Source organism: Colwellia sp. BRX9-1 (genome assembly GCF_014077195.1).
GTDB lineage: Bacteria > Pseudomonadota > Gammaproteobacteria > Enterobacterales > Alteromonadaceae > Colwellia_A.
The window spans coordinates 1-57,671 of the sequence record NZ_JACGVM010000021.1 but is presented as its reverse complement, the minus strand read 5'-3'; the positions used below and the strand labels follow the sequence as shown (position 1 = coordinate 57,671).

General features: G+C 37.1%; 46 protein-coding genes and 2 pseudogenes (1 of these 48 running past the window's edge). 33 read left to right on the top strand and 15 right to left on the bottom strand.

All coding sequences use genetic code 11. The annotated features are described in order from the left end of the window. Positions 1-1,329, top strand: partial view of a xanthine dehydrogenase family protein molybdopterin-binding subunit gene (locus H4J76_RS16490; RefSeq protein ID WP_182216213.1) — the 3' portion only. The gene continues 873 nt to the left of window position 1, outside the view; 1,329 of the gene's 2,202 nt are visible here — the last part of the coding sequence; the start codon falls outside the window, past its left edge; its stop codon occupies positions 1,327-1,329. Between the two features lie 145 nt (positions 1,330-1,474). On the opposite strand, the gene H4J76_RS16485 is transcribed toward H4J76_RS16490, so the two are convergent. From H4J76_RS16485 to H4J76_RS16470, 4 genes are all read right to left on the bottom strand, one after another. Then, a complete protein-coding gene (locus H4J76_RS16485) occupies positions 1,475-2,473 on the bottom strand; it encodes a cytochrome d ubiquinol oxidase subunit II (RefSeq protein WP_182216215.1) in 999 nt (332 codons plus the stop codon). Between the two features lie 3 nt (positions 2,474-2,476). Next, complete coding sequence (locus H4J76_RS16480) at positions 2,477-3,844, bottom strand: cytochrome ubiquinol oxidase subunit I (protein ID WP_182216216.1); 1,368 nt, start codon at positions 3,842-3,844, stop codon at positions 2,477-2,479. Between the two features lie 112 nt (positions 3,845-3,956). Next, positions 3,957-4,502 carry a GbsR/MarR family transcriptional regulator gene (locus H4J76_RS16475; RefSeq protein WP_182175603.1) on the bottom strand — a complete coding sequence of 182 codons (546 nt, stop codon included), beginning with the start codon at positions 4,500-4,502 and terminating at the stop codon, positions 3,957-3,959. 270 nt (positions 4,503-4,772) lie between these two features. Beyond that, the gene (locus H4J76_RS16470; protein ID WP_182216218.1) at positions 4,773-6,140 is read right to left on the bottom strand and encodes a M17 family metallopeptidase; all 1,368 of its coding nucleotides are present in this window, start codon (positions 6,138-6,140) and stop codon (positions 4,773-4,775) included. A 149-nt stretch (positions 6,141-6,289) separates the two neighbouring features. On the opposite strand from H4J76_RS16470, the pseudogene H4J76_RS16465 reads away from it, so the two are divergent. The 5 genes and pseudogenes from H4J76_RS16465 to H4J76_RS16445 form a co-directional block, all read left to right on the top strand. Then, positions 6,290-6,568, top strand: a pseudogene (locus H4J76_RS16465) (alpha/beta hydrolase family protein); the annotation flags it as partial. A gap of 401 nt (positions 6,569-6,969) precedes the next feature. Beyond that, entirely contained in the window at positions 6,970-8,001 is a 1,032-nt protein-coding gene (locus H4J76_RS16460) for a hypothetical protein (protein ID WP_182216220.1), read from the top strand. Beyond that, complete coding sequence (locus H4J76_RS16455) at positions 7,998-9,002, top strand: hypothetical protein (RefSeq protein WP_182216221.1); 1,005 nt, start codon at positions 7,998-8,000, stop codon at positions 9,000-9,002. The genes H4J76_RS16460 and H4J76_RS16455 overlap by 4 nt, the downstream gene beginning before the upstream one ends. 417 nt (positions 9,003-9,419) lie before the next feature. Continuing rightward, positions 9,420-10,745, top strand: a complete 1,326-nt coding sequence (locus tag H4J76_RS16450; protein ID WP_182216223.1) for an NAD(P)/FAD-dependent oxidoreductase — start codon at positions 9,420-9,422, stop codon at positions 10,743-10,745. A gap of 150 nt (positions 10,746-10,895) precedes the next feature. Beyond that, positions 10,896-12,542: an FMN-binding glutamate synthase family protein gene (locus tag H4J76_RS16445; RefSeq protein ID WP_182216225.1), complete on the top strand. Its 1,647-nt coding sequence runs from the start codon at positions 10,896-10,898 to the stop codon at positions 12,540-12,542. Between the two features lie 246 nt (positions 12,543-12,788). On the opposite strand, the gene H4J76_RS16440 is transcribed toward H4J76_RS16445, so the two are convergent. Continuing rightward, positions 12,789-13,874: an L-dopachrome tautomerase-related protein gene (locus H4J76_RS16440; RefSeq protein ID WP_182216226.1), complete on the bottom strand. Its 1,086-nt coding sequence runs from the start codon at positions 13,872-13,874 to the stop codon at positions 12,789-12,791. A gap of 84 nt (positions 13,875-13,958) precedes the next feature. Beyond that, positions 13,959-14,984, bottom strand: a complete 1,026-nt coding sequence (locus H4J76_RS16435; protein WP_182216228.1) for a zinc-binding alcohol dehydrogenase family protein — start codon at positions 14,982-14,984, stop codon at positions 13,959-13,961. 138 nt (positions 14,985-15,122) lie between these two features. On the opposite strand from H4J76_RS16435, the gene H4J76_RS16430 reads away from it, so the two are divergent. The 10 genes from H4J76_RS16430 (at position 15,123) to puuE (ending at position 24,610) form a co-directional block, all read left to right on the top strand. After that, positions 15,123-16,058 carry a LysR family transcriptional regulator gene (locus tag H4J76_RS16430; protein WP_182216230.1) on the top strand — a complete coding sequence of 312 codons (936 nt, stop codon included), beginning with the start codon at positions 15,123-15,125 and terminating at the stop codon, positions 16,056-16,058. A gap of 322 nt (positions 16,059-16,380) precedes the next feature. Beyond that, positions 16,381-16,911, top strand: a complete 531-nt coding sequence (locus H4J76_RS16425) for a hypothetical protein (RefSeq protein ID WP_182216231.1) — start codon at positions 16,381-16,383, stop codon at positions 16,909-16,911. A gap of 297 nt (positions 16,912-17,208) precedes the next feature. After that, positions 17,209-17,583: a hypothetical protein gene (locus H4J76_RS16420; protein WP_182216233.1), complete on the top strand. Its 375-nt coding sequence runs from the start codon at positions 17,209-17,211 to the stop codon at positions 17,581-17,583. A 94-nt stretch (positions 17,584-17,677) separates the two neighbouring features. Further along, a complete protein-coding gene (locus H4J76_RS16415; RefSeq protein ID WP_182216234.1) occupies positions 17,678-19,666 on the top strand; it encodes a TonB-dependent siderophore receptor in 1,989 nt (662 codons plus the stop codon). 535 nt (positions 19,667-20,201) lie between these two features. Further along, complete coding sequence (locus H4J76_RS16410) at positions 20,202-20,903, top strand: GntR family transcriptional regulator (RefSeq protein ID WP_182216236.1); 702 nt, start codon at positions 20,202-20,204, stop codon at positions 20,901-20,903. A gap of 30 nt (positions 20,904-20,933) precedes the next feature. After that, positions 20,934-21,596, top strand: a complete 663-nt coding sequence (locus H4J76_RS16405) for a TetR/AcrR family transcriptional regulator (RefSeq protein ID WP_182216237.1) — start codon at positions 20,934-20,936, stop codon at positions 21,594-21,596. Positions 21,597-21,903: 307 nt separating this feature from the next. Then, positions 21,904-23,106, top strand: a complete 1,203-nt coding sequence (locus tag H4J76_RS16400; RefSeq protein ID WP_259364867.1) for a urate hydroxylase PuuD — start codon at positions 21,904-21,906, stop codon at positions 23,104-23,106. A gap of 73 nt (positions 23,107-23,179) precedes the next feature. Further along, a complete protein-coding gene (locus tag H4J76_RS16395; RefSeq protein WP_182216240.1) occupies positions 23,180-23,395 on the top strand; it encodes a hypothetical protein in 216 nt (71 codons plus the stop codon). Positions 23,396-23,487: 92 nt separating this feature from the next. Then, on the top strand, positions 23,488-23,661 hold the full coding sequence (locus H4J76_RS16390; protein ID WP_182216242.1) for an ureidoglycolate lyase: 174 nt from the start codon (positions 23,488-23,490) through the stop codon (positions 23,659-23,661). Between the two features lie 28 nt (positions 23,662-23,689). Beyond that, entirely contained in the window at positions 23,690-24,610 is a 921-nt protein-coding gene (gene puuE, locus H4J76_RS16385) for an allantoinase PuuE (protein WP_404842411.1), read from the top strand. A gap of 235 nt (positions 24,611-24,845) precedes the next feature. On the opposite strand, the gene H4J76_RS16380 is transcribed toward puuE, so the two are convergent. Further along, on the bottom strand, positions 24,846-25,031 hold the full coding sequence (locus H4J76_RS16380; RefSeq protein ID WP_182216243.1) for a hypothetical protein: 186 nt from the start codon (positions 25,029-25,031) through the stop codon (positions 24,846-24,848). Between the two features lie 400 nt (positions 25,032-25,431). Between H4J76_RS16380 and H4J76_RS16375 the strand changes: the two genes are divergently transcribed. The 7 genes from H4J76_RS16375 to H4J76_RS16345 all read left to right on the top strand — a co-directional run bounded on the left by H4J76_RS16375 (position 25,432) and on the right by H4J76_RS16345 (position 34,750). Beyond that, positions 25,432-27,630: a malate synthase G gene (locus tag H4J76_RS16375; RefSeq protein WP_182216245.1), complete on the top strand. Its 2,199-nt coding sequence runs from the start codon at positions 25,432-25,434 to the stop codon at positions 27,628-27,630. Then, positions 27,590-28,456: a bifunctional allantoicase/(S)-ureidoglycine aminohydrolase gene (locus H4J76_RS16370; RefSeq protein WP_259364865.1), complete on the top strand. Its 867-nt coding sequence runs from the start codon at positions 27,590-27,592 to the stop codon at positions 28,454-28,456. Before H4J76_RS16375 ends, H4J76_RS16370 begins: the two co-directional genes overlap by 41 nt. A gap of 230 nt (positions 28,457-28,686) precedes the next feature. Next, entirely contained in the window at positions 28,687-28,980 is a 294-nt protein-coding gene (locus tag H4J76_RS16365) for a hypothetical protein (protein ID WP_182216248.1), read from the top strand. A 324-nt stretch (positions 28,981-29,304) separates the two neighbouring features. Next, on the top strand, positions 29,305-29,661 hold the full coding sequence (locus H4J76_RS16360; RefSeq protein WP_182216250.1) for a response regulator: 357 nt from the start codon (positions 29,305-29,307) through the stop codon (positions 29,659-29,661). A gap of 8 nt (positions 29,662-29,669) precedes the next feature. Further along, complete coding sequence (locus H4J76_RS16355; RefSeq protein ID WP_182216252.1) at positions 29,670-30,293, top strand: chemotaxis protein CheX; 624 nt, start codon at positions 29,670-29,672, stop codon at positions 30,291-30,293. 7 nt (positions 30,294-30,300) lie between these two features. Beyond that, positions 30,301-32,346 (top strand): response regulator, encoded by a 2,046-nt coding sequence (locus tag H4J76_RS16350; protein ID WP_182216254.1) that lies wholly within the window; start codon positions 30,301-30,303, stop codon positions 32,344-32,346. Between the two features lie 574 nt (positions 32,347-32,920). Beyond that, complete coding sequence (locus H4J76_RS16345) at positions 32,921-34,750, top strand: monovalent cation:proton antiporter-2 (CPA2) family protein (protein WP_182216256.1); 1,830 nt, start codon at positions 32,921-32,923, stop codon at positions 34,748-34,750. A 103-nt stretch (positions 34,751-34,853) separates the two neighbouring features. On the opposite strand, the gene H4J76_RS16340 is transcribed toward H4J76_RS16345, so the two are convergent. The 5 genes from H4J76_RS16340 to H4J76_RS16320 form a co-directional block, all read right to left on the bottom strand. Then, positions 34,854-35,408 carry a carboxymuconolactone decarboxylase family protein gene (locus H4J76_RS16340; protein WP_182216257.1) on the bottom strand — a complete coding sequence of 185 codons (555 nt, stop codon included), beginning with the start codon at positions 35,406-35,408 and terminating at the stop codon, positions 34,854-34,856. A 391-nt stretch (positions 35,409-35,799) separates the two neighbouring features. Further along, complete coding sequence (locus H4J76_RS16335; RefSeq protein ID WP_182216259.1) at positions 35,800-36,402, bottom strand: TetR/AcrR family transcriptional regulator; 603 nt, start codon at positions 36,400-36,402, stop codon at positions 35,800-35,802. A 182-nt stretch (positions 36,403-36,584) separates the two neighbouring features. Further along, entirely contained in the window at positions 36,585-37,820 is a 1,236-nt protein-coding gene (locus H4J76_RS16330) for a M56 family metallopeptidase (RefSeq protein WP_182216261.1), read from the bottom strand. Next, positions 37,813-38,187: a BlaI/MecI/CopY family transcriptional regulator gene (locus tag H4J76_RS16325; RefSeq protein ID WP_182175629.1), complete on the bottom strand. Its 375-nt coding sequence runs from the start codon at positions 38,185-38,187 to the stop codon at positions 37,813-37,815. The genes H4J76_RS16330 and H4J76_RS16325 overlap by 8 nt, the downstream gene beginning before the upstream one ends. 669 nt (positions 38,188-38,856) lie before the next feature. Continuing rightward, a complete protein-coding gene (locus tag H4J76_RS16320) occupies positions 38,857-40,926 on the bottom strand; it encodes an MFS transporter (protein WP_220466048.1) in 2,070 nt (689 codons plus the stop codon). 487 nt (positions 40,927-41,413) lie between these two features. Between H4J76_RS16320 and ribA the strand changes: the two genes are divergently transcribed. After that, on the top strand, positions 41,414-42,010 hold the full coding sequence (ribA, locus tag H4J76_RS16315; RefSeq protein WP_182216265.1) for a GTP cyclohydrolase II RibA: 597 nt from the start codon (positions 41,414-41,416) through the stop codon (positions 42,008-42,010). Positions 42,011-42,385: 375 nt separating this feature from the next. Further along, positions 42,386-42,763, top strand: coding sequence for an RNA-binding S4 domain-containing protein (locus H4J76_RS16310; protein WP_070373769.1), 378 nt, complete (start codon positions 42,386-42,388; stop codon positions 42,761-42,763). Between the two features lie 449 nt (positions 42,764-43,212). Here the strand turns inward: H4J76_RS16310 and H4J76_RS16305 are convergent, their stop codons facing one another. Then, positions 43,213-44,244: a LacI family DNA-binding transcriptional regulator gene (locus tag H4J76_RS16305; RefSeq protein WP_070373768.1), complete on the bottom strand. Its 1,032-nt coding sequence runs from the start codon at positions 44,242-44,244 to the stop codon at positions 43,213-43,215. A gap of 96 nt (positions 44,245-44,340) precedes the next feature. Next, a complete protein-coding gene (gtfA, locus tag H4J76_RS16300) occupies positions 44,341-45,816 on the bottom strand; it encodes a sucrose phosphorylase (protein ID WP_182230974.1) in 1,476 nt (491 codons plus the stop codon). 180 nt (positions 45,817-45,996) lie between these two features. On the opposite strand from gtfA, the gene H4J76_RS16295 reads away from it, so the two are divergent. The 8 genes from H4J76_RS16295 (at position 45,997) to H4J76_RS16265 (ending at position 57,177) form a co-directional block, all read left to right on the top strand. Further along, complete coding sequence (locus tag H4J76_RS16295; RefSeq protein ID WP_182216268.1) at positions 45,997-47,226, top strand: sugar MFS transporter; 1,230 nt, start codon at positions 45,997-45,999, stop codon at positions 47,224-47,226. Positions 47,227-47,393: 167 nt separating this feature from the next. After that, a complete protein-coding gene (locus tag H4J76_RS16290) occupies positions 47,394-49,817 on the top strand; it encodes a TonB-dependent receptor domain-containing protein (protein ID WP_182216270.1) in 2,424 nt (807 codons plus the stop codon). 67 nt (positions 49,818-49,884) lie between these two features. After that, complete coding sequence (locus H4J76_RS16285) at positions 49,885-50,841, top strand: carbohydrate kinase (protein ID WP_182216272.1); 957 nt, start codon at positions 49,885-49,887, stop codon at positions 50,839-50,841. A gap of 32 nt (positions 50,842-50,873) precedes the next feature. Further along, complete coding sequence (pgi, locus tag H4J76_RS16280) at positions 50,874-52,526, top strand: glucose-6-phosphate isomerase (protein WP_182216274.1); 1,653 nt, start codon at positions 50,874-50,876, stop codon at positions 52,524-52,526. A 344-nt stretch (positions 52,527-52,870) separates the two neighbouring features. Continuing rightward, positions 52,871-52,984, top strand: a complete 114-nt coding sequence (locus H4J76_RS20320; protein WP_404842412.1) for a tyrosine-protein phosphatase — start codon at positions 52,871-52,873, stop codon at positions 52,982-52,984. Positions 52,985-53,835: 851 nt separating this feature from the next. Beyond that, a complete protein-coding gene (locus tag H4J76_RS16275) occupies positions 53,836-55,116 on the top strand; it encodes a sensor domain-containing diguanylate cyclase (protein WP_182216276.1) in 1,281 nt (426 codons plus the stop codon). Then, entirely contained in the window at positions 55,076-55,912 is an 837-nt protein-coding gene (locus tag H4J76_RS16270; protein ID WP_182230973.1) for an ABC transporter substrate-binding protein, read from the top strand. The genes H4J76_RS16275 and H4J76_RS16270 overlap by 41 nt, the downstream gene beginning before the upstream one ends. A gap of 794 nt (positions 55,913-56,706) precedes the next feature. Next, entirely contained in the window at positions 56,707-57,177 is a 471-nt protein-coding gene (locus H4J76_RS16265) for a type II secretion system protein (protein ID WP_182218729.1), read from the top strand. A gap of 245 nt (positions 57,178-57,422) precedes the next feature. On the opposite strand, the pseudogene H4J76_RS16260 reads toward H4J76_RS16265, so the two are convergent. Next, positions 57,423-57,671 (bottom strand): annotated as a pseudogene (locus tag H4J76_RS16260) (transposase); the annotation flags it as partial.

The following is a 57,671-nucleotide window of genomic DNA, read 5'->3' as shown; positions in this document are numbered from 1 at the left end:
GGGCTATCCGTTGCTGTTATCGCTAATAATCCTTGGCGAGCAGAGCAAGCGATAAAAGCCTTAAAAATTACGGCAGCATCCCATAAAAATAGTGATTTAAGTTCAGCAAGTATTGAAAACTTTCAACGTGAGAGTTTACAAGGAGAATTAAGTGATGCCCACAATATTGGCGATGTAGCGTCTGTGTTAGGCGGTAGCGGTGAAACAGTTGAAGCTGAATTTTGGGTGCCTTATTTAGCACATGCTACTATGGAACCGATGAATGCGAGCGCTTGGCTAGAAGGCGATAAGCTTCATGTTGCTGCGGGTGTGCAAAATCCACTTTACGCTCGTGTTCATGCGGCAAAAGTCGCTAATATGGACGTAGAAGATGTTGTTTTTCATGCTCATTCAATGGGAGGAGGCTTTGGTCGTCGTGTCGGTTTTAGCATGAGTGAAGACAATCCAATAATGTGGATTGATGAAGTCGTCACTTTAGTAAAAAAATACAAGTTTCCTATTAAACTCACTTGGTCACGTGAGGCAGACACGAGACAAGATGTTTATCGACCGGCAGTTCTGGCAAAATTTTCAGCACAGCTTGACGAAAACGCTAAACCACGTTACTGGCTATCGGCAAGCTATGGCAGCGAAGGTGGTGCGCCAGCCTCTATGCCACCTTATAATGTTGATAATATTAAGGTGCAGTTTGCTAATCATCCTTCTCCTGTGCCTATTGGTTTTTGGCGTAGTGTCGAAAATAGCCAACATGCATTTTTCAACGAGAGTTTCATTGATATATTGGCTGAAAAAGCACAGGTTGACCCCATTAAATATCGATTAGCATTGCTCGATAATAACGACGATCATGCAAAATGCTTAAAGGAAGTGGCGCAGCTGTGTAATTGGCAATACGGTGTTAGCTCTGACGGTAAAGCGATGGGCGTTGCGGTACAAAAAAGTTTTGGCACTATGGTTGCTACCGTTGCTGAAGTTTCACTGCAAAATAACCAAGCGCGTGTTCATCGTGTTTGGATAGTGACTGACAGTGGCGTGGTGGTCAACCCAGACTCAGCAATCGCTCAAGTTGAAGGTGGTGTGCTCTTTGGACTAACGGCGGCACTTTATGGGCGTTGTGATATTGAAAGTGGTGGTGTTAAACAAAGCAATTTTCATGATTACCCTATTATTAAAATGGCTGAAGCGCCGATTGTTCAGGTGAAATTGCTTGAAAGTACTAATGAACCCGGTGGTTTGGGTGAGGTTGGCGTACCGACTATTGCCCCAGCAGTTGCAAATGCATTGGCGGTCTTAGGTAAAAGACCAATGCGTTTACCGATTAATGCTTAATATGATAGCCAAAGTATAATGACCTTAATTAAAAACCAGCCTTGTGGCTGGTTTTTAATTAAGAATGGCGCTTAGCAAAAATACTTAACAGAAGAACATTAATAATAAGTGTCTGTGCTTAGTTTATTTAAGGATAAACTCACGCTTAATAATATCTGAGCTCTCGCACCTTGCCCCAAAATACCCGATAAGAAAAGGCGGTATAACTAAATATAACCGGTACCACAATGAAGGTTCCCCATAAGAGAAAACTCAAAGATTCAGGTGCTGCGGCTGTTTCCCAAATAGTCAGCTTGTTAGGCACTATGTACGGAAAAAAACTAAAGGCTAAACCAAAAAAACATAGAGTGAAGATAATCACTGCCGCGACAAAAGGTCGCCAACAGCCTTTGTCATTTATTTTAGGTAGTCGCTTTAGTTGTATTAAGCTAAAAATAAATAACGCAAAGCAAATAGCGGGTAAGGTTAATATCAATAAAGTGTTTGGCCAAGCAAACCATTTTTCATAGACACCTGGGTTAATTAATGGATTAACAAAGGAGACAGCTATAATACCAAGGAAACAAATTAGTCCTGATTTTTTTGCCCAAGCTACCGCTTGTATTTGTAGTTCACCTTCAGTTTTCATAATTAACCAACAAGCACCTATATAGCTATAAGCGGCCGCAACACCAAAGGCACTCAGTAAACTAAAACAATAAGCGGCTACAGTGCTTTCAAAGCCCATAACATACATACCTAACATGTAACCTTGGCTTAAAGCAGCGAGTAACGAGCCTATTTTAAAGACTTTATTCCACGTAGGCTTATGACCAAAGGCCGCCTTAGCACGAAAATCAAAAGCTACACCACGAAGCACTAAACTAATTAATAATACCGCGGTGGGTAAATAGAGCTCTTTAAATATATAACTGTGCGCCGCAGGAAAGGCTATCAACAATAAACCAATCGCTAAGACTAGCCAAGTTTCGTTAGCGTCCCAAAAAGGGCCTATTGAAGCTATCATCGTATCTGCATTATCTGTTTGATCGAGCGGTAGCATAATGCCAACACCTAAATCGTAGCCATCTAAAATGGCATAAAGTAAGATTGAAAGACCCATTAATGAGACAAAAATTAGCGCTAAGGTATTTTCTTCAAACATAACTTATCCCTCGATTGATTTACTAGGTGTGTGAATAACAGGTTTTACTTGTTCATCGATACTGAATTCTTCAAGTTCAATCGCTCGTCCTGCCATCGTAAATAGGGTGTGTAGGTAGGCAACCATAATGACAACATATAAAGTCAAATAAAGTGTAAGTGTAATTCCTACATTTGCTGGTGCTATATCTGTCGCTGCATCTTTTACCGTTAAAATCCCTGTCACTAGCCAAGGTTGTCGGCCAATCTCAGTGACATACCAGCCCGCTAATGTGGCGACCCAACCCGAGAAGCTCATCGCAACCAGTACTTTTAATAGCCAAGGGGGCAATTGTTTTTTACGCCACAATTGAAAACGACTAAACCAAGCGACAATAAACATGAAGAGACCTAAAGCCACCATGATTCTAAAAGCAAAGAACACCGGCGCAACAGGGGGATGGTTACCTTCAAATTCGTTTAGCCCCTTTATTTCGCCATCAAAATCGTGTGTCAAAATAAAGCTGGCCATTTTAGGAACGGCTATTTCAAAATGATTGGTTTTTTGCTCTTCATCAGGAAGTGCAAATAACAACAGCGGTGCTCCTTTTTCGGTATGCCAAATACCTTCCATGGCAGCAATTTTTTGTGGTTGATGTTCTAAGGTATTTAACCCATGCATATCACCTAACAATATCTGTACTGGTGCCAGCACCGCAGCGACTGTTAACGCTATTTTTAGCGTTAATTGTGGCGCTTTTTTGTTATCACCCTTGAGTAGGCGATAGGCACTTATACCCGCAACTAAAAATGCTGCCGTTAAACCAGAGGCAACCAGCATATGAGACAATTTGTAAGGGAATGATGGGTTGAAAATAATAGCAAACCAGTCAACGGGGAATGCGACACCATCGCGCATCTCATGACCTTGAGGCGTTTGCATCCAAGAGTTAAGTGCTAGGATCCAAAATGACGATAAACTGGTACCAAAAGCGACAATTAACGTTGATAATGTATGTACTCGAGCCGAAACTCGATTCATACCAAATAACATAATGCCTAAAAAACCAGCCTCTAGAAAGAAAGCAGTGAGTACTTCATAACCCAATAATGGTCCCGCTATATTACCGACTGTTTCCATAAATTTTGGCCAGTTAGTGCCAAATTGAAACGACATAGTAATACCGGTAACCACACCTATTGCGAAGGTAAGGGCAAAAATTTTGACCCAAAAACGGTAGGCCCGCATCCAGATAGGATCATTGGTTTGGTCAAAGCGTAATTTGAAATAAAACAAAAACCAGCTCAGTGCGATGGTTATTGTTGGAAACAGGATATGAAAGCTAATATTAGCGGCAAACTGGATGCGTGAAAGCATTAAGGTTTCTAACATGATTTACTCCATAAACCCTAGAAAACACGAGTATCATCAACGGGTTTAACGTTTAAAGTGACAATTTTTTATAACATTAATGTGCTAGCTTTAAAAAAGTCAAAGTGACAATTTAGTTTTTATTTAAAAGTTTATCTTTTATATCAATAACTTTACTGACACCGGCACCAAGTTTCATTAATGTATTAAGTTTTTCTGGGCTCATGCTTTGTAGTTCTGCCGCCCAATGGGTAATCGTTTCAAGTAGGTCATGCATCTCATGCATTTTTTGCTGTGCATATTGTTCTTGAGGGTTAGCGGGTTCATCTAAAAGATTATCGCGTAATAGTGACAGGGTAGGGTCAACCTCACGTTTGCGACGTTCTTCAAAGACACGTATTGCCATTTCCCAAATAGACCCAGCCGGTGAGTAATATTCTTTGCGATCTTTGGGTTTATGTTGTACTTGAACTAAGCGCCAAGACTGTAATTCTTTAATACCCATACTGACATTACCGCGAGAAATGTTGAGGGCTTCTGATATTTGTAGCGCAGTGAGTGAATCATTGTGAATAATTAATAAACCATACATTTGACCTACGGTGCGGTTAAAGCCCCAGCGACTGCCCATTTCACCACAGTGCATAACGAACGATTCGATTTTAGCTGTCATAATCATAATTAAGTCTTCTGAACTTTCAGTAATTTCTGAAAGTTTAAACCTTTGTTGATTTAGATCAAGTGTTATTTTGAATATTATGGCTTTTTTTTGATTATTGAGTGAGGTACTCAGCTCGTGATAAAGCAAGGTGTTGTTAAGTGAGGTACCGACAGAAAAATGGGGAAAGTATCAATAAAAACTAGCTTTGGTAGCGACAGACATTTATGAATAAATGCGGCGCAAAAGCACCGCAGTTATTAACTTTTATGGCGATGTGGTTTTAATTGCTTATTTATACTTAGCTTGTAAGTAATCAAATACGGCGCGAATACCAAAAGCTTCACCGCCAAGGGGGCGCCCTGGTAAAGCTCTGATATTAAATGCCATCACGTCAAAGTGAACCCAATCAGTCTCTTTTTTAACAAACTCTTGTAGATATAATGCCGCGGTAATTGCACCACCAAAGGGTATTGCGGCGCAATTGGTCATATCAGCAATAGAGCTTTTCAGTAAATCACCGTATGGGCTATAAAGGGGCATACGCCAGACCGGATCGCTAATTTTGCTGCCCGCTTGGGTAATACCTGCAGCAACTTCATCGCTTGTTGAGAAAAATCCTGGTAATTCTGTGCCTAAAGCAACACGCATTGCGCCAGTTAGGGTTGCAAAATCAATAATTAAATCAGGCTGTTCGGTGTCAGCTTCTGTTAGAGCATCACACAATACTAAGCGACCTTCTGCATCAGTGTTGTGAATTTCAACGGTAATACCTGCGCGTGTAGTAATAACATCACCAGGTCTTATGGCATTGCTCGACACGGCATTTTCTACCGCAGGAATGAGTACTCGTAGATTAATTGGTAGGTTATGCGACATAATTAGTTGAGCTAATCCGAGGACATGTGCAGATCCGCCCATATCTTTTTTCATATTACGCATACCAGCAGCGGGTTTTAAGTCGAGACCTCCACTGTCAAAGCAAACGCCTTTACCCACTAACGTTACTTTTGGGTGATGGCTATTACCCCAAGTTAAGTCAATTAAACGAGGTGCATGCGCACTCGCGCGACCAACGGCATGTATGGTTGGGTAATTTTGTTCGACCAGCTCATCACCAATAATTTGCTGAACTTGGCCGTGATACCTATTAGCCAAGTTTTGCGCACAGTCACCAAGATCTATTGGCATCATATCAGCTGCTGGCGTATTGACTAAGTCACGTACTAAAGTCGTTGCCTCGGCATATTTAATGGCACTGTCGACTATGGTCTGATTATTAACGGCTAAGCAGGGAAGCGGGTCATTATTTTTGTTTTTTGTTACATAACGATCGAATTTATAGGCGCCCATTAGCCATGAAAAACAGATGGCTTGTTGCTGTTCATCTTTCGCATGTAACAAATACTGACCAGGAGGAAGTTGCTTAATTAATTCGCCACAGGCAAAGAAGTGATTGGCATCTTCAACAACAAATACTGCTAGCGACAACTCCCCTTGAGTATTAGGTAATAACGCTAAACCTTCAGCTTTATAATTAGTATTGGCTAACCATGCTTGGTTTTGCTGAGTTTGCTCGCTTAACCAGTCGTTATAGTTATTTTTGTTGATGATAAAAAGTGATGTACCTTTATCGTCGGCACGTAGTAACTGATTCATGAATTTCCTTAGGACGAATTGATTGGTTTTTATGTCTTGCTAGATTGTAACCTAAGCAAGATTAAGTTGAAGTGCTATCGGATGTTTCTGGCCTAATTATAAAGTAATTATTGCGAGCATAGATGTTTGTAAGTGAAATACCCACCGAACCCTTCTGCTTTCAAGGAGAAGAGCGTAGTTTTTGGGAAGGTCAACCAGCCTATGCATCGATGCCACCGTTCTTTCATGCAGAAAAAATTAATGAGCCAATGTTGATGCTCCACGGTAAAGAAGATCCAAATTCAGGTACTTTTCCAATGCAATCAGAACGAATGTTTGCTGCTCTAAAAGGACTTGGCGGTAATGCTCGCTTGGTGATGCTACCACATGAGCAACACGGTTATCGAGCCAGAGAGTCGTTGCTCCATATGCTGTGGGAACAATATTAATGGTTAGATATACATGTGAAAAACCCCACTAATAGCGCTACCCCTGAATAAAATTTATCAGGCGCTTTACCTATCAAATAATCGTTTAAGTAAAAGCCATGTCAACTGCTTATCAGTGAGCATGGCGAATTACTCACCGCAAAATAATGATATTTTAAATTTCAGCAAATCAATAATAAGTTAGCGAATAAGGTTATGTTCATTATGAAAATCTATATAACATAAACTAATGGCGCTCTATTGTTGTTTAATTTATAGGCTGCACCTATAGTTGGTTATTGAACTTAAATGGATTCAATTTGACTTAGCTAGGATAGCGCCTTTCCTTTTTTACTCGGCTGAATCTTCACGTTCGTAAAGTCTATTTAATTTAACATTGACGTCGATATTTGGAGAAAAAAATGAGCGATAAACCCGTCTTAATTTTAATGCATGGCATTGGAATGCACACCTCTGACTCTTTTAAAGAAGACGTTGTTGAGTCAATTAACAATGCATTGGAAAGGTATCCAAGTTATAAAAAACTAAAAATTGAAAATGAATTGATCATTCATAGTATTAGTTATGACCATCTATTTGAGAAGATCCGTAAGGAAATTTCAAGCAGCAGTAAAACAGTTGAACACTTCATTAAAACTCAGCTGGCGGGTGTTGATACGCCTGACTTAATGAATAAATTGATAGGTATTGATGCCAATCTGGGGAGTGATACCTTTGAAAATACTCATGCCTTAGATGTTATCCTATATTTGTCTATATTTGGTGAAAGCGTTAGGGGCTTTGTTATCAAAGAGTTAGTGAGTATATTTGGCCAACACAGTGCAGGTACGACTTATCATTTTTTAACGCATTCTCTTGGCACGTCAGTAATGCATGACTCATTAAATAAACTCTTTCCTGATGAAAAACCGCTCGGTCAACCGCAAATATCTACCTATTGGAGTTTCGCTAATGTTAGCGATTTAGTCACGTGGGCTTCTGGTTTAACTTCACCTTATCAATCTATTGTTAAACCTGGTGTTGGCGGAATAATGAATGAATTTTATAATATCTATCATGAGTGCGACCCTATTGCTTTTGATTTATTTAGACGCTTCGATCCTAAAAATAATGGTAGTTGGATAAGTGAATCAGCGTTTGATAATGCATATCGAAAAATTGTTACTAAAGAATTTAGTCGCAAGAATACCCATTCAATTAAAGGGTACATTGAAGATCCAAAAGTATCTTATCCTTTACTTTATACATTTTTAGATGACTTCGACCCCAGCTCTACTGAGCAAACACAAGCTAATAAGGCATTTAAACATTATCAAGGAGAGCTAAATAAAATTAAAAATTATCAACAAACAGGCGGCTTTACTGCTGACATTAAGGGATTAGTGGCAGCTATCACCGGTTTTATTAGATATTTCAAGGAGGATAAACAATGAAATATTTATTGGCGGCTATTTTACTTGCCTTGATATCTTTATCTTCTTTATCTTCTTTTTCTGAAGAGCTTATTTGTCAAAAACACGACGCTACAAAAGGGAAGGTTTTTATTAATATGTATGAGGGTGTTGATGATATTTCTCTGAAAATATGTAATAAACTTCTTGATGGCTCAGAAGTCGATCAAGCGATGAATGCTTGGTTTATTAATTGGAAGGAAAAACTTTCCTTGCATGTTAAACCGCTAGAAAAAATGGGTGTCGACAGCGATTTTATCATCAACAATGCTTATCAATCGTTAACCACATTGTCGTACCCTAAAAATATTAATGCCTCAAAAAGCACTAAGACAGGAAAATATCATCTAAAGTATAACAATGAAGAAATTGCAGTTTTAGATAATGCTGACTGTAAGGGGTATGGCCCAAAAAACTGTAAGATCCTCTTTGATAATTTGCATAAGGCAATTGTTGCTCCTTTTGAATCTTCTTATAAATATGCCAATTCAAAAGCAGGTATGAATATAGCTTTAAAGAACACTGCATGGTCAAATTATTTTGAAAATTCGCGTTCACAAACGTTTATAGATTTAGCCATTAATACTTGGTATTACCAAGATAAATTAAAAGAAAACCGTTTAGTTCCACCCCCCAATAAACAGTACTTTGCCTTACATCCTTCTATTATTATGCATTACAGTGTCGATGCTGAACATGGCGAACAGATGAAAGAAGCACTTGCTATAGAATGGGCGGGGATTAATTACTGGCAGTTAAAGATACCTTTGGGACTTTCAGTCGTCTCTACCTATGCAGATAGAGTTTCAGTTAAGTCGGTATCTCACGGGGTTATGTTTCACATAAACAATACTTATTCTTTTGGTTTAACGACTAACAGCGAGCAGCAGCATGGTGTTTTTGTTACTTTAGATTTACTGAAATTATTCGAAGATAAAAAGTCTAACTATAAAAACTATCTTAACAACATAAAAGATCTGTAAATTTTAGCCTAGATATTAACGACTTCTATTGGTAATGAAGTCGTTAGTAATATTTAGGATTAACTTATTATTAATAAGGCTGGAGATCAGATAATTTAGCAAAGTAAGTATAACACCCAGGCCGAAAACCCAACTAGATCTACTACTCAAGGCTGAAAGAGAGTCTGCATATTTAAAATGTTCTAATTTAAAATAGACTCGTGTCGCAGCCATAAGAAAGAACACAACACCAAGAAATGGACCTAAACGTTTAAACCAGGAAGACACGCTTTATCCTTAGTGCATTCATAAAGATAGCATGATAGTTTATTACATATTCGCTAACTTAAGCATAGATTAAGGTAGGGAATATCTAATACAAATAACGCTAGCTTTTAATGGTGTTGGCTCATTATAGTTTAAGGATCAGCGAATAAAATGTTAATCAGGCCTTGGTGGCGAAAACCGACCATTTCTTCAGACCCCATTGTTATAATCGGTGGTGGTGCAGGAGGTTTAGAGCTTGCCACTAAACTCGGCAAGTATTTTCGAAAAACCAAACAAAAAGTTATTTTAATCGACCAAAATAGAAAACATGTTTGGAAACCACTTTTACATGAAGTCGCTTCAGGCTCACTTGACGCAGATATAGATTGTGTTGATTATTTATCCCATGGTGCGCGTAATGGTTTTTTGTTTCAGCTAGGTGTAGTTGATGGACTCAACCGAGAATCGAAGCATGTACTTTTAAAACAATTAAATGATCAAGACGGTGCTTTAATATTTCCTGCTCGCCAGGTTAAATACTCATTATTGGTATTTGCGTTAGGGTCTGTAACGAATGACTTTAATACGCTGGGAGCAAAGGAGTACTGTACATTTCTTGATACTTGTGAAAATGCAGAGCGATTCCATACTGAGTTACTTAATGCTTTTTTACGACTTAAAGGGGACGATACGCGCAGCAGTCTCAATATTGCCATTATTGGTGGTGGTGCTACAGGCGTAGAGCTTGCTGCAGAAATAGTAAAAACCTCTGAATTACTGAGAAATTATGGATATGACCATTTATCAAAAAAGAGTCTAGATATTCACATTGTAGAAGCAGGGCCTCGGATCCTTGCTGCACTTCCTGAACGTATAGCGCAAAGTGCACAACAAGAACTAGAGGCGCTTGGTATCACCGTAAATACTAACACCGCGGTTACTGAAGTTACGCCCAACAGTGTAATAACAAAAGATGGCCGTGAAATCGCTAGCAGCATTACTGTTTGGGCGGGGGGCATAAAGGGACCTGATTTTATGCAAGCTATTGGCGGTTTGGAAAGCGCAAAGAACAATCAATTACTGGTTAATCCATTCCTGCAAACTCCCTTAGACACCGATATATTTGCCCTTGGCGACTGCGCCTCATGCACGACATTAAAAGGGATAAAAGTTCCCCCTAGGGCGCAAGCAGCGCATCAAATGGCATCGACTGTCTTTACCAATATTATTGCTAAATTAGCATTGAAACCCTTAGTCGCTTATGAATATATCGATTATGGTTCCTTGGTGTCATTATCATCTTATACGGCAGTAGGCAGCCTAATGGGAAACATTAATCAACGCAGTATGTTCATCGAAGGTAAGTTGGCAAGACTGGTTTATATTGGGTTATACCGCATGCACCAAGTGACACTTTTTGGTGTGCTTAAAACCTTACTCATAGTCCTTGTTGGTAGGGTTAATAGAGCGTTAAGGCCTAACCTGAAATTACATTAACTGGTGGGTGGTGAAGATGATTGATAAAGATTTTCAGTCTCTATAGGCTTTACACCTATTTATTACCGCCATACATCAAAAAAATAATATTATCCCATTGATCAATGGGGTTAAATAAGCAGATTAGAAATATAGTAGGATATTTAAAAAATGACTTCAGCTCAAAAATTTTACTGGCAAGTTTTAACCCTAGGTAACATCAGTAGCTTTATCTTACTTTATACTATTGCTGGTTGGTTCCCTGGTTTTTTGGTGTTTTTTACCCTGACCTATTCAATAGTAGGTGCATATGATCTTACCCTAAGTAAACATACCTTAAATAGACTGTATCCTGTTCTTGCTTACTTTCGTTACTTCTTTGAATCAATACGAACAGAAGTTCAACAGTATTTTATTGCAAATAACACCGAAGAAATGCCTTTTAATCGCGAACAAAGAGATCTGGTTTATCGACGTGCAAAGTCGGTAACAGACACCATTCCCTTTGGCACTCAACGAGATTTAATGCAAACTAACTATCAAAGTATATGGCACTCGCTAGCACCAAAAACAATAAAGGATGAATCTAAGCACGTTTCAGTTGGCGGGCGACAATGTTCAAAACCCTATAAAGCGTCAAGATTAAATATATCAGCAATGAGTTATGGCTCTTTAAGTGCAGAAGCTATTGAAGCAATGAATCTAGGCGCAGGTGCAGGTGGCTTTTATCATAATACTGGCGAAGGTGGTGTTAGCCCTTATCATTTAAAGCATGGTGGAGACTTGGTTTGGCAAATAGGTACGGGGCTTTTTGGCTGTCGAAATGAATATGGCCGTTTCAATCCTGTGATGTTTGCTAAAACGGCTCAATTAGCACAAGTAAAAATGATTGAAATAAAGTTGTCGCAGGGTGCTAAGCCTGGTCATGGTGGCGTACTTCCTAAAGCTAAGATAACAGATGAAATCGCGCAGATCAGAGGTGTTAGTAAAGAAGAAGATTGTGTTTCTCCGGCGATTAACCCTGAATGCAATAGCCCATTTGAATTACTGTCATTTGTTAGCCAACTTAGAGAGTTAAGTGGTGGCAAGCCCATTGGTATCAAACTTTGTGTTGGTAACCCCGCTGAATTTTTATGTCTTGGCAAAGCCATGTTGGAAAGTAACATATACCTTGATTTTATTACGGTTGATGGCGCAGAAGGAGGCACAGGCGCTGCACCCGTGGAATTTAGTAACAGACTTGGTATGACCTGCTTGGAAGGAACCTATTTTGTTCATCAGGCACTTGTTGGATTAGGACTACGTAAACAGATACGGGTGATTTCAGCCGGTAAAACAGCTTCGGGTTTTGACATGCTTAATAAGGTTGCCTTTGGTGCTGATATTGTTAACGCGGCCCGAACATTTATGATGTCATTGGGCTGTATTCAATCTAGGCAATGTGACACCAATATGTGCCCAACGGGGGTCGCCACACAAGATAAAAATCGCTCTAAAGCCATCGATATAGAAGTAAAAGGCAAACGTGTAACCTCATTTCATCATCACACCCTAAATAGCTTCTTTGAATTATTGGGAAGCATGGGACTAGATGATGTCTCGCAGTTAACTTACAACATGATAAAACGTAGAACACCAAACGGCATGTTAGAATCTAATACCCACACAGTACCTGAACTGACTGAGAGTCAGTTAACGCAAGAAAATATTACTGGGATGTGGTTAACATGGTGGAATCAAGCCTCTAGCGATACTTTTTATGTTAATGATATTGCGCCTTTGGTACCACCTGAATTAGCCGTTAAGCAAATTTCTTAATGATTACTTGAGCGTTGCGCAATACTATTTTATTGTTATCTCTGAGGTTGAGAACCGTTTAATTATCAATGAATATTGACCATTAAAGCTCTAATATCGTGGTTCATATTATGAGCCACGATATTAGGATAGAACGTCTGCTTCATTAATAAAATAGACGGTCGTATTGATAATTACCTTAATATTTTTAATGGTTAAAAGCGGCCAAAAGACTTTTAGTATTGATAAGTCAAAAGTAGCGGGGCACTAACGACCTACTTTACCTTTAACAAGTGGCTTAAAAGAAAGCACACTATATTGCCCTTGGCTGTCATCTTTACCATTGTTGAGTATTGGCGAACGGTGAAGTTTATTAACGGTAACGTAAATTTTATCATCGTCTCCGTAACTAAAACCATCAGGCCACACAAGACGTTCATCTTTAAATAACACTTGGTAATCGCCACTAGGTTTAACCACACCAATAGCGCCGTTAGTAATATCGGTGACATATATATTGCCGCCACCATCGACAATAATACCATCAGAAATAGGCTTAGTACCGTAGTGCTGTACTTTTTCCTCTAGCTCTTTACTTGATAGACTTTCATTTATAATTGCGCTTGTGGCAACACGATATACCGATGTGCCCGACATGGAGCCAAAGTATAACCAGTCTTCATTGGGCTCAAGAGTGATTGGGTTTACACCCAAACGCGCAGCTTGCCCGCCAATTTTCATTGTGCGACCCTCAATAACTATGTCGATGTTTTCAGCACGAGTATAATGGCTGTCTTGCAGTATTCTTCGTGCGGCACCTGTTTTAAGGTTAACAGCAATAATTGCGGCTTGACTACCTTGTGCCGTGTCAGCAATATAAATATAGCCATTTTTGTTATCAACGGCTAAGTCGTTTAGAAACGACGTGTCTGTAATCGTTGGCTTTGCTAAATAAATAATTTTATCAAGCTGCTCACTTTTAGTATCCCAACCCACTAATCGCCCCGCATGATCAGGACCCGACGTATCTAGCATCCATAACACACCCTCGGCTGATACATTAATACCCAGAACACCGTAAAAACCTTTACCATTATTGTAAGCATATGCCCATTCTTCATTAGGATAAGGTTTTGTGGTGCCGTCTGGCATAAGCTCCATGATCTTTTGCTTTTGTCCATAAAATCCATGTATCGACAAAAACTTTCTTCCCGATGGCGTAATAGCAATGTTACCCGGTGGATGTTGTGCATCGAATGTAGCGACTGTGTGAAGCTCACTGTTATTGGCTAATGTCGTCGCTGTAGTGAGTAATGCTATGCTATAAGCTATTACTGAAAGTAATTTTTTCATTTTTATACCTATTATTAAGTTATTAAGTTATTAATAATTATACTTAATCGTCTTAGAGAGTCTCTTACATTTCTAGGACTGCTTTTAAAAACCTTCTAAAACAATTTTTCCAATCGATTGTCCTGATTCAAGTATTTTATGGGCCGCTCTTAGGTTTTTAGCGTTAATGGTTCCTAAGTTTTTACCGACCGTAGTTTGGATATATCCTTGGTCAATCAAGTCTGCAATTTTGTTAAGTAAGCGATGTTGCTCATTGATATCTGTTGTTTTGAACATTGAACGTGTAAACATAAACTCCCAGTGCAGGGATAAACTTTTAAATTTAAGTTTACTGATATCAAGCGACTTAGGATCGTCAATTAAGGCTATCTTTCCCATTGGAGCTAACAGTTCAACAAAGCTATCTAAATAGGAGTCAGTATGCGTTAAACTAGCAACGTGTGTTACTTGCCCTATAGCTAATTGTTCAATTTGTTCTACTAGTGATTTGGAGTGATCGATAACATAATCTGCCCCCAGTTTTTTTACCCATTTTGCAGAACTATCTCGTGACGCCGTAGCAATGACAGTTGCGCCTGTTAGTGCACTTGCTAACTGAACTAAAATCGAACCGACACCTCCCGCCGCGCCAACAATTAAAATTATATCGTTTGATTTTTTCTTTATCTCAGGATGTTGTTGTTTGATTAATAAGCGTTCAAACAATAATTCCCAAGCAGTAATCGCGGTTAATGGTAATGCAGCGGCTTCGCCATCTGATAAACTTTTTGGCTTATGACCGACGATGCGCTCATCAACTAATTGATATTCCGCGTTACTTCCTTGGCGATTTAAATCTCCGGCATAAAAGACTTTATCCCCAGGTTTAAAGTGGCTCACTGACTCACCTATGGCCACGACTTCACCAACAGCGTCCCAACCAAGCACTTTGTATTCATCGTTCTCTGCTGCAACATTTTGACGGATTTTGTAATCTACAGGGTTAACAGCGATAGACATAACCTGTACTAATAAGTCATGTCCTGAAGCTGTAGGTTGCGATAGTTCGATGTCTATTAATGATTTAGGATTACTGATCGGTAATGATTGTATGTAGCCAACTGCTTTCATGGTTTTTCTCCAAAGCTTTAAAATGGTTAATTACGGGGAGTTAACGTTAATTGTTATGGTGATTATAATGATATGACTTGATCGCTCAAATAGAAACAGCATAATGATAGAATCTTTATCAAATTATTTTTGACAATCATGCTATTAGAAGATCTTAATGTTATCTTAAAAGTTGCCGAATTTCGCAGTATTACTGCAGCGGCAGAGAGTTTAGACATGCATACAGCAACAGCTAGTGCAGCAATAAAAAGGGTTGAACGTGCGCTTGGCGTTGATCTGTTTATACGAACGACTCGAAGCTTAAGGCTCTCTGTTGCAGGTGAAAGGTATATTCCAAATTGTCAGCAAGCATTGCAAATGCTTGACGTAGCTAAGCAAAATGTTAAAGATGATTTAGACATTATTGATGGTGAATTAAGAATTTCTATCCCCTCAGATTTAGGTCGGAATTTAGTATTACCTTGGCTTGATGAATTTATGGAAGAGCACACAGGGATCAGTGTTAAATTACATGTCAGTGATAGCAATATTGATTTCTATAGGGATCCCGTTGATATTGCCTTGCGCTATGGTTCACCAAATGATGCCAACCTTTACGGTTTTAAAATCTGTAATGTACCACGAGTTATTTGTGCAACACCTCAGTACCTAGAAGCGCATGGTATACCCAAGCATCCTAATGATTTGACCACACATAACGGTCTTCTATATAAGTTACATGACATTGTTCATGATGTATGGGAATTCTCTTATAAAAGTGAGTTTATTAAAGTCAAAATGAAAAGTAATCGCGTTTCAAACGATGCTGACCTAGTCAGGCGTTGGTGTGTAAGTGGTAAGGGAATAGCTGTAAAATCTAGTTTAGATATGTCATATGACTTGCTGAGTAACCAACTTGTGACACTATTAACTGGCTTTGTCCCTAAGCCAACAGAATTATGGATTATTTGCCCAAGTAGACAGACCATTACTCCGGCAGTTCGCCTGCTTAGAGAACACTTAAAAATAAAGTGTAACTATGTTCTTACTCAACTTATAAACAAAGGTATTTTAGCTCAAGCGGATGTCTACTAATTGAGCATTCTATTTGATTTAAATGAGCGATTTTATTGATTTGAGGTTTGATGGTAATCCTCAATGCTTTAGAGGCTAGTGACGACAATGTAGTATTCTTGTGTATAAATAGGTGAAATACCAACGGCAGTAATAAGCTTGCAGGAGAGCTTTTTAGCTAAAAATAATTTCCTATGATTGGCAATAACGTCATCCGTCACTCAATTATATTAACATGACTTTAGTGCCTGTTATTGACGTAATGAACTGAAAAGCTTAATGTCTTCTTTGACTACTGAGCTGTCAAGTATGGAATACATTTAACGTAATAAAAAGGACATCGATGAAACATCTTTTATTAACTATATTAACCACTACTTTAATCGTGCTTAGCGCTTGTGGCGGCGGTGCTGATAAAAAAACACCAGAGATTAATATATTGCCACCGGTTGAGGAAGGCTTCACCTTACAAAATATTCGCTTTGATTCAAGAGATTATTATGAAGGAGAGCAGGTTACTGTTACAGAAGGTACTCGCTTTGAAGTTCAGTGGGTATCACCGACTTCTGCAGCCTACAGAATAGATTTATACTTATCGATTAATGGCGACGTATATTCTGACGATAATAAAATAGCCGGGCTTAAATGTGGTAGCGCTTCTTTCTCACTCTGCCCAAACGCAACAGGTGAAGTTCAATGTGTAATTGATGACAACAGCTTATCTTGCTCTTTTGGAAACAAATCTGTAGGAAGCGAGTCTTTTCAAGATAATGACCTATCAAGCTTAAGGTTTATTATAAGAGGTTGTGATGCCCTCAGTAACTGTGATGTAAAAACGTTTAATTTGTCAGTACAAAATAATATGGGTAATTAAAATCAACGTTTATTAAAACCGCTCTCAAAGGTAGATATCAACAGGCAGAAAATAGATGTTTCACCTAATCCAAGCCCACCAATAACTGCCAGCAAGGCTACCATAGATGTCGTTCATCATAAAAAGGCTAATGCTACTTTTGTCTGCTTATCTGACAAACTAGGCATTATAATTAATAATCTCTTAAACAGTTTATAGTACCGACTTAATAGATAACTCGTACGAAGTTGCCTATGATTGTTCACATATCATGAATAAACTCTTATAATACTCTGCGTATGGTTTTTAAGGGTTTTTATGTTTAAAGCAGTGTTAAGAATGTTTATTATAGCAATGATGCTTGTTGCCTTCGTTGGGCAAGCAATTAGCTTTAATACTGCTATGTCTTGTGAAAATTCAGAAAAATCTCTTTCTTTTGACACCAGCGAAAAAGTAAAACATTACGGTTTAAATACAGCTAGTAAAGCTAACCCAAAAGACTGCTGTGGTATCGAATGTTGCGATGTTAATTGTACTTGTATTGTTAATGCATGTTCATCAACTGTATATTTTAATACTGTCGTTCACTCAGCTAAAATAACTATCTTAGCTGAAGCTTTTTATATGCAACAATTTGAGCAGCTTAAATCTATTTCTCCCTTGCTCTATCGGCCTCCTATTTTTACCTCATAAAAACTTAGAATAACAAAGATTGTACAACTCATCACTTTTCAAGTTAATTAGCGCCCTTGTGCTGAATTATTATCAAGTAATACCTGAGGTAAAAATGTTTAAAATATCATTAAAAACGGCAGTAGCCATGCTGTTAATCCCTGCGTTTTCTTACGCGAATGAAAATAACAATGAAGATGAACACGACAAAGAACACCATGAACATAACGATAACAAAATTGAAAAAATTCAAGTAAGCGCTTCTCGTTTAGGTCGTATCGTTACTGAATCGGCAACACGAACCGAAATTATTAATGGGGAAGAAATACAAGAAAAAGCGCTAATGCGTCCAGGGAATATCTCCATGTTAGTGGCTGAAACGGGTGGCGTTAGAGTGCAAACTACCTCGCCTGCGTTAGGAAGTTCCAACATTCGACTGCAAGGAATGTATGGTCGTTACACACAGCTCTTAAGTGATGGTTTACCCTTATACGGTGGTCAAACCGCTTCAATTGGCCTGTTGCAAATTCCACCTACAGACCTTGCAAATGTTGAAATAATTAAAGGGTCTGCTTCTTCTCTTTATGGTGGCTCAGCACTTGGAGGAGTGATTAATCTAATTTCACGCACACCTTCAGATGTTTATGAGGGCGAAGTGTTACTTAATGCTACGTCTAAAAATGGTCAAGATATCACTTCATACTTTGCCGCTCCTTTAACTAGCGCTTTAAGTGCATCGATTACTGCTGGAGTTCATCATCAAGAAGAGCAAGACTTAGATAACGATGGCTGGATTGATTTGGCTGGCTACGAAAGGCACAGTGTCCGACCTCGTTTCTATTGGCAGCAAGATAATGGTGCAAACCTTTACGTTACCTTGGGTGCAATGAAAGAACAAAGAGATGGTGGTACTTTAGGTGACGCTACTTTACCTGATGGTAATAGTTTTCCTCAAACACAGGGTACGCTTAGAACCGATGTTGGTTTCATATATGACCGCCCATTGGGGCAGGTGATGACTATTAATGTCCGTGGCTCGGCAATGAAACAAGACCACGAGCATGAATTTGGTCCTGTTCAAGAGGATGATAGCCATACAAGCAGCCTGATTGAGTCGAGTTTGTCAGGGTATTCTGATAAAGCGGCATGGCTAGTTGGCTTAGCACTACAGTCTGAAAAGTTCGAATCTGATACCTTTTCTGAATTTAATTATTCCTATCAAGTGCCGGGACTATTTTCGCAACTAGATTATGAAGTCAGTGATGATATTTCTATGTCGCTTAGTGCACGTGCTGATTGGCATAATGAATACGGAACACAAGTAAGCCCGCGAATTTCATTATTATACAACCAAGAAAGCTGGTCGGTTAGAGGGGCATATGGGCAAGGTTTTTTCGCACCAAGTCCTTTTATTGAAGATATTGATGAAGCCGGTTTATCTCGACTTGCGCCGCTAGAGAGTCTTGATGAGGAGCGAGCATCTACCGCATCTATAGATTTTAGCTATGTGCTGGGCAGTGTAGAAACTAGCCTAACATTATTTGCGTCAGATATTGATAACGTTACTGAGTTAGCTGTGATTAATAGTGATGATGCTTCAAGAAAGCAAGTTCTTATCGTCAATGCTGCTGGCGAAAGTAACATTAACGGTGCTGAATTATTACTACGCTATCGCTGGCAAGATATTAAATTTACCGGTAGCTATCTATACATAGACGCCACTAAAGAAAGAGATCCGCAATTTGGCCGAGTACCCTTAGCGTTAACCCCTAAACATTCGGCTGGTCTTGTTGTAATGTGGGAAGAACATGGTAGTCATATGGTAGGATTTGAAGCTTACTATACGGGTACACAACAACTTGAAAACAACCCATATCGAGAGCGAAGCAGCCCTTATTGGCACTTAGGGCTGCTGGGTCAAATTACCATCGGACAAGTAAGTTTTTTTGTTAATGCTGAAAACTTGTTAAATGTGCGACAAACAAAGGATGACTCTTTAGTATTACCCGAACAAGCACCTAGCGGTCGATGGACAACCAACATTTGGTCAAGAAACGATGGTTTTACTGTTAATGCTGGTTTACGTTTTAAATTTGGCGGTTAAAACCATACTATATTAGTATAACGATTTGTTGGATTGACCATATTGTATTAAGTGTTTTTAGAGGGGATACCGGCAGTTTTAGCTGTCCCCTGATTCGAATAACGGGTGCTTTGGTGATCTTAAATGAGCTATTAGGGGCTTCTAATGGCTAGCGTTTAGTTCTCATCGTCACCCTAAACCCTAAATAGGGATTAGGGTGCTAAGTTTATCAGTCTCACTCAGCCACAACTGAGATAAAGAATGTAAAACCTCAAGTCTATAATGTAACATTAGTCAGCGTTAACAGGTTACTCGATTAACCCATCAAAAAAATGCTCATAATGAAGATTAACTATTTAGGGATCTTTAGTTTAAATTTTGATTGTTTAACATGAGACTGTCTCTTTGATATTCAGCGCCAGTTAGGCGCTATTTATTTAAATAAGCGATAAGGTTATTGATTGTAATGAAGTTCAATGACTAGTTAACATAAAACTCTATATACTATAATCTAAGAGGATTAGTACCAAGTGGTCAATTTGTATTTAGGATTGTGATGAAAGTTAAGTTGAAGTCTGACGAAAAAATTAAAAAAATTAGCGATAAAGAAATATACCAAGAAATTTTTGATGCAATATTATCGTTTCGTTTACGCCCTGGTACTCGGCTGACTGAAGAAAATTTATCAAAAATATTCAATGTGGGTCGTACAACGATTCGTAGTGCTTTACTGCGACTTTCTCAAGACCATATTATTGAAATTCAACCGAACAAAGGGGCATTTATCGCAAGTCCGACCGTTAAACAAGGTAAAGATATTCTTGAAGCTCGAAAATTAATTGAAGTAGAGATTGTTAAAGATGTCATTAAGCATGCAACGCATAGTGACTTCGACTTATTGAAAAAAATAGTTAAATCAGAAGAAAATAATATCAAACGTGAACATATGGTTGAAGGTATTCAACTCGGTGGCGACTTCCATTTGATGCTGGCGAAGATATCAAAAAACACCACGCTTGAGCGCATTCTGACAACCTTAATACCGCAAACCTCTTTAGTGATTGTACTGTATGAAAACCCTGATGCGCCTAAATGCTCGCATTTTGAACACTTCGAGCTTATCGACGTAATGGAAAAAGGTCAGGTTGAAAAAGCTACAGCACTTATGTATCAACATATTCATAGTATTGAGACGCGTTTAAATTTAGATGAAAAAGAATTTACTAACGATTTAGTTGATATATTTAAAAAACGTTAATGCGTTAACGGTTAGGTCTTTGGTTAAAATATGGCAATAATAAAAATTTCTGATGATGATTTAGTCAATACACAACAAAAAGCTAGGTTATTAAACAAAAATAAAATAATAAAAGCTGCTGAACAAGAATTTAAGAAATATGGCTTTAATGGTGCGTCCATTGCGCGTATTGCTGAAACGGCAATGTTACCCAGAAGTAACATTCATTATTATTTCACGAATAAACTCGCGCTTTATGGTGCGGTGTTAACTAATATTATCAATTTATGGAATCAAGCTTTTGCTGATATAAAGCCCAATGATGACCCAGCAAAAGCAATTGCAAGCTACATAGATGCGAAAATAGAGTATTCAAGAACTAATCCTACTCCTTCAATTATTTTTGCTAGTGAGTTACTGCATGGCGCGCCTTATTTAAGTCAATATTTGAAAACAGATTTTAAACAGTGGATCACTGACAAAGCTAACATCATTCAATCATGGCAAGCGCAAGGTAAGTTAGATGAGCAAATATCAGCTTACCATTTGTTGTTTACTATTTGGGGGGCAACTCAACATTATGCTAATTTTTCAGTTGAGATTGAAGCTGCTTTAGATAGGCCGCTGACCAATAGCGACTTTGATGATGCTAAAAGAACGATAAAACATATCATTTTAAAAGGTTGTGGTATGCAGCTTGTTGAGAAGCGCTAACAATAGATATAACTCTTATAATTTCAATCCCTTCCTGTAGAAAAATCACCAATATTTTTAAAAACATAAAGTCATTGTAATTTTTTGGCTTTGTTTATGGGCAAAAATACTTGTTTGTACTGATGGTTAATTGTAAACAAGATTGTTGACAATGTTGTTTTTGTTTCATATGCTAAGTTGATGTTTAGTAATGAATGTAAATTACACAACACAACACAAGCCTTAAGCTATAGTTAGGTTGGCAAATTAAGCCGCGCTATAAATGCAATATAAATTCTTTAGAAGGGTCAGAAATTTGGAAGCGTATTTGTTCGATGTATTAAATTTTTTAGTGCGAAGTTTTCATATCATTACCGGCATAGCTTGGATCGGCGCATCATTTTATTTTGTTATGCTAGATAATTCATTACATACACCTAAAAATCCTGCAGACACCAAAAATGGTGTTTTTGGTGAGTTATGGGCGGTACACGGTGGTGGTTTTTATCATTCGCAAAAATACATGTTGGGTCCCAAAAACCAACCTTTAGACGATAATCTTCATTGGTCTAAATGGGAAGCATATACAACGTGGATCAGCGGTTTCTTTTTGATGGCTATTGTCTACTGGTATGGCGCTGATATTTACCTTATTGATACAAGTGTTGCTGATATATCGCAAAGCACAGCCATTGCAATTAGCTTAGGCTTTATGTTTGGTGGCTACATTATTTACGATTTCTTATGTAAATCTGCTTTAGCTAAAAACGATTTAGTTTTAGGTGTTGTGATTTTTGCACTTGTCTCTACCGCCGCTTATGCATTAACACACATATTTAGTGGTCGTGGCGCTTTTATGACCTTTGGTGCCATGTTAGGTACTATTATGGCAGCTAGCGTATTCTTTGTTATTATTCCTGGCCAAAAGAAAATGGTCGAAAGGCTCATCGCAGGCGAGAAAGTTGACGCCGCCCCGGGAATAGCAGGCAAACAGCGTTCTGTTCATAACACTTATTTTACCTTACCTGTTGTCTTTGTGATGATAAGTAATCACTATGCCATGACCTATAACCATGAGTATAACTGGTTAATATTAATGGGTATTTCAATGGCAGGTGCCTTAATACGGGTGTTCTTTGTTTCGCGTCACACGCCAGGAAAACCACTAACAGGAGCGTTAGTTACTGCTGTAGTTATTATGGTCGTCGTTATCTGGGCTATGGCGCCTAAGTCAATCGTGGCGAACACTGATTCAACAGCCTCACCAGTAGAATTCTCTCAAGTTCAAGCCATTATTAAACAGCGTTGTTCATCTTGTCATGCAGACAAACCTACACAAGCTGGTTTTGCCGCTGCGCCTAAAGGCTTTATTTATGACACACCTGAACAAATTAAAGCGCAAGCCACTCAAATTTATCAGCAAGCCGTAGTCCTTAAAGCTATGCCTATAGGTAACTTAACCAAAATTACCGACTCAGAGCGGAAGTTAATTGCACTGTGGTATCAACAACGTCAAACAACAAAAGAGTAATGTAACCTTTACTTTATACAACTAAATAATCATGGAATAAAAAGTTACAACAAAACATAAACCGAGAAGATAAATGAACATGATAACCACAGTTATTAGTGCTGCATCTTTTCTATTTCTTGGTTTGAGTTCGGCTACAACACAAGCTGCTACTTTTAATACATTTAAAGTAGCAGGCTTATATGGCACAGGACATAATAAACGAAGCACTGATGGCAATGAAGCAACGTTCACTATTGCAAATGCAACAGGCTTTACGTGGGATGATAGCTATTTTTTGCCGATGTAGCCCATGTCAGTGATGCAAATTCAACAGGTTGTACACATCTCGAGTTTGCTCCTAGCTATCGCCTCTAACAAGTCACCTCCAAGATAATAAAAATGGCAGGTGACTCTGTTTCTAGTGCAAATTTACAGGTTTTTGTAACCCATGAACAACAAGACTTTAATTTTCATGCAGGAATTTGGCACATGGCCTTAATTTTAGAAAAAGACCGACTTTTTTCGTCTTTGATAGGGCCGGTGCTGGCAAACATTGTAATGAACTTACTTTAGAAAACGAAACTATTGAGTTGACATTAGCATGAGTAAAATAGATATGAATAACTACCCTCGAGACATGAAAGGATACGGAGAGCATGCACCTAAGGTTACTTGGCCAAATAAGGCAAAAGTGGCGGTGCAATTTGTGATCAACTATGAAGAAGGAGCCGAGAATTGCATTTTACATGGTGATAATGCCTCGGAAACTTTTCTATCAGAAATCATTGGCGCACAACCGTTTGTTAACGAACGACATATGAACATGGAGTCTTTTTATGAATATGGCAGCCGTGCAGGTTTTTGGCGATTACATCGTTTATTTTCTCAGCGAGGCTTACCTGTAACTGTTTTTGGTGTCGCGATGGCGATGCAACGTAACCCTGAAGCAGTTGAAGCGATGTTAAAAGCAGATTGGGAAATTGCGAGTCATGGATACAGGTGGATAGACTATCAAAATGTACCGATTGAAACCGAGCGTGAACATTTAAAAAAAGCGATAGCTATTCACAAAGAAATGACAGGACAAAAACCTAAAGGTTGGTATCTTGGCCGCATGAGTGAAAATACTCGACAGTTGGTCATGGAAGAAGGCTCTTTTTTATACGATGCTGATAGTTATGCTGATGATTTACCTTATTATGTAAAAGGTAAAGAAAAGCCACATTTAATTGTCCCTTATAGTTTAGATGCCAATGATATGCGTTTTGCTAGTCCGCAAGGTTTTAATTCAGGTGAACAGTTTTATTGTTATTTAAAAGATACTTTTGATACCTTGTATGCTGAAGGGGCTGATGCGCCAAAAATGATGTCTATTGGTTTGCATTGCCGCATTATTGGCCGACCAGGTCGTTTTGCAAGTCTGGTTAAGTTCCTAGATTATATTGGAAAATATAATGATGTCTGGGTGTGTAGGAGACAAGATATTGCAGAGCATTGGTTAGCAAACCATAAAGCAGAATAAGTAGTAAGTAGCTAAAATTATTGCAATAACAAACAATTAGCAAACCATAAAGCAGAATAAGTAGTAAGCAGCTAAAATTATTGCAATGACAAACGATTAGCAAACCATAAAGCAGAATAAGTAGTAGCAAGTACCTAGTGATACTGCAACAACACCAAGAGCCTTAATTGAAAAGGTTTGACTGGTGTTGTTGTTAACAGATTGAGCATAGGGTAAAAATATTACAATGCCCCCCTCAAAAGAAGTAAGTTGAAACAAAGATTACACTAGCAGTAAAACCAAAATATTCTGTTCTTCTAACCGCCAAAAAAGGCATGGTTAACGCACCCAAAATGCCAAGATGAGTTGGAATACGATTTAAAAATGGTGGTTTATCTTGTTGGTCACCTTTATTTGCAAAGTAGTCTGCCACATGGAGCATGATAACGTATTCTCCAACTTCAATTTTGGTGTCGCCAAGTAATCACTCGTTTTTTCATCCGTCAGTATTGATTATCACTGCTAGTAAACGGACGATTAATCTAGATTTTTTATACACATTACTCGCTTTATAGGTCAACTTTTCGATAAATACAGGTGATCTTGAGATGATTATTAAGGTGTTTTATTAAGCATAAATATTGTTTGATGTTAATAGAGTTGACTCAAAGATAGGTTGTCAACAATTATGTATGCAATCTATCGTCTTTATTGACAGGTATTGTGAATTTGTATACATTCATCAGCATTGCAGCTTTAGATAAAGACGCTTATCAGCGCAGACCTCAACAGATAATTAACATAACAATCAAAGTATAATTAAGGAATAAGTGGTTAAGGAAATGACAATATATCAACAGAAAAACTTGCTAAAAGTAGATATTGATTTAGTAAAATTCATAGAAGAAGAGGTTTTACTCGGCTTAAACATCTCTGCTGATAATTTTTGGAAATCCTTATCAACAATCACTCATCAATTAGGGCCTGAGAATAGAGCCTTATTAGTAAAACGCACTCAATTTCAGGAACAACTTGATGATTGGAATCTCGCGCATCAAGATAATTTTGATATTGAGGAATATAAACAATTTCTTTTTGATATAGGCTATTTAAGCCCTGAAGGTGATGACTTTCTTATCACCACAAACAACGTAGATAGTGAAGTAAGCTCACAAGCAGGACCACAACTTGTTGTTCCCGCCGCCAACGCTAGATTTGCATTAAATGCCGCTAATGCTCGCTGGGGAAGTTTATACGATGCCCTTTATGGAACTGATGTCATTAGTGGTGAAGATGGCGCTGAGAAAAAAGCAACGCATAATCCTATTAGAGCAGCAAAAGTAGTCGCTTACGGTCGTGAATTTTTAGATGATCACTTTCCACTCGTCAACGGCTCACATCATCAGTCATGTGCTTATACTATTGACAATAAAAAGCTTTTAGTCACTTTAGTTGATGGTCGTACTTCACTATTAAAAAATACTGAACAATTTATTGGCTTTCAGGGGGATAAGAATAAGCTCAGCTCAGTTTTACTTAACCATCATGATTTACGTGTGGCGATAGAAATAGATGCAAGCTCAGCTATTGGTAAAACAGACGCTGCAGATATAAAAGATATTACTTTAGAATCAGCATTAACCACAATACAAGACTTTGAAGATTCGGTAGTTGCAGTAGACGCCAAAGAAAAAATTCATGTTTATCGTAATTGGTTAGGGCTAATGAAAGGTGACTTAAGTGAAACTATTGATAAAGCCGGTAAAATAACTCAGCGAGTATTAAAAGCTGATAAAATTTATCAGGACCTTAACGGTGGCAACTTGAATTTGCCAGGACGCAGTTTATTATTCTGTCGAAATGTTGGCCACTTAATGACTAACGCTGCAATACTCGATCAAGAGGGCTTCGAAATTCAAGAGGGCATCATGGACGCCATGATAAGCACCTTAATAGCCTTACACGATTTACAAAAAAATAGTATTCACCGTAACTCAAGAAAGGGTAGTGTCTATATTGTAAAGCCTAAAATGCATGGCCCTGATGAAGTGGCTTTTGCTAATAAACTCTTTAATGCTGTTGAAGATGGTTTAAGTCTTGATAGATATACCATTAAAATTGGGGTAATGGACGAAGAACGTCGCACAACAGTCAACCTGAAAGAGTGTATTAGAGCCGTAAAAAATCGCGTTGTATTTATTAATACTGGTTTTTTAGATAGAACGGGCGATGAAATACATACCAGTATGTTACTAGGTCCCATGGTGTTAAAAGGTGATATGAAAGCACAACCCTGGATTAAAGCCTACGAAGATAGGAATGTAGATATAGGTTTAGCCTGCGGTTTTTCCGGTAAAGCACAAATTGGTAAAGGGATGTGGGCTATTCCTGATGAAATGGCTGATATGATGAAAATGAAAATTGCTCATCCTTTATCAGGTGCTAATACGGCATGGGTTCCATCACCAACCGGGGCTACCTTACATGCTATACATTACCATCAAGTGAATGTATTTGAGGTACAGAGTAGGATTGCGCAAAGATCTCGTACTCGTCTAAATGATATATTAACAGTACCCTTATTAAAAAAATCTGAGCAATTGGGTAAAGAGGCGATTGAAAAAGAGCTTAATAACAATGCCCAAGGTCTATTGGGTTACGTAGTTCGTTGGGTTGATTTAGGCATGGGCGCTTCAAAAGTCCCCGACATTAACAATGTTGGCTTAATGGAAGATAGAGCTACATTAAGAATTTCTAGTCAGCACATTTGTAACTGGCTAGCACACGGTATCTTATCTGAGTCTGAAGTGAGGTCTTCCTTAGAAAAAATGGCGGTTATTGTTGATCAACAAAATGCCCATGACCCTTTATATCAGCCAATGTCTGCTAACTTTGCAAGTAGTTTAGCTTTTCAAGCAGCATTAGATCTTGTCTTTAAAGGGAAAACACAGCCCAATGGTTATACCGAGCCTTTACTTCACGCTTACAGGAAAGAATTTAATGAAACCCAAACAACAAGGAAAAACGAAGATGTCAAATAAAAGTACATATTATGCGCCTACAGGTGGATTACCACCACAAACACAATTGATCTCTGATCGCGCTATTTTTACCGAAGCTTACGCAATTATTCCTAAAGGTGTGTTAACCGATATTGTTATCAGTTATTTACCCTTTTGGAATAATATGAGGATGTGGGTGCTGGCTCGTCCATTGAGTGGCTTTTCAGAAACTTTTTCTCAATACATAGTAGAAGTAACACCAAACGGCGGCTCTGAAAAACCAGAACTTGATGAAAATGCTGAAGGTGTACTCTTTATTGTTGAAGGTGAAATGGATGTTACTATCGAAGGGACAAATCACCATATGACATCAGGCGGGTATGCTTATTTGCCTGCAGGTGCTCAATGGACACTTAAAAATAATAGTTTAGAAAATGTAAAGTTCCATTGGATCCGCAAAGCTTATCAAGTCGTTGAAGGCATCGATGCACCAGAAGCTTTTGTAACCAGTGACCATGAAGTTGAAGCTATTGAAATGCCTAATACCGGTGGTGTATGGAAAACCACAAGATTTACTGAGCAATCAGATATGCGCCATGATATGCATGTAAACATTGTAACTTTTGAGCCAGGCGGCGTGATCCCTTTTGACGAAACACATGTGATGGAACATGGATTATATGTTTTAGAAGGTAAAGCTGTTTATCATTTAAACGGTGAATGGGTTGAAGTAGAGGCGGGTGACTTTATGTGGTTACGTGCTTTTTGTCCACAATCTTGCTATGCCGGTGGCCCAGGTCCATTTAGATATTTATTATATAAAGATGTAAATAGACATATGCCATTTATACGTCCGAGAAGTTAATCTCTTCTGTGCTTATAGTTACTCTATACGTACTTTTTAGTAAAATATCGAATGTGATAATAATGTTGGATATTTTACTTTAGCCTCTGGCTAACAAGAGGTTTACCTATTTCTGTTAAAGGTATCCTTGTAGGCGGAATAGGGCTCTTAGCTGCTAACATTTAAAAAAAACTATAAAGCCAGCAAAACATGATGCTAGCTACCAAGAAATGCTTGAGGTATGTCAATTAGTGAAGCTAACTTCATTTATTGATAGCTTATCGTTTGGTATTAATACTTGGCTAGGCTCTAAAAGTGTAGGATTATTAGTTGGCCAAGCACAACGATTACAGATTGCACCGTTGTTGTTACGTCCAGAAAAGGTGCTGATTTTAAACAAGCCAACCAAAGGACTAGATCGAGGCAAAGAAGAAGCGGTAATGATCAATATTCTCGCCCATGTAAGAAAACATAAACAGACGTTACTAGTTGCTACTCGTTGTTACTCATTTTTGCGACGGATTTATATTTTTACATCAGGTTAATTTTATTGAAAGTTATAGGCCAAGTATAAAATTTGATAACACGAATATTTATCATCTAGCCAAAACTTATGTTACCGGCATTACAGAAGTGTATTTAATCGCTCCCCACCTTTTTAACGTCGCCTTACATGCTTTTAACGTTCCCCTTAGGCTCATTGGCTCTAACCAAAACACCCACCGCTAAGGGATATGTTTTGAAAATTACAGCATCTTTTTATACCTTGCTCAAATTACTAATTATATTTCAATATATTAGCTTGCAAATAAACCCATTCGTTTATATGCTTTTATGAGGCAGGTTATTAAAAATAATTGGGTATTTAAATGAGTAAAGTTGTATTAATTGTCGACGATAGTATTGTTTCTCGAATGATGCTTAAAGAAATTGTTAAATCTTATATACCTGGAGTCGACATCATTGAAGCTGGAGGTGGAGAGCAGTGCTTGAGCCAATTAACGGCGGAAAGTAAAATTGATATTGCGATTTTTGACTATAATATGCCTGGTATGACAGGTATTGAATTAATCTTTGCATTAGATAAGCTAATTTCAATTCCTAAGCGCGCTTTGTTAACCGCAAATATCCAAGATGACATAAAACAACAGGCTGAGCAAGCAGGTGTTGTTTTTTTAATTAAACCGATTACCGAAGAACTCATTAGCCATTTTTTAAATAGTTAGGGAAGCATATGAAGGATAATTTATCTCCACTTGAAATTGATGCCCTCACCGAAATATTTAACATCGGTATTGGTAGAGCGGCCAACTCCCTGAATAAAATGGTATCTCAACCGGTTGATTTAACTATCCCAAAAGTCGAAATCGTCTCTAACAAAATAGCCAAATCTAAATTGAATTTTGCTAGTGATACAGAAATCAGTGCTGTAATTCAACGATTTGAAGGTGACTTTAAAGGCCAAGCATTACTTATGTTTAGCAAAGAAAGTGGTTTGCAATTAGTTAGTACTTTACTTGGTAATAAGTTTCCACCCGAGGCTTTGTCTGATCTTGAGCAAGATTCTTTAGTAGAAATAGGCAATGTTATTTTAAATGCTTGTTTTGGAACGGTTATTAACTTTCTTAAATCCTCAATAAAAATTGAAATGCCAGAGTTTATACAAGGGGATATTAATAAAGTTTATGTGTATAGCAGCGAAAATGATTGGTCATTATATATAAAAGTTAAGTTCTCTTTACCCGATGATAATATTGAAGGTTTTATCTCTTTTATTATGGATATTACCTCATTAGAGATTTTTCAAGAATCTGTGAGAAAATTTGTTTTTGGCATTACTAACAAAATTGAAGCTTAGCTCTGCTATGAATAATTTAACAAAAGATATTTTATTTAGTTCTGTGAATGATCTTTCTCTTGGTATTATCATTATTGATGAAAACCATCAGGTAGTTTTTTATAATCAGTGGATAAAAGATCACTCTGTTATAGTCGATGATAAAGGTGTTGGTTGTAAACTTGGTGATATTCTAGAGGGGTTTAACTATTCCCGCTTAAGTGATGCATGCAATGAAGCATTAACGTTAGGATTGCCCACTAAACTCTCTAATACTTTTAATCCTAAACCTTTAGCGTTATTCCATAAAAGCCATGTTGGTGATAACGATTACCGTATACAGCAGCAAATATCGATTAAAAGCATCAATACTTCCCCGAATGAACGCTTATGTGAAATTCTGATCCAAGATGTGTCTAGTTCAGTTAAAAAAGAATTGATGCTGAAAAGTTTAGCCGATGAAAATAAGAAACAACAATTAAAAGCTGAATTAGCCAATCGGACTAAGTCACAGTTTTTGGCTAATATGAGTCATGAAATTAGAACGCCAATGAACGGTGTTTTAGGCATGCTAAATTTATTATCAACGACCAAGCAAAGTCAAGAACAAGCTCATTTTACTCGACTAGCACATTCAAGTGCCGATACCTTGCTTCATATCCTAAACGACATTCTAGATTTTTCAAAAATAGAAGCAGGTAAACTTGAAGTTGAATTGATTACTTTTGACCTTTTAAGAAATTTAGGCGATTTGGTTCAGTCTTTATCGATGAATAGCAAAGATAAAAAATTAGAAATTATTCTTGATGTCACCGATGTTGGTCATCAAATGGTCATCGGTGATCCTGGTAGATTAAGACAAATCATTACTAACTTAGTTGGCAATGCAATAAAGTTTACCCCCACGGGTGAAATTGTTATTAAAGCAAAGACAGTTTTAAATGACAATGGAGATATAAAACTACATATCAGTGTCATAGATACAGGAATAGGTATACCAGCGGATAAATGTTCAATACTTTTTGATGTGTTCACCCAAGTCGATGTATCGACAACACGAGAGTATGGTGGCACAGGTTTAGGCTTGTCTATTGTAAAGCAATTATGTGAATTAATGGGGGGAGGCATTACTGTTAGTAGTGTCTTGGGTCAAGGCAGCGAATTTAGTTTTAATATCCAATTAAAACCTAGCACAGAAGAAGTGCAAACTCAGTTAGGTACTCATTTAAATGGAATTAACATTTTAGTTACTGATGATAATCTTACTCATCTTGCCGTGCTTAGCAAACAACTCGGTCTTTTGGGGGCTGAAGTTATTCAAGCTGACAGTGGTAGTAAGGCATTGGCTATATTGAAGCAATACGATAGCCATTATTTTGCTATGGCTATTATTGATATGCAAATGCCGAGCATGTCAGGTAGTGAGTTAAGCGCTGAGATTAGAAAAATTAAGTCACTTGATAAGCTTAAAATAGTGATGTTAACTTCAATGGATCAGATTGTTAAAGGTCCTTTGTCATCAACGTCAGGATTTTCAGATTATTTATTAAAACCTGTGGTCATTGATGAGTTACTTAATATCTTAGATGATACGCTTAACAAGACACAGATATTAAAAAATACGGCTGGCGTTTCAGCTAGCCTTGGAAGTAATATGTTAGAGAATAAAAGTCAGACCACTAAAGCAAAAATATTGTTAGTTGAAGACAACCGAATTAACCAACAAGTCGCTTTAGGTATATTAAGAAAGTTTGATTATTCTATTGATATTGCAGTCAATGGTGTAAATGCAATTGATATCTTAGAGAAGAAAGATCCAGAACATCCTTATGATCTTATTTTAATGGATTGCCAAATGCCAGAAATGGATGGCTATCAAGCCACTGAACATATAAGAAATAATATGGATAGTGTCTTGTTCTCGACTATCCCTATTATTGCAATGACGGCAAATACTATGAAGGGTGATAAAGAAAAATGCTTAGCATCGGGTATGAATGATTATATTTCTAAACCGATAAACCCTAAACTGTTGGAAGAGAAAATTAGTTACTGGTTGAACAAACTTAATTAATTTTAGTAACCAAGTAGTGATTTTCTTGCTAATAAAACAGAAAAATAAAAGCATGGCCACTTTTTCAATACATTAACTTTTTAAAGTATCGCTAAAATTAATTATCATCGCTCATTACTTATTTTATCTGAGCACTATCAAAAACAACATTAGCAGTAAAACTAAATGTTACTGTTAGTGCGATACAAGAGCTTCACCATGAAGTAAACCAATATATGCCGAGCAACATTGTCTAATAACGTTGCTAACGGTATATATATGATCATATTTGCATTATTGACGCTTGAATTCCTTCACATAATGCAGTGTTTTTTTTGATAAGCGGGCAACTTTAGTCTCTCTAGTCGAAACTGAAGGATAAGTTACTATGGTGATGTCATACAATCATTATTTACACTATTAGTGCTGTTATCGTCATCATTAAACTTCAGGTGACAATTTTACTTCTCGCCTATAACTCTGCACTAGACTATCGCATCAGCTTTAAAATATTGATAAAATACGTATAACTTAGGCGACTAATCCTCAACTTTAACTATTCAATAACGCCCTAGTGAAAGGAGTACATGTAAAGATGTTAGAAATAGCGGTTATATACTTAGTTGCAGCACTTGTTGCAGTGCCAGTGGCAAAGAGACTCGGCTTAGGTTCTGTTTTAGGTTATCTGTTAGCGGGAATTTTAATTAGCCCTAGCTTACTCGGCTTGGTTGGCGATCAAACCAGTGTTATGCATTTTGCAGAGTTTGGTGTTGTGATGATGCTATTTTTAGTTGGCCTAGAATTACAACCGGCCAGACTATGGAAATTGCGTCACTCTATTCTAGGCCTAGGCGGCTTACAAGTTATAGCAACAACCACGCTTATTTTTGCACTTTGTTTTTATCTATTCAGTTTGCCTTGGCAAACATCGTTAGCAATAGGGTTGATGTTGGCATTGTCTTCAACGGCGATTGTTTTGCAGACATTGACAGAGAAGGGTTGGATCAAGCAAGACGCGGGGCAAAATGCTTTTTCGGTACTCCTGTTCCAAGATATTGCGGTAATCCCTATTCTTGCGATATTACCACTCCTTGCCTTTCAAGACTTAAGTGCAGCAAAGTCTTCTGGCCATAGTTTGATTGCTCACTTACCCGTTTACGGTCAAGTGGGGATTTCTCTTGCAGTTATTGCAGCCATTATTTTAGCGGGCAAATACATCTCATCGCCATTATTTCGTTACATTGCTGAAACAAGGTTACGTGAAATTTTTACCATTGCGGCATTACTATTAGTTATTGCCATTGCACTGATTATGGAAAAAATAGGTTTGTCTCCTGCGTTAGGTACATTCTTAGCGGGTGTTGTACTAGCTGAAAGCGAGTTTAGGCATGAATTAGAGGCTGATATTGAACCCTTTAAAGGATTATTGCTTGGTTTATTCTTTATAACCGTAGGTGCTTCGATAGACTTTCCTCTTCTTTTTGATAAAATTACCTTTGTTACGCTAACGGTATTAGCCCTTATAACGATTAAAGCACTGGTTCTTTTTGTGTTGGCACATTTTTTTAAGATGAAAGGCAGCCAAAAGATACTGTTCACTTTAGCTTTAGCTCAAGGTGGTGAATTTGCTTTTGTTTTACTTTCATTAACAAGTAATCTACTTATTACCACACCAGAGCAGACTAAATTAATTACACTTATCGTTGCTATATCAATGCTTTGTGCACCATTGTTATTAATTTTATATGAGAAGGTGTTGGTGAGAAAAACTTCTTCCACACCTGAATTTGATGCTATAAAAGACCTCGAACCCACAAAAAATGTCATTATTGCTGGTTATGGACGTTTTGGCCAAATTATAGGACGTTTATTAACGGCTCAAGGCTACCATTTGTCGATTCTTGATCACAGTGCCAGCCAAATAGACTTACTCAGACGTTTTGGTAATAAAGTTTTTTATGGTGATGCCGCTCGACAAGATTTATTAGCAGCGGCAGGGGCCCAAGATGCAAAAATGCTGGTTATTGCTGTAGACGAGCCCGATAAAACATTAGATATTATTAAATTGGCTCGTAAGCACTATCCACATTTAAAAATTCTTGCACGCGCTATTGACCGACGACACGCTTATCAGATTATGCAGCTTGGGGTGACAAGTCTTAAACGAGAAACTTTTGACTCTGCTGTTAATTTTGGTATTGAAGCATTAGTGTTACTTGGCAACGATCCGGTTGAATCGGCTAGAGCAGGAGAACTTTTTGCTGAGCATGATACTGAGTCAATGACAATTTTGGCTGATAAATGGGGTGATGATAAAAGTTATGGGGTAGCGGTTAAACAACGTAGTGAAGATTTACAACAAGTATTACAAAACGATAAAATTGAGCAAAATAAACTAAAAACTCGTCAAAAAAACAACCAATAAAAGTGCTAATAACTCGATGTTATTAGCACGTTATTAACGTATTTAGCATTTATTTGGGGAATGGTCAGTAGAATAATTAACTTAGCTATTCCCCCAGCGCTACTTATGCATTTTTCTGCCATGCAAATTCTTTGAATGGTGCGTCTGTTGGCGTACTCGCAATGTGATTGGTATAGTTACTGATCACTTTTTGAGACAGGCCTAATATTATTTCTAATATTTGCTGTTCGCCATACCCAGCTTCTTTAAAACTGGCTAATTCTGTATCACTAACGTGTCCGCGATTACGAACAATAATCAAGGTCATATCTTGAAGTGCTTGTAACTTCGCGTTTGGCATTGGTGATTGATTACGCAAAGCCTCAGTAATTGCAGCATCAACTTTCATTGAATGAGCAATAGCCGTGTGTGCTGGTACACAGTAATTACAGCCGTGCTCAACATTTATTGTTTGCCAAACAACAGTTAATTCTTCTGCATCAAATGAGGTATTTGTAAATAGCTCATGAAGTTTTTGATATGCTTCAAGAAGTTGTGGTGAGCTAGCGAGTACACCATGTAAATTTGGTAACATGCCAAAAGCTTTAACTGAGCCTTCTAAAAGTGTCTTACTTGCTTGTGGAGCAGATTCAATCGTATGTATTGTTAAAGTTGTCATTTTACTTTCCTTATCATTAATTTAATTTAATTGATCAGATTAAAAATTCACGGTGAATAAGTACTTCACGTCTATGGTGCTTATTTAAAAAATGTACCGATCGGTATGTCTTGATTTTCGTATTGTACCGATCGGTACATTGAAGTCAATCGTAATTAATGAAATAAATTTTATCTATTTAAAGTTCTAGAGGTTTAGGCCATGTTAAAGAGTAAGCAACGTGTTTATCTATGCTGATTAACGAAAGGGTAATTAAAAGTGAACTGAAAGTCTTGTCGTGCCTTATTGGGGGAAGGTAAAACTTTAAATGCCCAGATAAATAATGGTAAATAACGCATTATTGTTGGTTGTGTATAGCCTTGACATTTCGTTTTTAAAAAGAGTGATCTCTTTAGTTAACGCCGATACCTTTAAGCATACTATCTACAGTATATTCTAGTTGTGATTTAGCTACGCCAGAACGAGCCATAGAGGCAGTGCCTTTTAAAAGCGTATATACGCTTAAACTGTTTGCGTCGGCATTTTTATTTAGCCCTAAAGCGATAGCCTCTAAGTCTTGATTAAAAAAATCGACATATAATTGTTTAGGAATCACTTCAGCATCTTTGAGTATCAATTTTGCTTGCTCAGGAATATCACCACTGACCAGTTCTGATTGACATAAAACTAAGTAGCATCCTTTTGCTTGCTCATCGCTGCACTGCATAGTTACAATTGACATCATATGATTTTTCAAACGATTTTTTAGGGGAATATCAGGTGCAAATAATAACGCCATATGAGGTTTCATTTTAGTATCAATATAGCACTGTGTGGCTTTAACAAATAAGGCTTCTTTGTTACCAAAAGCACTGTACATACTTGGCTTGTTAATCCCCATCTCTTTTGTTAAATCGGTGAGTGATGCGCCAACATAACCTTTTTGCCAAAAAACATTCATCGCAGCATTTAATGCGGTAGTCTCATCGAAGGATCTTCTTTTACCTTTTATCACAATATTAGCCTGTAAATTTAACTCAACTCATTGTACCTAACGGTACAGGCGCATTCAAGTAGCAAAAAATGGATAAGGTTATGGAAAAATTTACAGCAAAAGTGATTAATTTTACGATCGGGTATACTAATTTAAATGTAAAAAGGCTACCTAGGTAACCTTTTTAAAATATTACGCTAACTTTACTTAGTTATTTGAATACGCTCAATTAAGCTTTCATGTTTTGTATCTTTATTCATTGAAAAATCTAATTGAACTAACGCATTTTTTAACGTGTGGTCACTGACAGAGTATTTCCATTGCTTTAATGCCGTTAAGGCTGCTTGGTCAAATACACCGGCAGGCTTTGAATTTACGACCGCTACATTTTCAACCGCACCATTTGTCATTATATCAAACGTTAGTACTACTGAACCTTCTATATTGTCTTTTGCTGCTTGTTCAGGATAGCTAGGATTAACACGCTGAATAGGCTTAAGCTCAACTGACTTTGAGACTTTATCTCCAAGACTTTCCTGTTGGTTTCCTGCGTAACTTAATCCTGAGAGCAGAGTAACGGTGGTAAATATTACGGTAGCCAGTATTAATTTAGAGCTTTTTGGACGAGTTTTTAAATTGTTAATTCGTTCTAACATCATTTTTTTATCTCCATATTTCTTAAATGATAGTTGAGCAAATGCTAATGAAGGTGTCGACTGAGCCGCCACTAACAGCGCTTTACTATAGTTAATCCTGCTCTCTTTTGGTTTGCGCGCCAGAACGAGTTGATCACAGGAGAGTTCTTGATCTTGACGAAACCTAAAATAGCCGAGCCAAGCAAGAGGGTGAAACCAAAACAACGTTAAGCAAGTCAGCGCAATTAGGTTCCAATAAATGTCATTTCGATCAAAATGACAAATTTCATGTTCAAGAATTAGTTTTTGTTGCTCGGTACTGTAAAGCTCAAAAAAATCTTCTGGAATAATAAGTTTTTGCTGTACCAAACCCACCAACATCGGGCTATAAGTACCTGTACTTTGGTAGAGCAATATATTTGGGGGTAACACTAATGGCACCATAGACTTATTAATAGCGGTGAGCTGAAGGTGCTTGTTAAATATATGATAAGTTAACAAGCCATAAGTTATCATGGCAGCCACAATAATTAGCCAAATATAGAGAGCCCAAGACATAGAGAGGCTTTGTTTAAGTTCATCAGTTGGAGTTATCAAGTAACGTTTTATTTCAATTATTTTTGATAGGCTACTCTGCTGCCAAGGGAGTGGTAAACAATATATCACCAGCCCTAAGGGCACTATTAACCATAGTAAATAGGTATTACTAGCGCCTAAATAATGTATTAGCCATTTATGACCAACTAACAATATAGTTAGCAACAATGTTAAGGGCAGTAATAAAGTAAAAAGGTTATCAATCATTGTCTTGCTCCCATTTTGTAATGAGAAGTTTTAATTCATCAATATCTTCTTTCTTCAAATTGTTTTTTTTAGCAAAACCAGCAACTAATGGCGATACTCTTCCTCTGAATAACCGTTCGATAAAACTTTGGCTTTGAACTTCCGTATAAGCATCTCGTTCAAGTAACGGAAAATAAAGATAATGGCGTTCTTGCTTTTCAAAACCTATCGCTTCTTTTTTTACCAGACGATTTATCAGGGTTTTTACTGTTTTATCGTGCCATGGCTTATGTTTATTAAGTTGTTCAATAATGCTATTTGCTGTAGCAGGGTGTTGAGCCCACAAAGCTTCTAAAACTTCAAATTCTGTATTAGTAATTTCAGACATATTTTAATATTACAGTTGTAATCGATGCGTTGATATTACACTTGTAATCACAGCTGTCAAGTATCGAGGTGTTAAAGGTATTTATATATTTACTGGTAACCTGGTTTACATGTTTTAGTAGAGAGTAAAATCCCCTAGATATTTGCTGTATTTTACAGTCACTTTTTCTCGACTGAGATAGATAAATACCTAGAAGTTAAGCAAAGTTGGACGATATCAGCCATGGTAAGTCAATTTATAACACAGAATAAAAATAACTAAAGTGTTGTTGTTTTTAGGCGCTTATTTAACTTAAAGTACTGATTGGTATAAGGTTTGTATAAATAGAACATTGGTACTTATTCTTTGTAGCTAGGGTTGGTTTAAAAAAAGGGTCATGCTAGGTTGTTATATTTATCTGTATAATTTGATAATACCAATGAGTTTTCAGTTGTAACTAGTTATCTAGTAAAAATATTATTACATAATAAAGCTTAGTGAATTTCCTAATGCCAACAATGTCAGAGTTGTTGACGTTAAAATAATAACGTCTAGTTTTCGCTTAGTAGACAAAATTATCATTAATTCTTATATTGCTAACGTCAACAATTTTCATTCTAGGCCAATTACTTTTACTGATATTAGAGGTTTTGAGTTATAGCGTAATTGTTACTGCCGATTTATAAAACCTTACGAGGGTTTTTTATCAATAGAAGTGGTTAACTCGCTGTCTTCAATATCATCTGATTCTTGCAATATTTCAAGCATATCCGATGCAACCTCGGGGAAAGAATCGACAAAGGTACCGGCAATTTCTACTGCATGTTCAGGAATACTTTCAACCATATGGTTAACATAGTTATTGGCAGCATTTTCAATGTTTTCTGAGGTCTGTGCTGAGCCAGCTTGTTCACTGTCGATTAAATTTTGGACATAGGCTTCAGCAACATCACTTGATGATTCAGGTAGCGAATCTGATACCGTAAAGGCAAGCTCTGCTGATTGATCAGGAGCAACATCCGTTAATCGATTATAAAGCTCAGTTGCTGTATTTTCTGAGACCGCGGCGATTCTATCTATCGGTCGCATTGCATCTAAAGAATCTGATAAATTTGTCATGTATTCTTTGGTCATTTCTAGAAGTTCACTGGGGTAGTCTTCTGCCATGTTTTCAGCGGCGAGTTCCATGACATTAATACCGTCGTCAGGCATTGTATTCGCAATAGCAACAATGATATTAGTGAATTGGTCAGGGTACTCAGAGGTTATCCAATCAACTAATTGATTGGCTTTCTCAGGGCAAGCATTTGTTAATGCTTGAGCAATATGAATACTCATTTGTGGTGCTGCCGAGGTTATTGCCGCATAAAGTTTACTAATGTCTATCGCGTCTATGGTACTTAATGCTGCGGCTAAATTTGAGGCGTTTTTGGGGTCTCGAAGCACTAGCGCTTTAACCATGTTAACAGCCGCTGATGGGTTTTTACTTGCAAGGCTAATGGCAACTTCTACTTCTGGCGTTGTTTCAAATTGTGCCTCTGCATATTGTGTACGAGGATCGAGTTCCGATACTACACCGCTGGGTGTTTGCATAACAAAGCTTTCTTGTTCATCAAGCGGTAACGCTTTTCTTAGTTTCATTCGAATACTGATAAACAGTAACAGTGTTATCGCAACGATATTCATAAAACTAAATAAGGCACTGCTACCGAAAGTATCCATTACCATAGAAGCTAGGTAGGGGCCTAAAATGCTGCCCAATGCATAGATTAATAATAACGAACTCATTGCAGATAAAATTTGTTCTTTTAATACTTTATCAAAAGTCTCTGACATACTCATTGGATAAAGGCAGGCAACTAATCCCGTAATCAGCGCTACGGCTAACAAGGTGAGTTTGAACATATCTGAGGAAATAAGAAAAGGCACTAATAAACATAATACAATGAGTGTTGCGACCATACAGAGCATAACTTTTCGACGGTCAAAGTGATCTGATAAGTAGGCGATAGGGAACTGTAAAATGATCGCCCCAGAAATGGCTGTGCCCATAAAGATGGATAAATCTAAGCCGGCAATACCGTTGTTACTGGCAAAAATAGGCAGCATATTAATCAAAGCCGCATAGAGGACTCCACAGTAAAAACAACTAACCACACCTAAAGGAGATAACTTAAAAACAGTCATTAAAGACATTGATTGACTGTCTTCAATTTGTGGACCTTGTTGCTTACTAATAACGATAGGTGTGATAGACAAGCTAAATAAAATGCCGCAGATAACAAATAAAGTAATGTCATCAATAGGAGCGACATTTAATAAAAACTGACCAGAAAATAGTGCCGTCATTATCATCATCTGATTAATTGATAGTATGCGTCCTCTATTTTTTTCTGTGGCGCTGTGGCTTAACCAACTATCAAGTGTGGCATTGGTACAAACAATACAAAAGCCAGTGACAATTCTCATACACGCAAGCATTAATGGTTCTGGATACAGGCCTGAAAGTAAAATAGCGACGGAAGTTAAGCTACCACACATCGCGAATATTCTTATGTGCCCAACACGTTGTAATAACATACGGCTATAATATGCACCCAACAAAAACCCCACAGACAACATCGATAACACTAAACCAATATTGTTCATGCTCATTCCATCGCTCTGCATGCGCACAGGCAATAAAATATTACTGAGTCCATAGCCTAGCATTAACAAGAAGCCACTTATTAATACTAAAATAAAGGGTTTGAGGGTCATTATCACAAGGAATACTCTTATCTATTAGCGGAACGCTTTAACGGTTTGAATGAACGTCATATTATTTAAAATTAAATAATATGACGTTCAACTATAAATTATTGATGTTACTTCAAAGCAACTCACAGACACTTAGTATACCAAGCGCATATTAGGGTTTACAGTGGAATAAGAAAAACAGATGACTAAAGTTAGTCTGTTCGTTCAAAATTCAATCGTTACCTTTTAAATCCCACTGTTATCTCAATATTTAACAGCACTAATGACTTATACACTTCGTTGTAGTAAATGTATCTCAAGGTTAACTTATTAGCCGTATTAATCGATTATTGTTAATATACGCAGTGAATTTCTAACAGAGTGGACTATTTAAGCCAAAAAGTTGATTAACACTTGAAAGCTAGATAAATATCTCAATATGAATGTAACGAGTGGTAATATTTAAGGGGCTAATAACAGCGCCTTTGCTAATTTAATAAAGAAACCCATGAATAAAATACGTGCAAGAATTAATCTAAAAGTTGGATTACACAGTGATATCGACGCAGAAATCGCGACCTTTACAATGTTTGATGAAAACCATGAGCACATAGCGTTAATTTTTCAACAGGCCGATAAAAATCAGCAAGCACCACTAGTTCGTATGCATTCGGAATGTTTAACGGGCGATGTATTCCACTCTTCACGTTGTGATTGCGGTGAGCAGTTAGATGAAACTATCAACTTGATGAAAGAGCAGGGCGGAATTATTCTTTATCTTCGCCAAGAAGGTCGTGGCATTGGTTTATACAATAAATTAGATGCCTACGTATTACAAAGCCAAGGCATGGATACCTATCAAGCTAATAAGCACTTAGGTTTTGCAGAAGATGCCCGTAGTTTTGAAGATGCAGTGACTATGCTGCAAGCCTTAGCCGTTACAGATTTACGTTTGATCACTAATAATCCTAAAAAGATAAATGCCTTAAAAGATTATTTTAATATTGTCGAACAAGTGAATACGAGTTTGCATTTAAAAGATGATAATAACAATTATTTACGCACTAAAAAAAATCACGGTAAGCATGATTTAAAAATTGATTAAATAGTTAATCTTTAATTCCAAACCTATAAAAGTCCAACGGTACTTATGTATCAGTTGGATTTTTCTCTAAAGCATTGTATTAAATGCTTAAGCAGTCGATGGACTAAATCACTTTTAAGTAGTGCATTTAGCTAAATTCGTTATTCACTAACTAACTCAGTAGTATTAATTGTTAAAAAGGGAACGTTTATTAGATGTATAACCCGATAGTGAATTAAAAAGAAATAGTTAAATTTTAACGTATTGCTACATTAAGTATTTACTGGTTATGCTAGCTTAACAATGCCCAGTGTCCTTAATATAATTCTTATTCAATAGCGGTTATATATGTTAGAATTCGACGATATTATTATTTAAAATTATTAGGCGTATTTCATGTCTGAACACACTATTATCGACATTTGTGTTGAACCTATAGAACTATGTAAATTACTCAAAATTGCCAATATGGTTGGTGGCGGCGGCGAAGCTAAAACCATGATCAGTGAAGGTAATGTTTTAGTAAATAATGAAGTTTCAGTTCAAAAGCGTAAAAAAATTCGCCGCGGTGATATTATCGAATATAACGGTAAAATTATTGAGGTCGCTTATAATCCGACTAAGAAATCAGCAGAGTTTATCAATTCTGTCGTTTCAGTAAGTCAGAATTCAAAAAAGAAAAAAAGAGCAAGAAGTAAAGCACCGGTTATTGCATCTGAATCTGTTACAAAACCATCGAGCGAGCGCCCAAAAAGAAAGTCTACAGCACTTTAATTTTTTTAAATTTCCTCCAAATTGAAAATAAATCGCAAATTTTTCATTGGGGGAAATCCATTTACAGTTACTTCAAGAAATGCCATTAATATTTTAGGGGATAAAACCTGGTAAAGCTACGGTTCATGTGTCCCAAACGTTAGCCCAGCTTACAATGAGCAATTAAAAAATCAGTTTTAATGACTTCTTGGTAAGTAAACCGGAAGTAAACTTGCTAATGTTCTTAAGGTCGGGTTCAAGCTGATTACTGCAATTTAACTTAAAAACTCACATCAATTTACAACTGAAATTTTGCCTAACATTTTTGCATGGCGTTAGATCTACGGCGCTTTCGACCTATGCGAGATAGAGCTAAGAATGACTTTCACCATAAAAATGCGATATAGCTAAAAATAATTGATTAGTTATCTGATTATAGTCATTAACGGTTATAAAAGGTGCCCTTGAGTTTAACAACTCCCTCCATGCTCTATATGAAAAGGAATTAATACAGAATCAGTCGCTCTATTGATAAAAAGTTCTGCAGCTTTGACACCCTTTTTTTCACTATTTTGATGCACTGTTGTTAAGGGCGGAGTAGAACGAAGAGCTTCATCGATACCGTCAAAACCAACCACTCTTATATCTTCAGGAATATTAAGTCCCATAGCGTTAATTTCTTTGATGGCAGCTAAAGCAATAAGATCACTCATACAAAGTAAAACATTTGGGCGAGGCGTTGATGTTAACGCTTCTCTAGCAGCAATTAAGGCAGAATGATGCTTACTTTCAGGTATGTTCCACACTCTATCAGCTCTGAGATTAACATCTAACTCCTTGATTGCTCTTTGATAACCACTTAAGCGTTGATGAGCAATTGAACATTTAAAGTCTGAACTTGGTAAATCGTAAACACGACAAGTTACATTAGAATCGAGTAATCTCAAGCCAAGAATAGCGATGGCGTCATCTGTTGACTTTATTGCAAGTTTCGCTATTTCATAAGCGGCTTGTTCATTGTCAATACCTACAGATGCTTTACGATCTATATCAAAATCTGCGGTAACAACTTTTTTTGTTGTTGTTCTTAATTGGTCAATTAACTTTGTATTACGTGGACTACCGTAACAAATAAAGCCATCAACAAAATCAGATACCGCGTTGATATTCTCAGAAGTGCCAGAAAACAATAACAAATTGACTTTACTTTTTTCTAAAACCGATGAAACACCTTTTACAAAATTACTCGCCACCGGATCTGTTATCATGTATTCAACACTGTCAGGTAGCACTAAAGCGACGATATTAAAGCGACCATTTCTTAACGATTGAGCCGCTTTGTTAGGTCCTGAATAACCCATTTTTTCACATGACTCGAGAATATCATCTCTACGCTTTTTAGAGAGTTGATCGGGTCTGTTAAATGCATTAGAGACTGTTGCATTTGAAACACCGAGTTCTTTAGCAACACTTTTAAGCGTCCAAACTTTTTTATCTGTCATGATGACCTTTTTGATTACCTTAAAATTTCAGCAGTTTATAATGTTCGCCATAGTATACTTAGTTCTATTATAAACTGAATATTAATTCATGAGCTTTCAGCTTAAATTAAGCAACATATTTAGACTAATAATCCGTGTGCTATTGTTTTCTATGATCTCAATTTGTGCGTGTCTATCAGCTAATTCGACGATTAGCGTTGTACTGTCATCATTTTTTTGCCACTTCATTTCTAATGTTGAAACATTACTATTAACGGTAAATTCACCATTAAAAGCTTCAGTGTTATTACGTAATTTAATGAGACTAATTATTGCTTTGGTATAAGGCTTATTTAATGCTTGTTCAATGCGCTCATTATTTAGATAAGGGCGATTTATGTCTCGGCCAACATTTGTTTTAGATAATAATGTAATATCATTACCTTCAGCCAGTAAACCAGCGTAATACACCTGTGGTATGCCTGGTGAGAAGAATTGAATCGCTCTGGCAATTAAATAATCAAAGTCATTTTGCCCAAGTGCATCATAGTATGTACAATTTACTTGATATATATCTACATTACTTGCTGCAGCTCCTGTTGCCTTTTTACTTTCGCCAGAACTATTAAAATGAATTGTTTCAACCAGGTTATCGATTTCAACATCATCCAATAAACCAGCCTTACCATTCATTGGGCCAACATCAATAATACCAATGCCATCATGAGTATCTAACACAGTAATACAATTTCTTGGTGATATGTCTAGCCACTTAGCTAATGCGGTGAAGTTCTGACTAAAAATACTGTGTAAAACCAGAGGAGGTAATGCAAAATCATAAACTCGGTCAACGCGTTTAGCTATTTCTATTTGAGTTTGATAATAGGAATGGATCTCTACAAGGGTTTCAATCCCCAGTTTATTAGCGATACTACTTAGCTCATCAATAAATTCAAAAGTTTCGTCAAGCATGAAACAACTTGTTCCCGCTTTTTTCAGTGCGTAACCTGCGGCATCTAAACGGATCATTTTAATATTATTTTCAGAAAATGTTGTTAAAATGCGTTTTAAATAGGCTTTCCCTATCTCAGATGTCACATCTATATCTATTTGATTGTCTGTAAAGGTAGTCCAAAAATCTGCGCTTTCATTATTAGGTAATGAAAAATGAGTAAAACAACTACCAGGTCTAGGACGATATATTTTTTCTTGTTGTGTAGTACTTAAACCGTTCGGGAAAACTTTATCTTTGGTTAAAAATAGTTCCCAAAAAGGAGATTTTTGACCATTTTTTAATACATCTTTAAATTCTTCAGATTGGGCTGACATATGATTTACGATAAGATCAGCCATCAACTCATGATTTTTACCCAGCTCTTTTATATCATCCCAATTGCCAAGCCTGCTATCGACTTGGGTATGATCTATAGGGTCGAAACCAGCATCACTACCATCTATTGGATAATAAAAAGGTAACAAATGAACACCGGAAAACAAATCTGAAAGTTGCTCATTTAACAAGTTGGTTAATGACTGGGTATCTGCTCCAGTGAGTCTATCAATGTAGGTGATTAGCTGAACATTATTTTTCATAAGTTTACCATTTAATTTTAAGTTGCATCTTAATCGATTAAGCTCTATCTTTATATACAATATAGTATTAATCAAGAATAATTTAATTTTTCTTTAAGATGCTAAGACAAAATAAGTAAATAGCGATAAATTTTTTTAGCTATCATTAACATAAAAAGTTTTATTAACTGGGGAAGAATAATGAACCAAACGAATAACTTAACACTAAGCCCACAACTATCTGAAGATGCGTCGGTAAATAGAATTAAACTTCTGACATATATGATGTTTTTTGTTTTTGCGATGACCTCGGATGCAGTAGGGGTTATCATTCCACAATTAATAGAAACCTATCAATTAAATCTAACACAAGCGAGTGCATTTCATTATGTGCCCATGATTTTCATTGCATTGAGTGGTTTGTTCTTAGGATACTTGGCCGATAAATGGGGGCGAAAAGCAACGATTGTTATTGGGTTGGCAATTTTCTCTATCGCATGCTTTTTATTTTCCTTGGGTAGTTCTTTCCTGTATTTTTTATCACTACTCGCTTTAATTGGCATCGCTATTGGTTTATTTAAAACAGGTGCGTTAGCGCTTATTGGTGACATCTCTTCGTCAAATAAAGATCATACGTCGACGATGAACAAGGTAGAAGGATTTTTTGGTATAGGTGCTATGGTGGGTCCTGCGATTGTAAGTTACTTACTTGTTGCTGGTATATCTTGGAAGTACTTATACATAAGTGCTGGTGTGTTATGCGCACTACTATGCTTGGCCGCAATGAAAACTAAATACCCGGTCAGCAAACCAAGTACGGAAGGGAAAATAAATTTAAAAAGCTCACTTAAAGTAATGAAAGACCCTTATGCGATGGGATTTTCATTGGCAATAGCGTTATATGTTGCCACAGAAGTTGCCATCTACGTTTGGATGCCAACACTCTTGGCTGATTATACAGGCTCTCTGGTTTGGCTGGCTACATACTCACTCACTATTTTCTTTGCTTTAAGAGCGGGAGGTCGATTTTTAGGAGTATGGATGCTAAAACATTTTAACTGGCAAACAGTGATGTGTTGGTTCTCGTTAGCCGTATTTTTGTGTTATTTAGGCACGGCAATAATGGGTGTTGAAGCAGCAGTTGTACTATTGCCACTTTCAGGTTTATTTATGTCGATGATATATCCGACCCTTAATTCTAAAGGGATCAGTTGTTTCCACCCATCAAAACATGGTGCTGTTGCTGGAGTTATTCTGTTTTTTACCGCTGTTTCTGCCGCAGTATCTCCACTTCTTATGGGCGTTATTAGTGATCTGTTTGGTCATGTATCTTATGGTTTTTACTTAGCAACATTCTTTTCAGCTATTCTAGCGTTAGCTGCTATTTATAACCTGATAGCTGATCCCACTCAGCATAATCCTCAAAACTAAATCTTATTATTTATCAGTAGATTAATAAAAAAACAAAATTGAATATAAAAAATAACTTGCAAAATGACTGCTTCTTACACAATAATCATCTTAATCGATTAAGTTGGTCGTTTTAGCAGAAAGATTTTAAAATATAAAACATACTATAAAGAAACTTGGGGAAGTAAATGAAACATACAACATATAAAAAATTAATATTAAGTACATTAGCCATGGCTATATGCTCGAGCTTAAGTGCAGCAGAAACAATCAAAACGAAAGTAGAAAATAAAAAAGGCATCGATTTTGAGCGAATCGTAGTAACAGGTGCCACGGGTAAAGGCACAACAGTGATGGCATCAAGCGTTTCAGTAAGTACTATCTCTGGTGATCAAATAGAAGTAGCAGCACCAAGAAGTAGTGCAGAGGCATTTAGAAATATCCCCGGGGTTCGTGCTGAAGCATCAGGTGGCGACGGTAACGCTAACCTTGCGGTTCGTGGTCTTCCTGTAGCAGCAGGTGGCGCTAAATTCATGCAAATTCAAGAAGATGGTTTACCTATTCTACAATTTGGTGATATCGCTTTTGGTAACACAGATATTTTCTTACGCATAGACTCTACAATGGCTTCTATTGATGCTATTCGTGGTGGCTCTGCATCTACACTTGCTACAAATGCTCCTGGCGGCATAATCAATATCGTTAGCAAAAATGGTAAAACTGAAGGAGGTAGCGTAGCTACAACCATCGGTTTAGATTACGACTCAACTCGCACAGATTTTGAATTTGGTGGCGACATTAACGACTCTACCTATTTCCATCTTGGGGGGTTCTACCGTCAAGGTGAGGGTGTACGTGATACTGGTTATACGGGTAATAAAGGTGGCCAAATTAAAGCTAATATAACTAAAGAGTTCGATGCTGGTTACGTTAGACTTTATTTCAAACACTTAGATGATACAACAACCGCTTATTTACCTATGCCTGTTTATGCTGATGGTTCTTCAGTTGAAGGGTTTGATGCTTCAACCGGAACTCCTCACACTCCATATCACACCTCTATGATCACAACGGATGGTGCTGGAAATGGACGTCTTGCTGATATGCGTAATGGAATGAGTCCGAAAGTTGATGCGCTTGGTTTTGAAGCCGTATTTGATTTAGGCAATGACTGGTCTGTTGAAAACAGAATGAGAATTTCTCGCACTAAAGGTAGCTTTACTGGTCCATTCCCTGAAAGTATTCAAGGAAGTCAAGGCTTAGCTGACAGTATAGCGGGTGATGGTGCAACATTAACTTACGCAAATGGTCCACAAGCAGGTAATGCTTATACTGCTGATAACCTTATGCGTATTCACTCATTTGATGTCGAAATGACTAACCTTGATTTTATGGTTAACGATTTTAAATTAACAAAAACAATGAATGATACGAGTTTTACATTTGGTTTATATAACTCATCTCAAACCATTCAACAATCGTGGTTATGGAATTCTTACTTATATGAAGTTAAAGGCCAAGATGCTGCGCTTGTTGATGTAAATGCCGCTGACGGTACTGAATTCTCTGACAATGGTGTTATTGGATACGGTGTTCCAGCTTGGGGTAACTGTTGTACGCGTAATTACGATCTACAATATGAAGTTTCTGCTCCATACGCAGCGTTTAGCACAAGTTTTGATAACATCAATATAGACGGTAGTGTTCGCTTTGACAGTGGAACAGCAACGGGGACTTTCGCAGGCGCTGCTCAATCGACAGTTGACATGAACGGTGACGGCAGTATTCATCAAATCGAAACGAGTGTTTCAAATGTAAACAACGCCGATGCTAACAATGTAAATTATGATTGGAGCTACGTGTCTTACTCTTTAGGCGCTAATATTCAAATTAATGACGACTTAGCTGCATTTGGTCGTATCAGCAAGGGGGCTACCGCTAACGCAGACCGCTTGGCTTTTGGTAAAATAGATACTGCTGGTGTTGCAAAAGATGAAGATATTTATGATGAAGTAGATCAATTGGAATTGGGTGTTAAATTCCGTCAAGATAACTTGTCTGTCTTTGCGACAGCGTTCTTTGCACAAACGCAAGAGCAAAATTTTGAAGCAACTAGTCAACGATTTTTTGACCGTGAATATGAATCAAAAGGTATCGAAATTGAATCAACTTACTATGTTGGTAATTTTGATGTACGTGCAAACTTAACGTGGACTGATTCTGAAATAACTAAAGATTTTGTTAACCCAAGCGTTGTTGGTAATACGCCAAGAAGACAAGCCGATGTTGTTTACTCTATAACAGGTCGTTATAACTTCAATGAAGGTTCTGCGGGTGTTAACCTTATTGGCACTTCAGATTCATTTGCTCAAGATAACTTTGACCAAACGGATCCTAACGCACTTATTTTAGACGGTTATGTTCAAGTAAATGCCTTTGCTCAATACCGTCTTTCTGACGCATTTAGTGTTTCCTTAAATATTAACAACGTTTTTGAAACTGTGGGGATCACCGAAGCAGAAGATGCTACAGCTGCTTCTGCCAAAACTATTATCCGTGCAAGATCAATACAAGGTCGTTCAACGACTCTTACGTTTAAATACGAATTTTAATCCTAAATTATAATATTAGAAGTATTAACTAGCCCATTTAATATGGGCTTTTTTTCAAGGTGAATCTATGTTTTCTTTAATCAGTTATGGCGAAGTGTTGGTCGATTTTCTGCCAACGTCAGTCAATGACCCCAGTTACATTCCGTTAGCTGGAGGTGCGCCTGCTAATGTCGCAGTAGCTTATGCTAAGTTAGGTGGAGCAGGATACTTTGCTGGAGGTGTTAGTGAAGACAACTTTGGTAAAATGCTCATGCAAGCATTAGAAAATGAAGGCGTTAATACCGATTTCGTTAAAAGAATAGCAGGCGCAAATACCGCTTTAGTATTAGTTAGCTTAGACTCTTGTGGTGAGAGAACATTTAATTTCTATCGTCATAATACTGCCGACATGCAATATGGCATCTCTCAAGTTGATAAAATTAACTGGCAAAACATGGGTTTTTTTCACTTTTGTTCAAACACCTTAACTAGCCAGCCAATGTATAGCGATACGCTTTATGCGATAAGAAATGCGAAAAGAAATAACGTATTAATTAGCTTTGATGTAAATTTACGCCAACAACTTTGGCAAGATTTATCCCTATTGATGTCACGCGTTGAAGCTTGTATCGAAGAAAGTGACATAGTCAAATTGAGTAAAGACGAAGCCGAATACTTAGCAAAAATAAAGCAGGTTGATGTCGATGTTTATGTACAATATTTACTATTACTTGGCGCTAAACTGATTGTCATCACCGATGGTGCAAACCCTGTTCAAGTAACTTGTGCTAGTTTTTCAATAATGCTTAAAGTACCTAAAGTATCTCCCGTTGATACTACTGGAGCCGGAGATAGCTTTATTTCAGGTTTTCTATTTTCACTCGCTAAATCTGTGGACGATGATGAAAGTATCGATACATTATTTGAAATCATTGAGCTACGTGAACACGTTTCTGCTGCGGTATTATTTGGCGCTAACTGTGGCGCTTTTACCTGTCAGAAAAAAGGGGCCTTCACGGCATTACCCCACTTAACTGATATCTAATACTCGACATAACTTACTTACCTAGGATCGACATGCAATCTAGAGAAAATCTTAATAGTTGGCAGCAATTAACCCAACATGCACAGCTAATGAAAAATCAACATATGAAGGACTTATTTGCAAAAGATAGTCAGCGATTTCGTAAGTTTTCAATAAAACTGCCTTCTATACTATTAGATTATTCTAAAAATGCGATCACAGAAGAAACTATTACGCTTTTAACCGATCTAGCTAAAGAGTGTGAAGTTGAAAAATGGCGTGAAAAAATGTTTAGTGGTGAACGTATTAACAAAACTGAAGATCGTGCTGTTTTGCATACAGCATTAAGGGATCGTTCTAAAAAACCACTTTGGGTAGATGGTAAAAATATTTCAGAAGATATTGAAAAAACACTAAAACAAGTTAAAAAGTTTAGTGATGATATTCGTCAAGGTATCTGGCGAGGATATTCGGGTGAGCGTATCACCGATATAGTAAATATTGGCGTTGGTGGTTCTAATTTGGGACCTCAAATGGTGACCGAGGCATTAAAAAGGTTTAGTGATAACTGCGTTAACGTCCATTATGTGTCGAATGTTGATGGCACCCAAATAGCCGAAGTCCTTCGACCATTAAACCCAGAAAAAGTGCTATTTATTGTATCCAGTAAAACATTTACCACGACAGAAACCATGTTAAACGCTAAAACAGCGATTAAATGGTTAACTGCGTCATCATTTGATCAATCAGCTATCGCAAAACACTTTATTGGCGTTACTGCTAATAAAGTAAACGCCATGAAGTATGGTATAGCAGAAGCAAACATCTTTGATATGTGGGATTGGGTTGGTGGACGATTTTCGTTATGGTCTGCTATCGGGCTTCCTATCGCTATTAATCTTGGTTTTGATTGTTTTAGGGAGTTACTTGATGGTGCTTATGAAATGGATTGCCACTTTTGTGATACACCGATAGAACATAATATTCCGGTGATATTAGCATTATTAAGTATATGGAATTGCACTTTTTTAGGTGCTCAATCTCAAGCCATTTTACCTTATGATCAATCCTTACATATGTTGTCGGCTTATCTGCAACAAGCAGAGATGGAAAGTAATGGTAAATCGGTGAACTGGGATGGTGAAACTATCAATTATCCAACCGTTCCATCAATTTGGGGGGAGTTGGGTATTAATGGTCAACATGCTTTTTATCAATATTTACATCAAAGTAATAACATTGTTCCCGCCGACTTTATTGGCTCGGTTGAAAGTGTTACTCCTATAGAAGGCCATCATGAAGCCCTCATGTCTAATTTTTTCGCGCAAACTCAAGCTTTAATGCAAGGTGTTAATGAACAACAAGTTAGGGACGATTTAACAGCAAAGGGACGAACACCTAGCTACATAGATAAAGTCGCTCCCCATAAAGTACATAAAGGTAACCGGCCAACCAATACTTTATTAATGAATAAGATTTCGCCATTTACGCTCGGTACTTTAATTGCAATTTACGAACATAAAATATTTGTTCAAGGCATTATTTTGCAAATATGCTCTTTTGACCAATGGGGAGTTGAACTGGGTAAAGGTTTAGCCAGTAGAATAGAAAGCGAGCTTCACAATAACTCGATCGATCTCGCTCACGATAGCTCTACCTGGAATCTTATGATGCATTATGAAGAGGTAAAAAATCGCACCAAATAGAAAAACATCTAGTATTACCAAAAACATATTTTACTTTAGATACAGAAGGTTATGAATAAATATCTTAACAACTCGATAAATATAGAAAGTAGTGCACAAATTATTTTAAACCGTGTCCAGGAACAATAAACGTTGAGTTAAGCGAATCGCTAAAAGACCTGAAACAAGCAGGTGCAACAGTATTATTGACACTGATGTTTGATGAAAAGATGACAGAAAATCACATAGAGTTAGTTCCTCAATTGTGCAAAAAACAAGAAATTACTGGGTTACAGTTACCTATAGTCGATGATGATGTGCCAAATAAAGCATTTGAAAATAAATGGAAGTAATATCAATCACTCATATTAGCTACCATTATCAATGGAGGCTGTGTAACAATTCACTGCAAAGGTGGTAAAGGGAGAAACGGATTAGTCGCGGCAATGATTTTAACTTGCTACGACTGGCCAATTTAAAAGGTTCGGCTTGAAACCTTAAAAGTCAAAGAACAATTAGCTTTCCAAAAAAAAGGGAGGTGGAGTTATTTCCAAAGGAGTATAATCAATAATCAATAGGTTAAACTACGCTCAAGTCGGCACACAGGACCTATCTCGGTTTGTGCCCTAAACCGCTTTAGAACGATTAAATTTTTAGTAAACAAAATCATGTAAATTGACTGTCTGCTTTCAGTAATTTTAATCAATATTAAATATTTGTTTTTCTAATTCACGTTGAGAAATCATAACAACTTTATTAACTTTGAAAGGGCTAATTTATCGGAAGAATTGTCGCTTTAATTTAAAGCATCAATCACTGCAAGTCGCATTACTAACAATAGTAATTCGTTAATCCTAGCGTCGGCCTCAAAATCATAGCTGCTAGTCAAGAATCATTCTGTAATGCTAATTTTTTCCACAAAATCAGACTTAAATTATCACTAAAATCAATTCGAATTTAGATTAACTTTAGATACTAAAATGGACATTCAAAATCTTTGATTTTAGAGTTTTCTTTGTGATTTTCGACAATAAAGTTTACACCAATAACAGAAGTTATTTAACAAAACGGACATTGTGATATTTTAAGCTGATTTACACTTTTGGTTACCCCCCAAGATATTGTTGAAAACCATTTAGAAACTTTAAAGTTTTGTTTGATTATATCTTCAAGATATTGTGATATTGAGTGCTATGAGCAGTTAAACAATACAATAGTTAGCTAAACAATGAAGGAGACAATTAACCGATTTAGATTACTATTCTTACATTGAGCGCATAAGTCATTTAATGTTAATCTAAGTTTCAAGCTTATCAATAAGTAGTGTTTAATGTTTGCACGTTTTATTCGCCCCAATAATCTATCAAAAAAAATGATGCGGGTTATCTTTACTATTTATTTGAGCGTAACTTGTCTTATCACAAGTATGCAGTTCTTGGCCGAATATTTGAAAACGAAGGATTCAATATTAACTGAATTGAAACAGTTGGAAGAAACAGTCCACAAACCTATCTCAACAAGTTTGTGGCAATACAATCATAATCAATTAGATGCTCTCATCGCAGGACTTGTCAAAATGCCAATTATCGAGGGTGTTGATATTCTTGATAAGAATGCCAAAAGTATTATCTCTAAAAGAGCTTACGCTTTGACATCGCCCCCCTTATCCATTTTTGATACCACATCAGACTTAAATTGGACGCTTAATGAACAAAATATAATGCTTGGAACGGTTATCCTTTATTCATCGTCAGAAGTTATTTTAGATCGTGTTTTGTTCGGCTTTTCCTTAATTGCAATTACGGAAATCATCAAGTTATCTATTTTGTTTTGGCTGTTTATCTGGGCGTTCGATCGCTACTTAGCAAGTCCCTTGAAACAATTAATGTCGCAAGTGAATGAGGTTCAATTGAGCCAAAACATAAATAAACGTATTAACCTGTCGAACATTGAAAATAACGAACTCAGTCAACTTCAAGAACATATAAACAATATGCTCTCTGCCATAGAGAAAGATCGAAAACTATTATTAGAAGACGAACAAGCCAAGCGAAATTGGTTAGAAAAAGCTGTTACAAAGCGAACAGAAGCCCTACAAATATTGAATGAAAAACTCAAAGCTCTAGCCACCAGGGATTCTTTGACTGACACATTAAATAGGGGGAGTTTCTTTGAAGCTGCGCAACATTTGCTCGATCTTTCTCATCGCCAAAAGTCGCCTGCATCTTTTTTATTTATGGATTTAGATCACTTTAAAATAGTCAATGATACTTATGGGCATTACATTGGTGACAAAGTACTCATTCATTTCACTACTACACTTCAAAAGTTTTTAAGAAAGTCTGACCTTATTGGGAGAGTTGGCGGAGAAGAATTTGCCATATTTCTCTCTGATACCGGAATTGATGACGCCTTTCTCATTGCTGATAAAATAAGGAAGGAAATTGGCAGTTCTATTTTACACATAGAGGGTAAAAAAATTACTTATACTGTGAGTCTTGGCATTGTGTCAACAGAGCCAAAAGACCATTTAATTCAAGATTTATTTAAACGCGCTGATTTAAAACTTTATGGCGCAAAAGATAAAGGCCGCGACCGTGTTGAAAAATGAAAAAATTCACAAGCTATTGTTACTTGTAACCTTATTCATAGGAAACAGTATAGTTAATATAAGTCATGCTGCGACATTAAAAGTTTGCTATGACCAATGGCCTCCGATGACAATATTTCCATCAGAAGCATCTTCTGCGCGTGGCTTTGTTATAGATATATTGCACGAAATATACACATCAAAAGGTTATAAAATTGAATATTATGAAGTCCCTTTGGCAAGAGGGCTAGATATGGTAGCAAATGGTGATTGCGATATGTTACCAGAATACCTATTTTCAAAAAATTCAGAAAAAGATTTTGAATATGCTACTCAAGCAACTTTTTCATACACAGCAGCCTTTATCGTTAGGCACGACGATCCTTGGATCTATAATGGTGTAAAATCTATCAAAGGAAAACGTATCGCAACGGGGCCAGGCTGGGACTACAGTTCATTGAGTGTCGACTATCAAAATTACATCACTAATCTGAATAATGCGAGTTTTGTTGAAGTACTCTCTGGTAATGATGATGTAGTTGAACGAATTTTACACATGATCAAAGAAAGTAGAGTCGACTTATATGCTGATAATATACTTGTTCTTCAGTACGTTATGAATAGACTAAATTTGAATGATGAGCTTAAGATTGTTCAGCCCGGCTTAGAAAAAAAAATGGTTGAAATGCCTATTTTCTCAAAAAAAATTCCAACAACAAAAAGACAAGAACTTATAAAAATTTGGAATGAAGGGCGCTTATCAATAAAAGGTAAAAAAGAAGAAATGTTTATCAATAAATATAACGTAACATTTTAATAAATCGACAGTCCGTTGAACGCTTACCTTCCAAAGTTACTAAGACACCCATGATAACTTTTATTTTTGATTTTTTAGATGAGTTAGGCAGTATCATCCCATATATATCGAGAGCGATAGTAGGTAGTTATGTTTATTATTAGATATGTACTCGTGATGCTGTATTGTATTTGTGTTTATAACTTTTCAAGAAGCAATAGAAGTTTTAATAATTGGTTATTCGATTATATTTCCCCTAGGCAACAAGCTAGCATGCTTAAAAATTGTGGAATACAATGGTTGCTACTGGATTTTGAAGGTTCCAAAAATACAGAATCTTTAAAAACTTGTTTTGAAGAGTTTAGCGAAGATATTTTTAATAGCCCTAGACTTTCAAAAATAACCCTACGCATACGCAACAGTATGAAAGAATAAAAAGGATTAGAATAGTTTAAAATCACAACGGTGAACGACCCCTTGTGGCCCCCCCTAGAGTTGACCTAAAAACTGGAAAATATTAGGGTCTTCATAGAGAGAAAAGTTATCAAGACACCCATGATAATTCTTTATTACCTCATATCCACATTTATGATTCAATTGAATCAAACAGCTATAAAAGATAGGATAATAGAATTAACTTCAAGTAAATATAAGTTATTTTATTTAAAGTAAGTAGGCTGAAAATTATAAAGCCTCGTTACGATTAAAAACTTGTTAGGAACGGTCTTTTTTCGTGCCTCTACTGAAAGGTCTCTTATACACAACTTTCAGGCTGTCATTAATAGTATTTCTTTAATTTTTTGGAATTAATCCATATGAAAAATCAATCTGGTTTCACTCTGATTGAACTTGTAGTGGTTATTGTTATCTTAGGGATTTTGTCAGCGGTAGCTGTTCCTAAATTTATAAGCATACGAAGTGATGCTCAACAATCCGCAATGGATGAATTAAAGGGCGCCTTAGAGTCAGCTAGCACGCTAGTTAACGCTAAGGCCATAGTTGAAGGACTTGGTAATTTGCAAGATGCAGAACTATCATCAGGAATAAAGATTCATTGGGGATATCCTTCCAATACACAGACAAACATAAGATTAGTTCTAGATTTCACTGAAGGCGCTGATTGGGAGTTAACTGGTTCATCACCAGTTATTTTTACATTTTTGAGTGATACAGAAGGTATGCTGGCTGATGCTATAAAAGCAGATGATACACTTTGTAAGTTGACCTATAAGCAAGCTAATAAAGGTCAACGACCAGTAATTTCCATTTCAGGTTGCGCCGACTAATTCCCGAAAGCATGTGCAACAGTGAGAATTACTATGCCACCCATGATAATGCTGCACAATAATAATGCTCTGAAAAACAGCTATCCATTGGTCAGCAACAATGCATGTACTGCATCTTGTAAGCTTTTGCCTATCGATTTTTATAGAAGTTGATTAAATGAATGAATTTCAGGCAAGCTTTACTTCTCCCCCAAGGTAGCCGTGTTTTCTTGTGGTCTTAGTGCTGTTTTTGCATGTAGCTATGTTTACGCGCTATTCAAACAAGCTTGGGCATTTGCTTTACCGTGTGCGCGCTTTAACCCTACGTGCTCAGTAAATTCACACAAATGCTCTGCGGTGCCGACTGCGCCCGTGAATATACCTTCAAAATTTGTGGTGAGTTTGAGCCAACTTTCATCGCTGATGTGAAGTCTTGACAGTATATTTGCGGTTTTGTTATCGATAGCGCCTCGTTTGTCTGCTCTTATTACGCGACCTGTTTCATCTACAAGGGT

Excerpts from the sequence above, each read along its gene's own strand:
- H4J76_RS16460 (WP_182216220.1), top strand. The coding sequence starts at position 6,970 with ATGAGCGATAAACCCGTCTTAATTTTAATGCATGGCATTGGAATGCAC.
- H4J76_RS16375 (WP_182216245.1), top strand. The coding sequence starts at position 25,432 with ATGACAATATATCAACAGAAAAACTTGCTAAAAGTAGATATTGATTTA.
- H4J76_RS16470 (WP_182216218.1), bottom strand. The coding sequence starts at position 6,140 with ATGAATCAGTTACTACGTGCCGACGATAAAGGTACATCACTTTTTATC.
- H4J76_RS16405 (WP_182216237.1), top strand. The coding sequence starts at position 20,934 with ATGGCAATAATAAAAATTTCTGATGATGATTTAGTCAATACACAACAA.
- H4J76_RS16445 (WP_182216225.1), top strand. The coding sequence starts at position 10,896 with ATGACTTCAGCTCAAAAATTTTACTGGCAAGTTTTAACCCTAGGTAAC.
- H4J76_RS16430 (WP_182216230.1), top strand. The coding sequence starts at position 15,123 with ATGCTATTAGAAGATCTTAATGTTATCTTAAAAGTTGCCGAATTTCGC.
- H4J76_RS16325 (WP_182175629.1), bottom strand. The coding sequence starts at position 38,187 with ATGTCTGAAATTACTAATACAGAATTTGAAGTTTTAGAAGCTTTGTGG.
- H4J76_RS16390 (WP_182216242.1), top strand. The coding sequence starts at position 23,488 with ATGGCAGGTGACTCTGTTTCTAGTGCAAATTTACAGGTTTTTGTAACC.
- puuE (WP_404842411.1), top strand. The coding sequence starts at position 23,690 with ATGAGTAAAATAGATATGAATAACTACCCTCGAGACATGAAAGGATAC.
- H4J76_RS16435 (WP_182216228.1), bottom strand. The coding sequence starts at position 14,984 with ATGAAAGCAGTTGGCTACATACAATCATTACCGATCAGTAATCCTAAA.
- H4J76_RS16350 (WP_182216254.1), top strand. The coding sequence starts at position 30,301 with ATGAATAATTTAACAAAAGATATTTTATTTAGTTCTGTGAATGATCTT.
- H4J76_RS16455 (WP_182216221.1), top strand. The coding sequence starts at position 7,998 with ATGAAATATTTATTGGCGGCTATTTTACTTGCCTTGATATCTTTATCT.
- H4J76_RS16305 (WP_070373768.1), bottom strand. The coding sequence starts at position 44,244 with ATGACAGATAAAAAAGTTTGGACGCTTAAAAGTGTTGCTAAAGAACTC.
- H4J76_RS16370 (WP_259364865.1), top strand. The coding sequence starts at position 27,590 with ATGAAACCCAAACAACAAGGAAAAACGAAGATGTCAAATAAAAGTACA.
- gtfA (WP_182230974.1), bottom strand. The coding sequence starts at position 45,816 with ATGAAAAATAATGTTCAGCTAATCACCTACATTGATAGACTCACTGGA.
- H4J76_RS16290 (WP_182216270.1), top strand. The coding sequence starts at position 47,394 with ATGAAACATACAACATATAAAAAATTAATATTAAGTACATTAGCCATG.
- H4J76_RS16410 (WP_182216236.1), top strand. The coding sequence starts at position 20,202 with ATGAAAGTTAAGTTGAAGTCTGACGAAAAAATTAAAAAAATTAGCGAT.
- H4J76_RS16285 (WP_182216272.1), top strand. The coding sequence starts at position 49,885 with ATGTTTTCTTTAATCAGTTATGGCGAAGTGTTGGTCGATTTTCTGCCA.
- H4J76_RS16440 (WP_182216226.1), bottom strand. The coding sequence starts at position 13,874 with ATGAAAAAATTACTTTCAGTAATAGCTTATAGCATAGCATTACTCACT.
- H4J76_RS16395 (WP_182216240.1), top strand. The coding sequence starts at position 23,180 with ATGAACATGATAACCACAGTTATTAGTGCTGCATCTTTTCTATTTCTT.
- pgi (WP_182216274.1), top strand. The coding sequence starts at position 50,874 with ATGCAATCTAGAGAAAATCTTAATAGTTGGCAGCAATTAACCCAACAT.
- ribA (WP_182216265.1), top strand. The coding sequence starts at position 41,414 with ATGAATAAAATACGTGCAAGAATTAATCTAAAAGTTGGATTACACAGT.
- H4J76_RS16420 (WP_182216233.1), top strand. The coding sequence starts at position 17,209 with ATGTTTAAAGCAGTGTTAAGAATGTTTATTATAGCAATGATGCTTGTT.
- H4J76_RS16330 (WP_182216261.1), bottom strand. The coding sequence starts at position 37,820 with ATGATTGATAACCTTTTTACTTTATTACTGCCCTTAACATTGTTGCTA.
- H4J76_RS16345 (WP_182216256.1), top strand. The coding sequence starts at position 32,921 with ATGTTAGAAATAGCGGTTATATACTTAGTTGCAGCACTTGTTGCAGTG.
- H4J76_RS16485 (WP_182216215.1), bottom strand. The coding sequence starts at position 2,473 with ATGTTTGAAGAAAATACCTTAGCGCTAATTTTTGTCTCATTAATGGGT.
- H4J76_RS16450 (WP_182216223.1), top strand. The coding sequence starts at position 9,420 with ATGTTAATCAGGCCTTGGTGGCGAAAACCGACCATTTCTTCAGACCCC.
- H4J76_RS16380 (WP_182216243.1), bottom strand. The coding sequence starts at position 25,031 with ATGCTCCATGTGGCAGACTACTTTGCAAATAAAGGTGACCAACAAGAT.
- H4J76_RS16475 (WP_182175603.1), bottom strand. The coding sequence starts at position 4,502 with ATGATTATGACAGCTAAAATCGAATCGTTCGTTATGCACTGTGGTGAA.
- H4J76_RS16310 (WP_070373769.1), top strand. The coding sequence starts at position 42,386 with ATGTCTGAACACACTATTATCGACATTTGTGTTGAACCTATAGAACTA.
- H4J76_RS16425 (WP_182216231.1), top strand. The coding sequence starts at position 16,381 with ATGAAACATCTTTTATTAACTATATTAACCACTACTTTAATCGTGCTT.
- H4J76_RS16480 (WP_182216216.1), bottom strand. The coding sequence starts at position 3,844 with ATGTTAGAAACCTTAATGCTTTCACGCATCCAGTTTGCCGCTAATATT.
- H4J76_RS16295 (WP_182216268.1), top strand. The coding sequence starts at position 45,997 with ATGAACCAAACGAATAACTTAACACTAAGCCCACAACTATCTGAAGAT.
- H4J76_RS16415 (WP_182216234.1), top strand. The coding sequence starts at position 17,678 with ATGTTTAAAATATCATTAAAAACGGCAGTAGCCATGCTGTTAATCCCT.
- H4J76_RS16355 (WP_182216252.1), top strand. The coding sequence starts at position 29,670 with ATGAAGGATAATTTATCTCCACTTGAAATTGATGCCCTCACCGAAATA.
- H4J76_RS16360 (WP_182216250.1), top strand. The coding sequence starts at position 29,305 with ATGAGTAAAGTTGTATTAATTGTCGACGATAGTATTGTTTCTCGAATG.
- H4J76_RS16320 (WP_220466048.1), bottom strand. The coding sequence starts at position 40,926 with ATGACCCTCAAACCCTTTATTTTAGTATTAATAAGTGGCTTCTTGTTA.
- H4J76_RS16265 (WP_182218729.1), top strand. The coding sequence starts at position 56,707 with ATGAAAAATCAATCTGGTTTCACTCTGATTGAACTTGTAGTGGTTATT.
- H4J76_RS16275 (WP_182216276.1), top strand. The coding sequence starts at position 53,836 with ATGTTTGCACGTTTTATTCGCCCCAATAATCTATCAAAAAAAATGATG.
- H4J76_RS16340 (WP_182216257.1), bottom strand. The coding sequence starts at position 35,408 with ATGACAACTTTAACAATACATACGATTGAATCTGCTCCACAAGCAAGT.
- H4J76_RS16270 (WP_182230973.1), top strand. The coding sequence starts at position 55,076 with ATGGCGCAAAAGATAAAGGCCGCGACCGTGTTGAAAAATGAAAAAATT.